Below are 57,671 nucleotides of genomic sequence, written 5' to 3' on the forward strand. Positions count from 1 at the left end.
GGGGCTGCATGTCGTCGATGGCGACGAGCTCATGAGCTTCGTCTCCTGAGGGTCGGAATCGGCACGATGTCTGTATCCATTCGCCATTCCGCCGCCACGACCGTCCGCTATCCGATCTGGGATCCGGAGGCCGAGACCCGACCGCGCCCCGAGTTGGAGGCGCTCCAGTTGGAGCGACTGCGTGAGCTGGTGAGCCGGCTCGCCACGGTCCCCTTCTACCGCGACCAGTTGACGCATCGCGACATCGGCCCGCATAGCCTTCGCTCGCCGGCGGACATCCGCAAGCTCCCCTTCACCACCAAGGACGACATGCGCCGCCAGCATCCGCTCGGCTTGCTGGCGGTCCCGCGCAAGGCGCTGGCGCGCATCCATGGCTCATCGGGGACCACCGGCAAGCCCACCTTCGTCGCCTACACGGCGCGGGATCTCGAAACCTGGTCCGATCTCTGCGCGCGCTTCCTGGTCTCGGGCGGGCTCGCGCCCGAGCACACGGCCCAGGTCGCCTTCGGTTATGGGCTCTTCACCGGCGGCTTCGGACTGCACTACGGGATCGAACGGGTCGGCGCGACCGTGATCCCGGCCGCCGCCGGCAACACCCGACGTCAGATCGAGATCATGCGCGACCTCGACCCCGAGGTACTCATCTGTACCCCGAGCTATGCCCTGACGATCGCCGACACCGCGCGCGAGTTGGGCATGGATCCGCGCGCCCTGCCGATCCGCATCGGGCACTTCGGCGGCGAGCCCTGGACCGAGGACATGCGACGCGAGATCGAGGAACAGCTCGATATCGACGCCTACAACAACTATGGGCTCTCGGAGGTGATCGGACCCGGCGTCAGCGGCGAGTGCCCGGCGCGCGCGGGGATGCACATCCAGGAGGATCATTTCCTGGTCGAGTGTCTGGATCCGGAGACGCTGGAGCCAGTCGCGGAAGGCGAGCCGGGCGAGTTGGTCATCACCAGCCTGACCCGCGAGGCGATGCCGATGCTCCGCTACCGAACGCGCGACATCGCGCGTCTCTATCGCGAACCCTGCGCCTGCGGGCGCACCACGACGCGCATGAGCCGGGTCGCCGGCCGAACCGACGACATGCTCATCATCCGCGGGGTCAACGTCTTCCCCTCGCAGATCGAGGAGGCCCTGCTGCGGGTCGAAGGCACGACGCCGCATTATCTGATCGAGGTGAGCCGGCCCTCGACGCTCGACGAGGTCCACGTCAAGGTCGAGATTCACCCCGAGATCTTCTCCGACCGCATGGACCGCATGCAGGCCCTGTGCGAGCGCATCAGCCGCGAGATCCATACGGTCGCGGGGATCCGCGCCCATGTCGATCTGGTCGAGCCGCGCAGCATCGAACGCTTCGTCGGAAAGGCCAAGCGGGTTCTCGACAAACGCGACCTGACCGATCAGGCGCTCTGATTCAACACCCTGACACCCATTCATCATCCGCCTGGATCTCGGGCTTTATCCACCACAACGGGAATCAACCATGACGTCTCCCTTCCAACTGTCCGGAAACGGCCTGCGTTTAGGCTTGGCGGTTCTTCTGACGACCACTTTGAGTCTTACAACCGCGCTTGCCAGCGATGAGGGCATCTACATCGAGACCGTCAATCGCAGCACGGGCCTGATGGGCGAGGCACCGCGCGAGGAGGTCAGCAAGACCTATGTGGCGCACGGCAAGATGAAGGTCGCCAGCTCCGATCCCCAAGGGGCCGACATGATCCTGGACCCCGCGAGCGGGGACATGGCCTTTTTGAATCACGCCGAGAAGGAGTATTACCAGATCAATGCCAAGAGCATGATGGCCGGCATGTCCCAGCCAGGGATCGAGCAGATGCGCGCCATGATGGAACAGAACAAGATCACGGTGGTGGCCACGGACGAGACCAGGAAGATCAATGAGTGGAACTGTCGCAAATATCAAGTCAAGAAGACCGGGATGATGGAGATCGACCAGGAGATCTGGGCCACCGAGGAGGTCGATCTCGATCTGGACAGCTACACCGATCTCATGAGCATGTCCGGCCCCGAGGCCCTACTGGGAGATTCGCCGGCGGCCCAGGCCCAGCGCGTCGAGATGGAGAAGGTCAAGGGCTACCCCATCCTGACCAAATCCAAGGTGCAAATGATGGGCTCGACCATGGAGACCGAGAGCGAGGTGAAGGTCATCCGCAAGGAACCCATGGAGGCCAAGTTCTTCGAGATACCCGCCGACTACCAGAAGAAAGAGATGGGCCAGCCAGCGGCGGCCAGCGGCGGACATCCCTAGGCGAGGGATAGCGAGGCCAAGCGACGGAAGGATCCGCGCCTGGCCGACCTGGTGCGGCGGTGCTCAAGAGTCGTTCTTGAGCCCCGCGCGCTCGACGGACGCCTCGGCCAGGGCCGCGATTCTGACCCGATCGTATTTTCCTGAATCGAGCACGGGCAGGCACTCCAGACGCCGGAAGGCGCGCGGACATTCCGCCCCCCGCAAATGCCCGCGACACCAGAGGGCGAGCTCCCCCTCGTCGCAATCGCCCGCGAAAACGGCCGTCAGGCGATGCCCCCAGACGGGATCGGCGAGGCCCACGAGCTGAATCTCCCGGACGCCCGGCGCCTCCTGCAGGGCGGCGTTGATCTGGCTCAAGGAGACATTCCGCCCACCGATCACCAGGACATCGTCCGCCCGTCCCAGGATTCGGAGTCCTCCGTCGGGCTCCTCGCAGCCGAGATCGGCCGAACGGAACCAACCCTGTTCCAGACCATCCCCGGGTCTCCGTCGAGGGTTGGCGTATCCCGCCATCAGGACTGGCCCCCGGATGCGCAGGGGCGCGGGCGACGCCTCGCAGCCACCCGCCGCGACCCGGATATCCGGCATCAAATCGCCGACTCGGGCCGGATCCAGGTCGCGACCTTGCAGACGCCCGGTCGTCGCGATCTGGGATCCGGTCTCCGTCATGCCATAGGTAACATGCAGCGGCCAGCCGGCCTCGACGGTCCGTTGCGCCAACGGGCGACTCAGGGCCTGTCCACCGACCAAGAGCACGCGCAGAGCTGGCGGCGGCCTCTGGTCCAGATCCAGGAGTCGAGCCAGCATCGGAGGGACGAGCGAGAGATGCGTCACCGACCCGTCATCAAGATCGCGACGCACGGCCCGCGCGTCAAACCCCTCGTGAAGCCACATTCGCGCGCCCGCCAGGGCACAGCGATAAGCGATCGTCACGCCACCCACATGGCTGAACCTGAGACAAGCCAGCCAGGTATCGTCGGCCGTCAGGCCCAGGCGCGTATTGACCCGACTGGCCGACGCCAGAAGGCTTTCGAAGGAGAGCATGACGACACGCGGCTTCCCGCCGCTGCCGCTCGTCTTGATCAGCAAACCGATCGGAGAGGCCGCCGAGGCGTCCCCCGGCGCGGCAAAGGGCGTCCGCCCGAGTTGTTCCGAGTCCGGATGCCAATACCATTCGGCCCCCACGAGGCTGGCCAGGGATCGCGTGCCGTCTCGGTCGAGTCCCGAGCGAAAGGGAAACAAGGCCGCGCCGATCCGCGCGAGCGCGAACATCAGTACGACCAGATCCATGACCGGAGCATCCGGTGCCATCACAACCTGGCCGCTCGCCAGTCCCTGTCCCATCAGGCAGTTAACACGATTCCCCACCCGACGTCCTAGCTCGGGGAAGGTCAGGCTCAGGTCGCCATGCCTGATGGTCGAACCTGGCTGAATCAGACAGGGAAAATCCCCTTTCCAGTTGGACGCGGTCATCCTGAATCGGAGTGGGAGTTGAAAAGGCGAAGAAGAGTCCGGTCCGAGGGCTGGCAACCGAACGTTGCGTTCAACCCCTGGCAGCGGAACGACGCCTTCCTACCAGCGCGCCTCGAAGACGCAGTTCGGAGCGCCATTGGCATGGCAGGCGACTTCGGTCACGACCGTCCCTGGATGGACCAAGCGCCGATAGAGTCGCTCGAAGGTTCCGGCGTAGAAATCGCAGAGCGGTTGGTCGGCCTGGGCACCACGACACAGAGGCGAATCGGTAATCTTGAGTCTGGGGGGGAAACTGGGATCGGCCTCGAAGACGCCGGTACCGACGAATGTCCAGGCATTGCCCTGGATCGCCTTGAGCAGGGTCCGACTCGCCAGTTTCGCAGGCAGAATCGAAAGGATCGCCTGGGCCGGTCGCGGTATGCGCCTAGCGAGCAGATAGTCCCCGGTACGCGAGCCGGCATCACGAGAGACGGCACGAGCCTCCTCGATTCCAAGTTTCTCCCTCAAGGCGCGTTGCAGATCGATGGCTTCCTGCTCATCCACCATGGCCTCGGGAAGCGCCCCAAGGTAACGACTCAACCCAGCGTACCGAAACAGGCTCTCGACCTCATCACGACCATGCCGCGTCTCCAGGGCCTCGAAGACACGGATGATGGCATTCGGACCGACACGTCCTTGATTGTTCTTTTGATTCACGCGGATATCCCAAAACGCCACTGATTGCTTCCACAGTCGACCAAAACATCCTGCTCCGCGCAGATACCGTGCAAGACATAGCGCCCCTGGGGCGTGACCCGGATACCGTCCTCCGAGACCTCGACCAAGCCGTGCTCGGCCTTCTTGCAGAGCTGCTCGTATTCCTGGTCCAGATCCGCGGCGGAACTGGCCGGAAGCCGAAGATTGCACATGAGATGCAGCATCGCCCGACGACGACGTCCGTCGCTCTCGCTCAAGCAACGCCCCCAGGCAATCGGAAACTGACCATTGTTAAGGCGTTTCTGCCAGAGCTTCAAATCAGACTCGTTCTGGACCAGCGCGTCGGCCATCTCACCGATTCCGCTGGGACCGAAGGCCAGCACCTGCTTCGCTGGCATGGGCGTGTAACCAATCGAGTTGCGGTAGAGTCGGCCCTCGACTTGGGCGTCATACAATTCATCGTCCTCGCGCACGAACACGTCCAGGCCGACCCAGCGATAGCCGGCTTCCGTGAAGGTGCGGACGGCGCGATGGAACAACGCGAGTTTTTCGGTCGCCGAGGGAAGATGGGCCGTGTTGATGGCATGTTGATGCGGGCGTTTCGCGGGATCATGCGCGTAGCTGAAGCAGGCGACGCGGTCGGGGCCGAGGTCGAGAATCTGCTCCAGCGTCGACTGGAAACCCTGCTCCGTCTGGAACGGCAGACCGTAGACCAGATCCAGATTGATGCTCTCGAAGCCCGTCTCGCGCGCGGTCAGAAAGACGTCACGCACCATGTTCAGGGATTGCACGCGACCAATGGCGCGCTGCACGTCGACGTTGAGATCCTGTACGCCGAAACTGATCCGCCGAAAACCGAGGCCATAGAGGAGTTCCAACTGGCCGACCGAGGAGCGCCGGGGATTGCACTCGATGGAGGTACAGGCATCGGGAGCGAGTTGGAAGTGACGTTCGACGATCTCCATCAAGCGAGCCAGTTGCGGCTCGTTGAGATGGTTTGGCGTACCGCCTCCGACATGAAGTTGCTCGACCCGGCGTCCCCGCCCGATCCTCTCGGTCACCATGTCCATCTCACGCTCAAGCGCATCGAGGTACTGATCGACCTTCTCGATGCTATGCGTCACGGTGGTGTCGCAGGCGCAGTAGAGACAGCGCACATGGCAGAAGGGAACATGGACGTAGATCGCCAATTCTTCGTCCGTTCGTTGCCGGAGGTTTTCCAGCACGCCCAGGTACTGAGCCTGGGTGAAATGATCCTCCTTCACGAGCCCCAGACTTGACATGGGGCAACCCTGGGCGGCCAGGCCGTGCGACTCGAGGAATTCTAGCGGAAGACTCGTCGGGAGAGGAGGCGCCATGTCTGTCACCCACCTGGTCAGGTTTAGCCGCTGTCGTTATATAGGTCTTGCCGCGGGATGCCTACACCGCGACCCTGTCTTGTGGCCTTGATCGCGAGCCGCCACGAAAGACTCGTTTGAATTCGTTCCCGTGCCCCGTGGATGCCATGCAATCCGCGCTCATCCAGGGCCACCATTGCTTCCTCATCCTAGAAACAGCAACCGCATTTACTGGGCCAGATAAGGCGCCAGCTTTCCAACCGTAGTCGTAGGATTATACGTTGAGTCGCCCCCAACCTCCAGCGTATCACCGAAGGGGTCGAAAGTTCCCCGATCCGCCAAAATAGGCGCCTGTTCGGCTCGCAGGATTAAGAACAAACACTACGAATCAATCCGAACCGGTCTTTTGACGGATGTAGGGTATGGATTTCTCAGGAAACAACCTAATGGCAGCCAGCTCTAACCTGTTCACCACGCTCCCTGGAAGCTGGCTCGAGCGAGCCCGAGCGCGCCGAAGGATAATGAACCAGCAGGCATCCCGAAGGCTTGTTACCCGAATCGGTCGACGGCGAGCCGCCGTGGTCGGTGTCCATGTGCTTCGGTGGCGGCAAGGCCCAGGCCCACAGCGCCTCGTCCGGCAGCGGGAGCACGAGAAACCAATGCTCCAGGATAGCGAGCGCGAGCAGGGTGGCCACCAAAATCAAGCCGATGGCCGGAGAGCCGGTGACCTCCGGCGTCATGGCCGCGAGCACGATCAGCACATCGATGATTGTAGCCAGGGTCACCGAGACGGGAAACAAGAGGTTCATCCCGCGCTTGGACATATAGGTTTTCAGATAACGCAGATGTTCGGGCAGCCATTCCTCATTGAGGTTGGGGGCTCCGAGGAAGAGATTCAGCTTCGCGCTCCAGCGCATCAGCCACAGCACGACGAAGGTCCATGTGCCAACCTGATTGGGTTCGTCCCAGGAGATCAGAACCAGGAAGAGCACCGTCGCGATGATCAGGAGTTCGTGATAAAGGCTCGTCAGAATCGCCAGCCCAAAGCGCTTCCAGCCGGAGCAGGATGGTGGGCAGGGCGTATTGCGTGGCCCAGTGACGAATCCGGTGAAGTAGCTCATCTCCAGCACACCCCAGACCACCACGCCGGCCGAGAAGGCGACGTAGATCGCAAGGACGCTAGTGGATGCGCTGCTCACCACCAGGGCGAAGACGGCGACGGCAAGCACGATGGCTCCGCCGAGCAGGGTCCAGCGAAAGGTTCGACCCGGCAGATTGTCGAGATAAAGCACGACCCCCGTACTGAACCACCAGAGCCCGAGCGCATACAGAATTGGGAAACCGAAATCAGACATGGACTAGATCCAACTCTCGGGCAGGTGCGGACCGGAAGATGAGCGGTCAGGCGCTGAACCAGCCGCGACCCTCAGTTCACACAACGTCTGATTTTGGTCGCGAACGACTGGATGACAGGCGCCTCCAGCCGCGGCCCGACAGGGGACATCATGGCCTGGGTGAAGGCATCAGATCGGCGAAAGCCGCCTGGTTCGTCTCGCCAAAGGCCCTGAGATCAAGGAGGATTCCGGTGGTCGGATCCTCCAGGGTGAGCATGCCGTTCTCCCGCCGTGCCAAGTGGAAGGGCTCGGAGATGGACGCCTGATATCCCTTTCGCTGTCTCTCCATGCTCCTCAACACGCCGCGGATAAAACCCTCCTCGCCAGGCGACAGGGTATGGATCAGTTCTCCCGTCGCCACATCGTATACGGCAAGCGAGCCATCATCCAAGTCGACGAAACGCAGATCCCGAGACTCGACCTCCGCCGTCACCGGCGCCTGAGGCATCATGAACCCTGTCAGGCGCGCGACGCCGATCATGATGATCGTGAAACTCAACAAGGCCGCCACGGCATACAAAACGCCCTTTGGAAAAGGGCGGTGCCCAAACGCATCACTCACTAGCGGACCTCATGAAGATAGGGATTCGCGCTGGGAAGCCAACGCCGTCTCGTGAACTCCCGCCGGCGCCTCATCGGTTGCGTTCGACTCATCGCCGAACTCCTCCGCGTAAGCCTTGAGCGCGCCAGCGAGTATCTCGGCAACCTTCCCCGCCTCGGGAATCGCTCGAAACATGGGCTGAGGGGGCGAAAAGTGCCAGGGACGAACATGCGGCCAGAAAATCATATAGGAAGGGCGTACCGCCTTGGCCAGCAGAAACGGGATATCGCCCGTACCGTCGTCGTAAACCTTTAGATCCGCCGAGCGTACCTGCTTGAAAGGCACGTTCATCATCATGGGAAGGGCCACGCCAATGCGCATGACCACGCGCCGGCTCGTGATGGTGTAAACGGTCGTTCGGGCCATGGCCCAACCAAGCAGGGCCAAGGCGCCGACAGCCACGACAGCCAGCACCAGGATCCACGAGACTCCCTGGAAAAGGCTGGCCATGGACGGTCCTTCGGACCAGTCCACGGCGATCCGCAAGACCACGAGCACAGCGAAATAAATCGCCACCTTTCGGACATGGAACGCGCGTCGGGCCAGGGCGGTCCAACGCGGCGCGCCCTGCCAGAGCAACTCCTCACCAGGAGGGAGCTGCTCGGGCAGACCCCGAACGGGCTCGAAGTCGTATTCCTTCACAGCAGAGGTCCGGCACGTTCCGCTGTGGCGTAGAGCTTACCGCCGCCGAAGTAGGCACAGACTTTGTCTTCCTCGTAGAGGGTGACCTGATCCGGCTTGGACAGCGCGGGGACGTTGGCGAAATGAGCCGCCTTGATCGCCAGCACCTTGATCTTGCGAGCCTTCTTATCGAAACGACAGAAGTTGATCGGCAACAGGGCTTGCTTGCCGCCCGCGGCGACCTTCATTTCGAGATAACGGATCTGCGGCTCGGAACGGTCGACCCAAACGTCCGTGACGGTGCCAGCGACGACGTCGTCAAGACCCATGACGGTCATGCCGCGCGGATCCGGCTCGCCTTCGGCGATCGAGAAATCGGTGGCCACGCGCAGGGGAACGATCTTCGCGACCCCTTCGTAGGTCAGATCGCAATGCTTGGCGCGATCCGGAGAGGCGCCTGGACCGACGCCAGCGAGCATGGGATCGCCGATCGGCTCGAAGGGAGCGCCCGGGAAGGGCGCGGACGGTGTCGCGTTCAGCTTGGCGAGCGGAGCCTCCTGACGCGGCGCCATCACGGTTCCGGCCTTGTGCGGAAGAATAAAGGTCTTGGGCGTGGCCAGATCCGGGAAACCAACCACCTTGACACGACCGCCGGAACGCTCGGTCCGATCGGAGTCAAGCGGATAGCCTTCCCGCTTGTCCTCGCGGCGGAGATAGATGACGAGTCCAGCAAAGAAGAACCAGAACGCCCAGATCGTGAGTTGGGCAACATCCATATATTCAGTGATGGCAGCAGACATAATGTAACCTCCGTAGGAGAAATAGCTAACCGGAACAACCGGCTAGACCGATGCGCGGTGACCGCCCCGAACCATCGAATCCTTTCGCCATGCGCGCGAACGGATCCTTGGCGACCAGCGTGGCGAGAAACAAAACGCTTTCAATACGATAGACGAACCCATGGTCCGTGGAGAAATCGATCGATGCCGAGCCGATGACACCCTCGCGAGACGTCGACGCTCGATCCGACCAATCATCGCCACGTACCCAGGACAACCTCCACAGCCGCGGCCGTGGCTCCAACGGCGCCGAAGCGCCCTGACCCAACCGTCTCGACAACCGCCGAGGACGCCTTACAGCAACGTCTCATCCTGGAATCAACTCCAAGGCTTGAGACATATAGAACCCGACGGCGATGCGCCGTGTCCGGTTGGGCTTCCACCCTCGCGGCCCGGACTCCTGACCCAGCAATTCACGAAGCGACCGCATGCTCACCGGCTCGATGGCCGGGGCCCGATCTCCCCGAGGGAAGAAACGCCCCACAGCGTGCATGATGGCCAGCGGGATCGTCTTGGGGGCGAAGGTGAAGATGATCGAACCGCTGGTGCGCTCCGAGAGCCCCGCCAGCACCTTCACCACATCACCCGGACAATAATGAATGACCGAATCCATCGCGACCACATGATCGAACCGGCCATGAGCCGGATCGAGCATGTCTCCGGCCTGGAAAGTCACGGATCCTTGACCCAGGTCAGTCGGCGCTCGCTCGCGAGCGATCTCGATCAGGGTCGGAGCCACGTCGATCGCGATCACCTCGGCGCCCCGACGAGCCGCCTCGACGGCCAAGGCTCCGGTGCCGCAGCCCGCGTCGAGCAGACGCTTGCCGGTAAGATCGGCGGGCAGCCAATCGAGCAGGGTCTGGCGCATTTCGTCCCGGCCCGCGCGCACCGTCTCGCGGATCCGGCTGACCTTGGCATCCGAGGTCAGCTTGGTCCAGGCATCGGCGGCGGTGCGATCGAAATAGGTCTCTATTTCGCCGCGACGTTCTTGATAGGAGGCATCTGACATCAATCGAACCCCAGAAAATCGAAGATCTCACGATCACGCATCGGCCTGGCGATCAGGGGCTCGACACCTTCCCAGAGTCTTTCGGCGAGTTGCAAATATTGCTGCTTGGCCTCTTCCAGACCTGGACCCGGCTCCATTTCGAAGAGGGTGGATTTCTTCAGGCGGCTGCGGCGGATGATATCCAGATCGGGCAGATGCGCGAGCCGCTTGAGACCGACCGCCTCGCTGAACCGGTCGATCTCGTCCGTATTGACGCTGCGGTTGGCGATGACGCCACCCAGGCGAACGGCATAATGCTTCGACTTGGCCAGGATGGCCGTGGCGATGCGATTCATGGCGAAGATCGAGTCGAAGTCGTTCGCGGTGACGATCAAGGCACGTTCGGCGTGCTGCAGGGGCGCCGCGAAACCGCCGCAGACCACGTCACCGAGCACATCGAAGATGACGACATCGGTGTCCTCAAGCAGATGATGCTGCTTGAGGAGCTTGACCGTCTGACCCACGACATAACCGCCACAGCCGGTGCCCGCCGGTGGCCCGCCGGCCTCCACGCACATGACGCCGTTGTAGCCTTCGTAGACATAATCGCTGGGGCGCAGCTCCTCGGCGTGGAAGTCCACGGATTCGAGGATGTCGATCACGGTCGGCACCAGGCACTTGGTCAGGGTGAAGGTCGAGTCGTGCTTGGGATCGCAACCGATCTGCAGCACGCGCTTGCCGAGCTTCGAGAAGGCGGCCGAGAGGTTCGAGGAGGTGGTGCTCTTGCCGATACCGCCCTTGCCATAGATGGCGAACACCTTGGCGGTGTCGATCCGGATATCCGGATCGAGCTGAACCTGAACGCTGCCCTCGCCGTCGGGGTGTCTGGGCATGCCGCTAAACATATCGGAGGGAAGCTGCTTGGTCGTCACGCGGCCGCCTCCTCGATGACACCTTCAAGCCGATCCTCCAACTCTTCTCCCGCCCGGCGCAGGGCCTCGAGCGTCGCCTCGTCCGGCGACCAGTAGTTACGTTCATGGGCCTCGATCAGACGGTTCGCGACCTTGGCCGAGGCGGTTGGGTTGAGCTGCGCCAGACGGTTGCGCATCTCCTCGTCCAGCACGAAGGTCTCGGTCAACTGCTGATAGACCCAGGGCGCGACCTGACCGGTCGTCGCCGACCAGCCCATGGTGTTGGTGACATGAACCTCGATCTGACGCACGCCCTCGTACCCATGCTTGAGCATGCCCTCGTACCACTTGGGATTGAGCATGCGGGTACGGGTCTCGAGCGCGACCTGCTCGGCCAGCGTCCGGACAACGCCGTCGCCTCGGGTCTGATCGCCGATATAGACCGGCACCTCGTCACCCTTGTACTGACCGACCGCCTTGGCGATGCCACCGAGGGTATCGAAGTAGTGGTCGACGGTAGTGACGCCCAGTTCGACCGAGTCCAGGTTCTGATAGGCAAGCTGGACGTGACCGAGCACGCTCTTGAGCAAATCGGCCTGCTGCACCGGCTTTCCCGAGCGACCGTAGGCGAAGCTCTTGCGACGGGTATAGGTCTCGGCCAGTTCCTCGCCCTCGTCCCAACTGCTGCTGTCGATCAGATGGTTGACGTTGGCCCCATAGGCACCGTCGGCATTGCTGAAGACGCGCAGCGAAGCGGTTTCCAGATCGCAACCATGCGACTCCTGGTAGGCCAGGGCATGCTTGCGGATAAAATTTTGTTCCAGCGGCTCTTCCGCCGACGCGGCCTGGAAGGACGCCTCGGCCAGCAGCTTGGTCTGGAGCGGCAGCAGGTCGCGGAAGATACCCGAGAGGGTCATGACCACGTCGATGCGCGGCCGACCCAGCTCTTCCAGCGGGATCAGGATCGCGCCCGCCAGTCGCCCGTAATTGTCGAAGCGCGGACGCGCGCCGATCAGCGACAGGGCCTGCCCGATCGGTCCGCCCTCGGTCTTGAGGTTGTCCGTGCCCCAGAGCACCAGCGCGATGGTCTCCGGAAATCCGTTACCTTCCGCGACATGCCGCTCGATCAGACGCGCGGCCTGTTGCGCCCCATCCTTGACCGCGAAGGCGCTCGGCAGCCGGAAGGGGTCGAAGCCATGCAGATTGCGTCCGGTCGGCAGGATCGCCGGGGTGCGCAGCAGATCGCCACCCGGCGCCGGCGGGATGAAACGCCCGTCGAGGGCACGCAGGATCGCCGGGATCTCGGTGTCCTGGGATAAGAGGCGGTCGATCTCGGCCAGTTCGCGGAAGAGCGTGACATGCTCCTCGCTGGTCTTCATCTTGCCCAGCTTGAGGGCCTTCTCGGGCGACTTGCCGTCGACCAGCGCCTCGAGCGCCGCGCGCTCGGGCCGAATCTCCTTGGTCGACTCGGCCACCGCCATCAGCATGTCGACGCGCTCTTCCTCCGTCGGGGCCTCGCCGACCACATGCAAACCATGCGGAATCAGGGTGTATTCCAGCTCCAGGACATCCTCGCCAAGCTTGGCCACCTGGGCATCGATATCCGCATCCCATCGCGGCTCGGCATTCACCAGTTCCAGCTCCGCCGCCTGCGCCTGGATCAACTCGGCCAGCGAACGGCGCTCCTCGACATCATCGGGCGGCAGCGAACGCCAGCGCTCCATGGAGCCCTTGAGATCGATCAGGCCCTTGTAGAGACCCGCGTGGGCGATCGGCGGGGTCATGTAGCTGACCAGTGTCGCGGCGGAGCGACGCTTGGCGATGGTGCCTTCCGAGGGGTTGTTCGAGGCATAGAGATAGATGTTCGGGAGATCGCCGATCAGGCGATCCGGCCAGCAGGCGCTGGAGAGACCCGCCTGCTTGCCCGGCATGAATTCCAGCGCGCCATGGGTACCGAAGTGCAGCACGGCATGGGCACCGAAGTCCTCGCGGATATAGCGATAGAAGGCCGAGAAGGCGTGGGTCGGGGCAAAGCCCTTCTCGAACAGCAGGCGCATCGGATCCCCTTCATAACCGAAGGACGGCTGAATGCCGACGAAGACGTTGCCGAACTGCGCGCCGAGCACGAAGATCGACCCGCCGTCGCTTTGCTGCTTGCCGGGCGCGGAGCCCCACTGCTTCTCGATCTCGGCCAGCCAGGGCTCGCGACGGACGTGATCGTCGGCCGGAATGCGGGTATGGACGTTGGCGTGAGCACCGAAACGCGCGGCATTGCCGTTGATGATCCGCTCGCGCAGATCATCCACGTCTTCCGGAAGATCGACCGTGTAACCCGCCGCATCCAGCGAAACCAGCGTACGATAGAGCGACGCGAACACCGAGAGATAGGCCGCCGTCCCGGTATTGCCCGCGTTGGGCGGGAAGTTGAAAAGCACGGCGGCGACCTTGCGCCGCGCGCGCTCGGTGCGGCGCATGCGCACGATCCGCTCCACGCGCGACGCGAGCATCTCGGCGCGCTCGGTATGCGAATGCATGTCGCGGGCGCCGTCCTCCTGACCGCCGCCATTGCGACCGCCGTAAACGATGGAGCCGGCGGCGCCATCCAGCTCGGGGATGGCCACCATCATGGTCGCCTCCACCGGGATCAGGCCTTGACTCGATTCCTCCCACTGATCCAGGGTCTGGAACTCGACCGCGAGGGTCGCGAGATAGGGCACGTCGAGACGGGTCAGAATCTCCTCGGCGGCGTGGGCATCGTTATAGGCCGGACCACCCACGAGCGAGAAGCCGGTCAGCGAGACCACGGCGTCGACGGTCGCCCGACCGTCCTGCATGAAGAATTTCTCGATCGCCGGGCGGGCATCGAGCCCGCTGGCGAAGGCGGGGACGACCTGCAGGCCACGCGCCTCCAGCGCGTTGAGCACGCCATCGTAATGACCCGAGTTGCCGGCCAGCACATAGGAGCGCATCAACAGCAGGCCGACGCGACCCTGGTTGCCCTGGTTGATTCCAGGCAATTGGGCCAGCTTCTCCGAGATCCGCCCCTTCATCCTGGGGTGATAGAGACCCACCTCCGGATACTCGACCGGCGGCTCGACCTTGAGTGTGCCGCGCAGATGGCGCCGCTCGCCGTCGGCGTAGCGATCCACCAGGAAACGCAGCATGTTGGCCAGGTTCTGGTCCGAACCGGCCAGCCAGTATTGCAGGGTCAGGAAGTAGGCGCGCACGTCCTGGGCGGTGCCGGGAATGAAGCGCAACAGCTTGGGGATCCGCCGCAGCATGGACATCTGCTGCGCGCCGGTGCTCTGCTTGCGCTCCTTGTTGCCGCGCAGCCGCTTGAGCAGGGCCATGGGGCCGCCCGGCGTGCCGTCCATCGCGAAGCCGCCCATGCGAGTCATCTTCATCATCTCGCTGGCGGACATGCAGACGATCATGGCGTCGCAGGCGTCGCGCCGGGCCGCGAGCGCGGCGACGATCGGCTTGAAGTGATCCTCCATGACCAGCATGGTGACCATGATGATGTGGCCCTCGGCGATGTCCTTGAGACAGCGTTCGAGCGAGGCCGGATCATCCGCCCATTCCGTGGCCGCGTGGAGGTTCAGCTCCAGACCGGGCAGGTCGCGACGAACCGCGGGCAGCGCACGCTGCGTCGTCCCCGCCAGATGTCCATCGAGATTGACGATAACGACGCGCACTGGAGTCGCGTCGGAGTTGGTGGCGCGCGTCTTAGCGGCCGAAATGCGCTTTGGCATCGTAGAGCGTCTCCACAGTAATGGTCTGGATCCCACGTTCCCCCGCGAACCGCTCGGTGTTACGCCGCGCCTTGCCGCGCACGAAGAAGGGGATCTTTTTCAGTTCCTGCTCGGCTTCCGGTGCCCAAGCCATGACAGTCTCGTCGGTCGCGACGGAACTCTCCGCCGGCCCCGACCGAGTCTCTTGCGGTTGATCGTTTCTCGCGCCGGGCCCCAGATGCGACGGCGTCGCCGCGTCATGGAACTCGAAGTCCTCCCGGAACATGGTGATGAGATGCTCCTCGAGCCCCATCATCAAGGGGTGGACCCAGGTATCGAAAATAACGTTGGCGCCCTCGAATCCCATCTGCGGCGCGTACCTGGACGGAAAGTCCTGAATATGCGCCGGCGCCGAGATCACCGCGCAGGGAATCCCCAGACGCTTGGCGATATGACGCTCCATCTGTGTCCCGAGCACCAACTCCGGGTGCAATTCGGCGACCCTGGCCTCCACCTCGAGATAATCATCCGTGATCAGGGGCTCCAGGCCATAGCCCTTGGCCGCCTCCCGGACCTCGCGGGCGAACTCGCGAGCATAGGTGCCAAGGCCCACGACAGTAAAGCCAAGTTCCTCGGTCGCGATGCGTGCCGCGGCGACCGCGTGCGTCGCGTCGGCGAAGATGAACACGCGCTTGCCCGTGAGATAGGTCGAATCCACGGACCTCGAGTACCAGGGCATCCTAGACCAAATCGGATCCTTCGTGGTGTCGACATCGAGCCCAGCGACCCGAACGACTTCCCGAAGAAACTCCCGGGTCGCGCCGATGCCGATCGGCACCGTCTTGACCGTCGGCTGACCGAACATCCGCTCCAGCCAGTGACAGGCCTGGTCGGCCAGCTCCGGGTACATGCGGATGTTGAAGTCGGCCTCCGGAATGCGCAGCAGATCCTCGGGGGAGGCGCCGAGCGGAGCGACCACATTGACATCGACACCGACGGAGTCCAGCAATCGCGTCACCTCGATGATGTCGTCGCGACAGCGGAACCCCAGCGCCGATGGACCCAGGAGATTGGCTTTGGGTCGCGCGCCCGACGCACGCAATTCGCGCTCGGAACCAGGGGCCGGCACCTTGCCCTTCAAGAGGCCACGAATCAACTGGTAGAAGGTCTCGTTCGCCCCCCAGTTCTCCTTCCTCGCATAGGCCGGCAATTCCAGGGACAGCACCGGCACGGGCAGTCCCATGCCCTGCGCGAGCGCGCCCGGCTGGTCCTGAATCAGTTCGGCCGTGCAGGATTCGCCGATCATGAGAACGCGCGGCTTGAACCGCTCATAGGTCGCCTGGATCGTGGCCTTGACCAGTTCGGCCGTGTCGCCGCCCAGTTCGCGCGCCTGGAAGCTGGTGTAGCTGACCGGCGGGCGCTGAGCGCGCCGCTCGATCATGGTAAAGAGCAGATCGGCGTAGGTATCCCCTTGCGGCGCGTGCAAGACCAGATGCACGCCATCCATCGAGGCGGCGATGCGCATGGCGCCGATATGCGGCGGACCTTCGTAGGACCAGAGAGTCAACTGCATGACATCAAACCTTCAGCAAGGCGCCGCGCGCTAGGGGTCGCGCGAAGAGCTCGGCCAGGTCGGCCGCTTGATCGAATCCGTGGACCGGCGTGAAGACCAGCTCGATCGACCATTTGGTTCTCAGCCCCTCGGCCTCCAGCGGATTGGCCAGGCCGAGACCGCAAACGGTGAGATCCGGACGCGCCTCGCGTATCCGGTCGAGCTGACGATCGACGTCCTGTCCCTCGGTCAGGCGCAGGTCCGATGGCAACAGCGCCAACTCCGCCTCCATGAGCTGACGGTCGAGGAATGGAGTCGCCACTTCCACCAGCTCCATTCCGCATTCGCGCCACAAAAAACGGGCGATGGGGATCTCGAGCTGCGAGTCAGGAAGGAAGCTAATGCGCTTCCCGGCCAACAGCTCCCGCTGACGGGCCAGACCCAAGCGAGCGCGCGCGACGGCTGGGGCAGTCACCGCCTCCAGGTGCTCGGGCGAAACACCCCAGGCTTCCGTCGCCGCGCGCAGCCAGGCGAGCGTCCCCTCGACTCCGAAGGGAAAAGGGGCGTCGAGCCGCGTCGCGCCGTGCGCCTGGAGCGCGCGCATCGTCTCGCCCAGAAAGGGCTGCGCCAGGAGCAGATGGGTTCCGCTCCCGACGGGAGGAAATTCGGTCGCATGACGGGGCGGCAGGAAGTGAACCGGCCCAATTCCGAGTTCGTCGAAGAGACGCTTGAACTGATCCTCGACCACATCGGGCAAGGTTCCGACCACCAGGAGCGAACGCTCGCCCGATGCCAGCGGCGGCATTTCGGCCACCAGCGACATGAGACAGGCATCCTCGCCCTGGGTGAAGGTCGTCTCCAGGCCGCTGGCCGAATAATCGAGCACCCGGACACGCCCCCGATAGACATCGGAAAGCCGCTCGGCGGCCTTGTCCAGATCCAGCTTGATCACCTCGGAAGGACAGGATCCGACCAGGAAGAGCGTCTTGATATCCGGTCGCCGCTCCAGAACCTCCGCGACGACCCGATCCAGTTCCAGGTTGCAATCCGCCAGGCCAGCCAGGTCGCGCTCCTGCAGGATGGCCGTCGCGAACCGGGGCTCGGCGAAGATCATGACGCCGGCGGCGGACTGAAGCAGGTGCGCGCAGGTACGCGACCCCACGACCAGAAAGAAGGCGTCCTGGATCTTGCGGTGCAGCCAGACGATCCCCGCCAGCCCGCAAAAGACCTGGCGCTGACCGCGCTCGCGGTTTACCTCGGGCATGGCGCAGCCGGTTGACGGAACGCGCTCTTGCGCGTCGAGGGCGGTCATTCCGCGGCCTCGGCGAGCGCGCCGGCGCCGACGGACTTCCGGTGGCCTTCCAGTCGAGCGGCGCGCAGCTTGATCAGGAACTGTCCCGCGTTGATCAGGTAGGTCGCGTAGGCCGCCAGGGCGATGATCATCTGGCCGCGGGTGTCGAGCACCCCGGCGAAGAGCACCACCAGATAGGCCGTGTGCAGCGCCAGTACCAGCATGCTGAAGACGTCTTCCCAAAAGAAGGATCTCGCGAAGAGGTACTTACCGAAGACGACCTTCTCCCAGATCGAACCCGTGATCATGATGGCATAGAGCACGAACGTCTTGACGACGACCGAGATCGTCGCGACGAGGTATCCCTCGCCGGTCGCCAGATAGCGCAGCACCAGATAGAGGCTGACGAGGAAAACCACGAACTGCACGGGCGCGAGAACCCCCTGGACCAGGGTCCACGGGGATTCGTCCCGACGCCGTCGCTCTTCTGGTGTGTAGAGGGGACGACGCGGGGTCTGCGAGGTTGGATGGTGGGTCATCTGCTAGGCCGAAATCCGCTTGAGATCCTTCAGATCTTCACCTAAATCGTACGCAGAAATCTAGTCCGCTTTCCAGCATGCGTCAACCAAACTTTACGTAAACCTGACTTGACAACCCCGTGCGAGGCACCACAATAGGGGGCATGCCCCTAATCGGGGATCGGCATGCAATTCCATCATTAAATGGGTGTTTTCCCTTAGGGAAATGACCTGACCAGGGTGCCGATACCCACGCCGGGGCGGAAGTGCCGGACGAGTTCGCGTTCGAGCCAGACAAGGCCAACGCCGGATTTTCGTCGCCCCCACCTAGAGGGCGCTGTCGGCCGCTTCTCGGTACTTGGGCATCAAGCGAGCAGGTTTGGGCGAGCATTGCGAACAATTCATTGTAACCAATCTCCAAGGTCGGAGACGCGCCCTGGTATCGAGCCAAGCCATGATGACGACGAAAACCGGAGGCGGACGCCCATCGCGGCAGGCGATGCGTCGATCAGCCGTGATGGGATCCAGCGAGCCAACCGGCCTGGATCTCCCGCGCGAGGGAAGATCCAAGGGTGCGCCCATGTGGCCGTGGAGGGTCTGGTGGCCGTGAGTCCTTTCAGAGCCCCGAGGGAAAGCCTCGGCGTCCTCGACGCCGAGACAGCCGCGGCCTTGGTCGAGGGTCTGGCCGATATCGCCCTGGTGATCGACGCCAAGGGCGTGATCAACGACGTCGCCTTCGGTAGCGGCGACCTGCTGGCGGATTTCGATTCCGACTGGATCGGTCAGCCCTGGCTCTCCACCGTCTCCCCCGACACCCGCGCCAATCTCGAGGCCCTGCTGGACGAGGCCCGCGAGCAGCCGATCACGCGCTGGCGCCAGGTCAGCCACCGCTCCGCGCGCGGCGCGGATATTCCCGTCCAGTACCGCGCGCTGCGACTCAAGAAAGGCGGCCCCATCGTCGCGGTCGGGCGCAACCTCCAGGGCATGGCCGCGCTCCAGCAGCAGCTCGTCGATGCCCAGCAGGCGCTGGAACGCGATTACTGGCGCTTTCGTCAGGTCGAAACCCGCTACCGGCTACTGTTCCGGATGGTCTCCGAGGCCATTCTCATCATCGACGCGCCCACGCAGCGCGTGGTCGAGGCGAATCCGGCGGCCGGCCAGCTCCTGGGCGAAACCCCTACCCGGGTGATAGGCCGCCCCTTCCCGGAGGGCTTCGACACCGAAAGCACCCAAGCCATCAACGGCTTGCTGGCGGGCGTTCGGGCCGCCGGACGCGCCGACGACGTGCGGGCGCGGCTGCTCGACGGCATGCAGGAATTCCTGGTATCGGCCTCACTGCTCCGGCAAGAGAATGCCGCCTTCCTGCTGGTACGCCTGTCGCCGGTGCTCGCGGAGTCCGCCGCCACCGCTCTTCCGGACGTCAAGGCCCGTTACCTGCGGGTACTCGAGGACGCGCCGGATTGCGTGGTGATCACCGATTCCGATGGCCGCATCCTGACCGCCAACAGCACCTTCCTGAGCCTGGCCGAGGTCGCCACGGAGCAGCAGGCGCGGGGCGAGTCGCTCGACCGCTGGCTGGGCCGACCGGGGGTCGATCTCAACGTACTCATGGCCAATCTGCGCCAGCACACCACCGTGCGTCTGTTCGCGACCACGCTACGCGGCGAATACGGATCCACCACCGAGGTCGAGATCTCGGCCGCCGCCGTCCGCAATGGCGAGCGTCCCTATTTCGGCTTCTTCATCCGCGATGTTGGCCGACGTCTCGGCGCCGAACAGCCCGCGAGCCCGGAGCAGACGCGCTGGCTCGATCAGCTGACGGATCGCGTGGGGCGCGTGCCGCTCAAGGAACTGGTACGCGAGTCCACCGATACCATCGAGCGGCTCTGCATCGAGGCGGCACTGCAATTGACCGGGGACAACCGCGCTTCGGCGGCGGAGCTTCTAGGCTTGAGTCGACAAAGCCTGTACGTCAAAATCGACCGTTACGGCATCGTGGCGGATCATGCCTCGGAGGCGCCGGGACAGGGCAGGAAGGATCGGTCTTAAAGCCTCCTCGGTCCGCCCCCTCGCCCGCTTCACAGCCGCCCCGCGCGAGGCGCGGTCGCCCCCAAATCTGAGTGAGCGCCTGGAGGCCGCGCTTCCAGGTGGACGGATTTGCCCGCGACTGGCTTGGCCGTCGAGGGCGGAGTCAGTCGCGGCCAGGTGGCCGGTGCAGTCAAGGTGACCCCCAAGGGTCACATAGGATTCAGTTACACGCAGGTTCCCGGCATGAATCAAACATCGCTCACGGCGTCCCTACCCGCGCCCTCGGCCATTCTTCAAGTCCTTCACCCCATCACCTGGTTTCCACCCATGTGGGCCTTCGGCTGCGGCGTGGTCTCGTCCGGGGCGCCCGTCCTTGAGCAGTGGTGGCTGGTCGTGGCCGGCATCATCCTCGCCGGCCCCCTCATGTGCGGCACCAGCCAGGTCGTCAATGACTGGTACGACCGTCATGTCGACGCCATCAACGAGCCGGACCGTCCCATTCCGTCCGGACGCATCCCAGGGCGCTGGGGCTTTTATCTGTCCCTGATCTGGACGACGGTCTCGCTGGCCCTGGCCTACGCGCTCGGCCCCTGGGTCTTCGGCATAGCCCTGATCGGCATGGCGATCGCCTGGGGTTACAGCGCCCCGCCCTTCCGCTTCAAGGGCAACGGCTGGTGGGGCAACCTGGCCGCCGGCATTTCCTACGAGGGTCTGGCCTGGATCACCGGCGCGGCGGTCATGATCGGCGGCGCCCTGCCAGGCTGGGAGATCCTCACGCTCGCCCTGCTCTACAGCCTCGGTGCCCACGGCATCATGACGCTCAACGACTTCAAGGCGATCGAGGGCGACACCCAGATGAACGTGCGCTCCCTGCCGGTCCAGCTTGGTGTGGACCGCGCCGCCCGCCTCGCCTGCCTGGTGATGGGGCTGCCGCAGGCGATCGTCATCGCGCTGCTGTTCGCCTGGGACAAACCGGCTCACGCCATCGCCGTCGGCGTCGTGCTGCTGATCCAGATCGGGCTCATGATCCGTTTCCTCGGCAACCCTATCGAGCGGGCGACCTGGTTCAGCGGACTGGGCGTCAGCGTCTACGTCACCGGCATGATGATCAGCGCCTTCGCCGTGCGCGCGCTGGTTTAGCACAGCATTTCGCGTTGATTCGCGGACATTCTCAACCTCGACGAGATCTCTCATGGCTAACCTCGAAACCTTCGACGTCGTCGTCATCGGCGGCGGACCGGCCGGCGCGACCGCCGCGAACGACCTGGCGAAAGCGGGCCGCTCCGTCCTCCTGCTCGACCGCGCCGGCCGCATCAAGCCCTGTGGCGGCGCCATTCCGCCTCAGGCGATGCGGGATTTCGACATCCCCGAATCCATGCTGGCCAATCAGGTCAACTCGGCGCGCATGATTTCACCGACCGATCGCAAGGTCGACATGCCGATCAGCGGTGGCTATGTCGGCATGGTGGATCGGGAGCATTTCGACGAATGGCTGCGCCAGCGCGCGGCCGAGTCCGGCGCCATCCGCCGCACCGGCACCTTCGAGACGATCGAGCGCGATAGCGATGGCACCGCCATCGTCGGCTATCGGCCCGGCCAGGGTCGCGGCGAACCCGGCGCCGAGTCGGAGCGCGTGCGCGCCCGGGCCATCATCGGCGCCGACGGCGCCAACTCCTTCGTCGCCAAGAACTATATTCCCGGGTCCGAGAGCGTGAAGTACGTCTCCGCCTACCACGAGATCGTCCGCACGCCGCCGAATGGCGGTCCAGCCGATTTCGACGGCTCCCGCTGCGACGTCTACTATCAGGGCGATATCTCGCCCGACTTCTACGGCTGGGTCTTCCCCCATGGCGAGACCACCAGCGTCGGCGTCGGAACCGCCGTGCCGGGCTTCTCACTGCGCTCCGCCTGTACCGAGCTGCGCCGCCGGGCCGGACTGGACGAGGCCGAGACGCTGCGCCGCGAAGGCGCGCCCATCCCGCTCGAACCCCTCAAATGCTGGGACAACGGCCGCGACATCCTCCTGGCCGGCGACGCCGCCGGCGTGGTGGCCCCGGCCTCCGGCGAGGGCATCTACTACGCCATGGCCGGCGGTCGGCTCGCGGGCGAGGCGGTCCATGAGTTCCTCGCCAGCGGGAATCCCAAGGCGCTCAAGCAGGCCCGCCAACGTTTCATGAAGGCCCACGGCAAGGTCTTCTGGGTTCTGGGCATGATGCAGCGCTTCTGGTACGCCAGCGACAAGCGGCGCGAACGCTTCGTCAGCCTCTGCGACGACCCGGACATCCAATACCTGACCTGGGAAGCCTATATGAACAAACGCCTGGTCAAGGCCCGGCCGGGCGCGCATATCCGCATCTTCTTCAAGGACATGGCCCATTTGCTCGGCATGGTCTCGGCACGTTGAGCCCAGGCCGGGGGATGAGCGAGGTCGATCGGGATGGGTGAATTCCTCGCGAGCGGCCGGGTGGTCGATCCGATCCCGATCAAGGGCGCGCCGGAGCACTCTTCGGTGCCCCTGCTTCGGGACGCTTACCTCAGAGCCTGCGAAAAAACCTCTCAGTGTCTGGAGTCCGGATTTCGTCCCGACGCCTGGCCGGAATAGCGCATCAGCCGCTCCAGCAGATCCATCGACCGCGCGACGGAGGCCTCGACGCCATCGGCGCCCCCTGGGGCCAGGGATGAAGTCAGCGATGGCTCGGCTCCCGCCGCCAGCTCGACTCGAATCCGGCCGCAGGCGTTGCTCCGTCATAGAGGCATCTCGCTTGAAGCACTGGCTGTCGTTTTGGCATTTGGCGGATCGGCGCGCATAAGTTACACCGAGGCAACCATGGCCCCCAAGTCCAGCCTGCGCTAGAATCCGCGCAACGTTCCCAAGGCGCCGACCAGGGACGCCATCACTCCTCGCCCTCGTAGCTCAGTTGGATAGAGCGATCGCCTCCTAAGCGGTAGGTCACAGGTTCAAATCCTGTCGAGGGCGCCAAATAGCTGTCCAACGCCGTCCCGCGAAGCCACTGAACCCGCCTGAGCGCGGGTTTTTAGTGCGTCCTCGTCTAGGCAAATCCCCTATAAGCCGTGCAATTCAAGCGCTAGACCGCCGGAATGCACGGACCTATCCACGATCCTGAAAGGAAGAGGGTCGCCCGATCACACCGGCCCCTCAAGTCTCATCCGCACGGCAACCTATCGCCGGCGGCTCCTGGCTTAGGTTCCGGACTCCTCCCCGACGAGCGCCAGGCCGCGCAGGACCAGATCCGGGATTTCGTCGAAGGGTCGATCCAGATGGGCGCGCAGTCTTTGCGCGTCGCCGCCCGTCAAAATGAGTCTGGGCGCGCCGCCGCTCTCCTCGGCCAGCCGATCGTAAAGCCGCGCGGCGAGGGCGACCAGCGCCTGCACGCTGCCGGCGGCCACGGCGGCGGCCGTGTCGGTGGCCCAGGGGGCGCCGACCGGCTCGCTCTCGATCCTTGGGATGTGGGTTCCCATCAGCAGACTGGCCCGCATCATCTCGATTCCGGGCAGGATCAGGCCACCGAGATGCCGGCCGTCGGCGAGCAGCAGGTCGAAGGTGGCCGCGCTGCCGGCATCGAGAATGAGACTGGCCTCGCGACGCTCGGCGTGGGCCGCGATCAGGGCCAGCCAGCGATCGACGCCGAAGCGCGCGGGGTCTTCATAGGCGATGCGAACGCCCGCAGCCAGCGGACGGGTCGCCACGAATTCGGGTTCCAGCCCCCAGAAGGCGCGGCTGACCCGCGCGAGCGATTCCGCGACCGCCGCGCCGCCGACATTGCTGACCAGCAGGCGCGCGGGCGGCTGGAGCCCTTCCCAAGCGGCCAGCAGGTCGAGCGGCACGCCGCCGGAATGCCGCGCGATCTGGATCTCCCAGTCACGACCGACCTCGTGCCGGGTCCAGCGCAGATTGGTGTTTCCGATATCGATCAGTAGGTTCATGCCTGGGTCGACTCCAAGGGGCGCAAACTGACCTCGCCGGCCTGAAAGGCGCGACGGCCGGTCGGCGTGTCCAGTTGCAAGGATCCATCGGCCGCGATTCCGGCGTGACGGCCTGCGATGACTTGATCCCCGATCGCCAGGCCGACCGGCTCGCCCAGATAGGCGTCGTAGGCGCGCCAGCGTTCGAGAAAGGGCTCCAGCCCCTCGCGGCCATAGCGTTCGAGGGCTTGCGACAGGGCCTCCAGGAGATGCCCCGCCAGTTGATTGCGGCCGACCGCGCGCTCGCCCAGAACCTCCGTGAGCGTGGTCCAGGGCTGATCGATCTCGCGGCCCTGACCCGCTCCCATGCGCAGGTTGAGGCCGACCCCGACCACCAGATGACAGGGGCCTTGGGATTCGCCCGCCACCTCAAGCAGCAGTCCGGCCAGCTTGCGGCGACGCCAGAGGAGATCGTTCGGCCATTTGAGCGCCAGACCCTCGGCGCCGAGCCCATGCAGCATATCGGCCAGGACCGCCCCGACCGCGAGACTGGCGCCGCCCAGGGCCGCCGGGGCCAGCGGATAGCGCCAGAGCAGCGAGAGATAGAGATTGACGCCGAAGGGCGAGACCCAGGTTCGGCCGCGCCGACCACGCCCGGCGGTTTGCTGCTCGGCCAGGCAGGCGGTTCCGGAAGGGATCCCGGCCGAGGCCAGGCGCATCAGCTCGGCATTGGTGGAGTCGATCCGCCGATGGATGTTCAGAGCGGCCAGGCGCTCGCGGCCCGCGTCCGAGAGCGCGGAGCGGATGCGTTCGCCATTGAGCAGTTCCAAGGGGATCCGCAGCCGATAACCGCGCCCGCGTTCGGATTCCAGCTCCAGCCCGAACTCCTCGACCAGCTTCTTGAGGGCCTTCCAGACCGCCGCGCGGGTCACGCCGAGATGACGGGCGATGACCTCGCCCGAGTGCAGACGACCGTCGGCGAGAAGTTCGATCAGGGCGAACTGGCGCTCCATCGCGAACTCAGCCGAGGCTCGCCAGCCAGGCATCCCTGGCCTGGAGCACCTCATCGGCGACCGGATCGAGGAACATCAGCTCGCAGGTGTCGTCCGGCGCCGGCAAGGGGTGGGCGATGAGGGTCAGCAATTCGTCGCGCCGGAAGAGATGAATCGGAATGGCGTCCGCGCGCCGGGCGGCCCGCGCGACCAGGCGATCCAGCGTATCCGCCGTGGCGCGCAGACCGTCGACCGCGACGATGAGATCGCCGGGGGCGATGCCGGCGTTCTCGCCGGCACCACCGGAAATGACGTTCTGGACCAGGGCCTCGCCGGTCCCTGACCGCAAGCGAACCGCCAGGGTAGGTCTGGGCGAGACCGGCTCGAAGCGCTCGACCTGACCCCCGAGATCCTTACCGCCAAGATTCGGGCGCGGGCGCATCCCGACCCCAACGGTCGCGAGCAGGCTCGCCAGATCCAGATCCGCGGTCGAATCCAGCACCTGGGTAAAAAAATCGTCGAGATCCAGCCCGGTGACGGCCTTGGCGATCGTCTCCACGCCGTCCTCCGCCACGCCGAGGCCCGTGCGTCCATGGCGCCGCCACAGCTCGCGCATCACGTCATCGAGCGAGCGGCTTCCGCCGCTGTCGCGACGAATGGTCAGGTCGAGCGCCAGGGCCACCAGGGCGCCCTTGGCGTAGTAGCTGATCAGGGAATTGGGGGCGTTCTCGTCCTGTTTGTAGAACCGGGTCCAGGCATCGAAGCTGGACTCCGCCAGGGTCTGCTCGGCGCGTCCCGGAGTGCGCATCACACGCGTCAGGGTTTCCGCGAGCATCCCAAGATAGGTCTTGGCGTCGATACAGCCGGAACGAACCAGGGCCAGTTCGTCATAGTAGGAGGTGAGGCCCTCGAAGGCCCACAGCAGGCGGGTATGGACCTCTCGATCCAGCCCCCCCTCGACGAAGGCCAGCGGGCGAATCCGTTTGACGTGCCAGAGATGGAAATACTCGTGACTGCACAGACCCAGAAACCGCCGGTAGCCATCGGACGGCCGGTCGTCTCCCGGCAGGGGCAGGTCGTCGCGGGAGCAGATCAGGCTGGTCGAATAGCCATGTTCCAGGCCGCCGTAGCCCTCTCCAAGCACGGTGACCAGAAAGAGATAGCGATCGATCGGGAGTTCGCCGAACAGGGCCGCCTGTTGCGCGCAAATGCGCGGCAGATCCTCCAGCAGGCGTCCCTCGTCAAGCTGGTGTCGGCCGGTGATCGCGATCCGGTGCGGAATGCCTTCGACCTCGAAGGCGATGTCCCTGAAGGTTCCCATTTCGACCGGGTGATCGATCAGATCCTCGTAGCTCTCGGCCCAATAGCGCCCGAAGCCCTGGGGTTCGATCGCGAGGGGCCGCAGGCTGGTGGCCAGCCGCCAATCCCGACAAGCCTCGTCCTCGGGCGGCGACAACTCGACGAGACAGGGGCCAGCATCCAGCCCATGCACCCGAAGCAGAAGGCTGGGTCCGTTGAAGTAGGCATGACTCACGTCGAGATGGGCGGCACGGACGGAGAGATCCCAGGCGAACACCTGATAGAAGAGACTGAACGGACCCTCGGCGCCGTGACAGACCCAGGTCTGCTTATCGAGCTTTTCCAGCCTCAGCGACTGGCCCTGGGCATCAACGGCCGACAGACCCTGGAGGTTGCGCGCGAAGTCCCGAATCATGTAGCTGCCCGGAATCCAGGCTGGCATCGAAAAGGTGACGCGGGACGCTGGCGGGCGGGGGATGCGGATCTCGATCGCGAATCGATGCGCCTTGGGAAAGGCCGGGCGGACGTGGTAGGCGAGGTCGAGAGAATCAGCGCTGGGATCAGGCATGCAACGACATCCAACGTGGAACCGATGGCGTTACGGTAGCAGATGCGATTTAGGGGCGCAGCCTTTGTTCCGGTGCCAAACCGAAGCGGCCGACGATGACCGGGATAGCGAGATTCTGATCTTGCAAGCAGGAGATCCCGGGGATCTCCCCCGGGATCGGGATTGGCTACCAGCGCGGTCCTCTGGACGGACGCTCCTCACGCGGCTTCGCCTGATTGACCTTCAGGTTACGACCCTTCAGGGGCGTCTCGTTCAAACCCTTGATCGCGGCGTCCGCCTCGGAGTTGTTCGGCATCTCGACAAAACCGAACCCCTTGGAACTCCCTGTGAATTTATCCGTGATCAGATTCACGCTCGAGATTTCGCCGTAGGCTCCGAACGCATCACGCAGCTCTTCTTGGGTAACGTTGTAGGCCAGGTTGCCAACATAGATATTCATCAGCTCAAATTCCGTGGAGGGCATTGAAGAGAAGGAGAGAACGGTCGAAAAATCAATGCGCAACTAATTCGACGGTCTTTGTCCCCTACCGCAGGGGACGAAGCTAGGATGATATTTACAATCCAGTGCGTGGAACCGAACGATAAATCAAGGAAGGCGCTCGCGATATCCGTAATTCTACGGCCAAGCGGCCAGCTTCCGGGTCGAGCCCTCGCGGTCCGGCTCGCGGCGGACACCGCCAGGTCGCGCGGATCCGGACGCGCGCGTTCGAATGGGGCGAAACAGGCTCCGAGGAGCCTCCCAAGCATGACGGAGCATCACCGCGAACGAAGAAGACCAGGAAAACGAGGAATGGGCACGAGAAGCGCGAGAAATAAGCGCCGCGAGCCGAGTCGAGCCGAACCATCGGGATGGTCGGTCGCTCATGGCCCGATCGACCAACCGCGAACGACTGAACGAATGCCATTGGGCAATGGACCGAATGAAACGATTAGGGATCCTGGAATTGGATCGCGGGGCCAGCGACCACGAAAGGAACGAGGCCAAGTCACGCGCGACCGACGGAATCGCGAGTATTGGTGGCAGGAAACCTGGGGCGAATTCGAGTAAACGCAGCCGACTCCGATCCGATTTACCCAACCCATCCCCCTCGCGGGGGAGTATCGGGTGGGAAAGAGCGACCTCCGCTCGATCGGGAACTCAATGTCTTGAGTTCGCGGCAAGCGAAGGTTCGCCAATAGTCGGCCTCAAGCTTCCAAGGCGGTCAGCGAGTTGGCCTTGAACGCCTCGCGGTCATCCTTGGACGCCGGGTCATAACCCTGAGTCTTCATCTTATCCTTCATCCAGCCTGGAAGGACGCCACGAACATAGACGTTATCGGCATTATCCGGATCGACATAACGCCTGTACTGGCGGTTGCTCGCGGGCTTACGCGGGGCCGGCCCGGAACCGCGCCGACGCCGTGGAGAGATCAAACCGAGGATCTCGCTCAACTCATAGCCATTGCTTGTGATGATGTCCTTGACTTGCTGAACGACTTCATCCTTGCCTTCCTGGCGACGAACCTCGAGCAATCGCTTCAGCTGGGCCTTCTTACTCTCGGCCTCGTCAAGCTGACGCTGAATCTCCTCGACGCTAAGGTTAGCGTACTCCACGTGGTATACCTCACTCGTGTGTGTGATTGAATCGAATTGACCGGCCATCACGCCATGGCCTTGATGAATAATGTATGCGAGCCGCTCCTATTGTCAAGGAGCCTATCATTTTATTTCACGATACCAGCAAACCTTGCATTCCTCGCGTCGCTGTGTCATCCGGCGCGGCCATGTCACTCGGCATCATTGTCTCACTCGGCCAGCCGAGAGCGCGCATGACCCGGCGACACGGCGCGATGAAAACGCGCCGAACACGACAGTCGAACAGACCGGAAGGTTCCGCGCGCCGTGAAGCCATGACCGTGGAGGAGTGATGGGGCGCGGATGGGGTTAGGTATTCGGGGCCGACCAGGAACCAGGCATCCGAGTAGGATTAGCCACGGCAATCAATGGACGCCTCCAAGTCGACAAGGCGTGATGGATCGGCCCAGGGCCAGGTCTCGCGCGGACCGCTGGGCCAGCGATGAGCGAGGAGACTATCGGTGAATGCGATGGCGAGAGCAAAAGGTCAACTCAACATGACCTCCCAGCCCTTACCCGCCGAGTGAGCGGCAATCCATGAGAGCGCTCCTAAACCGCCAATTTAAGGTGATTCGCGGGAAACCCCGTGCCCGTGATCCGCCCGGTCATAGACAGGACCGGCGGAATTGACAGGGTTTACAAGGCTCTGTTTTTAATCCTGTAAACCTTGAAGAATCCGGTTAATCCTGTCCAGTTTCCGTACTTTCGATCGAGCATGGGCTTTCCTGGAAATCGCCTAAAACGACAACCGGGGCGGAAGATTGGAAGATGGGCACGCCCGACCAACATTGGCGCCAGTACAGACCTTGGAGCGCGGGCTTTGCCCATCCTGCGGATGCAGCACTAGCCGGAGCCGCGTCACCCTAAACGCCGTCGCGACGGGTCAGGAACATCGCGTCCCCATAGCTGAAGAAGCGATAACGCTGGGCGATGGCATGACGATAGGCATTCATGATCGGCTGATAACCGGCGAAAGCGGACACGAGCATCAGCAATGTCGATTCCGGCAAATGGAAGTTCGTAATCATTGCGTCGACGACCTTGAAAGGGTATCCAGGGCGAATGAACAGCCGGCTCTCCCCGCGAAATGGCGCGAGATCGCCCTTGGCTGCGGCCGTTTCAAGACTCCTGACGCTCGTGGTACCGACCGCGATGACACGCCCGCCGGCTTGACGTGTCCTGGCGATCCGCTCGCAGACCGCCTCGTCCACTTCCAGCCATTCCGAGTGCATGCGATGCCGATCGAGATCGTCCTCCCGTACCGGTTGAAAGGTTCCCGCGCCCACATGCAGGGTAATTTCAGCCCGGCCGATGCCAAGCACCTCCAGCCGATCGAGCATCGCCGCATCGAAATGAAGTCCCGCCGTCGGCGCCGCGACCGCCCCGAAGCAACGGGCGAACAGGGTCTGATAGCGGCCCTCGTCGATGGCCTCGTCCGGTCGCTGAATGTAGGGAGGCAGAGGTATATGACCATGCTCCGCCATTTGCCCAGCGAAGGTGGTTTCCCGCGCGCGCAGTCGAAATAGATCCCCCTCGCGTAACACAACCGAAAGCCGCGCGCCACCCGTTAATTGAATGGTGGAACCGGGCTTGGGTGATTTACTGGCGCGCACATGGGCCAGGGCCTCGTCAGGTTCGAGCAAACGCTCGATCAGTATCTCGACCCGACCACCCGTATCCTTGCGACCAAAGAGTCTGGCGCGCATGACCTGGGTATTGTTGAAGACCAGGAGATCATTCGGCCTCAGCAGGCGGGTGAGATCGCTGAACATCAGGTCGCGAGGAATGGCGTCGGAGTCATCCAGGACCAGCATCCGCGACCCGGCGCGATCCGCCAGCGGGCGCTGGGCAATCAGTTCGGTCGGGAGCACGTAATGAAAATCGGATCGACGCATCGGCGTCATCTTATCATTTCATCCGACCCGTCCGGAAAATTCGCGTCCGCATTGAGCTTGGGTCCGTTTCAAGTGGACAATCCCGATCCGCGCCCGCTGACCGATAGCCAGCGCGCCATCCAGCCAAGCCCACCAGGGGTAGCCGCGCCAATCGCTCCAGCGCGCGACCCCGATCGCCATAGGATCCCGAAAGATGATGAAACCCGGCCTGGATCGCCTGCTCGAGAATCCCGAACTGCGCAAACCGCTATGGGGTCGACGTGTCGCCCTGCTCGGCCATCCCGCCTCCATGACAACGGACGGACGCCATGGCCTGGACGCGCTCATGGCCTTGAATGAACTGAATATCGTCGCCGCCTTTGGACCTCAGCATGGGATGCGCGGGGACAAGCAGGACAACATGGTCGAGACGCCCGACGAGATCGACCCGAGACACGGCATCCCGGTCCACAGCCTCTATGGCGAGGTACGCGAACCGACGCCCGCGATGCTCGACGGCTTCGACGTATTGCTGGTGGATCTTCAGGATATCGGCACGCGAATCTATACCTATGTGACCACCCTGGCCTATCTCATCCGTGCCTGCGCCGCGGCGGGCAAGTCGCTGTGGGTGCTGGATCGGCCGAACCCCGCCGGGCGCCCGATCGAGGGCAGCCTGCTGGAACCCGGCTGGGAGAGCTTCGTCGGGGCTGGACCGATCCTGATGCGTCATGGCCTGACCCTGGGCGAACTGGCCAAGTGGTTCGTCGACCATCTGAATCTCGATCTGGATCTGCATGTGGTGGCGATGGAAGGCTATGCGCCGAGCGAAGGCCCAGGCTACGGCTGGCCGATCATGGAACTGTCCTGGGTCAATCCCAGCCCCAATGCCTCCAGCCTCAACATGGCGCGCTGCTTTCCCGGCACCGTGCTACTCGAAGGCACGACCCTCTCGGAAGGACGCGGCACCACCACCGCCCTGGAACTGGTCGGCGCCCCCGACCTGGACTTCGCGCGGATCCTCGAACGGATGCGCCAGACGAGGCCCGAGTGGATGCAAGGCGCCTTGATCCGCCCCTGCTGGTTCGAGCCGACCTTCCACAAGCACGCGGGCCAACTCTGCGCGGGATTCCAGATCCATACCGATAACGCGGCCTATCGGCACGACGCCTTCAAGCCCTATCGGTTGATGGCGCTCCTGTTCAAGTGCCTCCGCCGGGAATATCCGGAGTACCCACTCTGGCGCCAATTCCACTACGAATACGAAACCGAGCGCCTGGCCATCGACCTGCTCGCCGGCGGTCCCTTTCTGCGCGACTGGGTGGACGACCCGCAAGGCCAGCCCGAGGATCTGGAGCGACGGCTCGCTCGCGATGAAACCCAATGGGCGGAAGCGGTGGCCCCGCTTCGCCTCTATCCCTAGGAATCCCGGTCGATCATCATCCGCTGCTCGACCTGCCCGCCCCATCAGGAGAATCGCCGCCGTGTCCTTCCCTTCCACAACGCTGGTCCGTTCGCTCGCCTGCCTGCTATTGCCCATCCTCATCCTCGCCGGTCCCTTCCAGACCGCCGAGGCGGCCGAACGACCCAAGATCGGCCTGGCGCTCTCCGGGGGTGGCGCGCGCGGCGCCGCGCATGTGGGTGTGCTCAAGCTGATCGAGGAATTGGGCATCCCGATCGACTATGTCGCCGGCACCTCCATGGGCTCGATCGTCGGCGGTCTCTACGCCATGGGCCTTTCGCCCGAGGAGATCCAGACGACCATCGAGGAGATCGACTGGGACGGCATCTTCAAGGATGAATCCGAGCGCCAGGACCGGCGCATGCGGCGCAAGCTGGAAGACCGGAACTATCTCGTCAAGAGCCGGCCCGGCGTGAACGAACGCAAGCGCGAGGTCAATCTGGTTCCGGCGCTGATCCAGGGTCAGAAGCTGGAACTGGCCCTGCGCAAATACAGCCTGCCCGCGAGCCGGATCGAGGATTTCGATGATCTGCGCATCCCCTTCCGCGCGGTCGCCACCGACGTCGTGACCGGCGAGGCGGTCATCCTGGGTCGCGGCGACCTGGCCGCCTCGATGCGCGCCAGCATGGCGGTGCCGGCGGTATTCGCCCCCGTGGAGATCGACGACAAGCTTCTGGTCGACGGCGGACTGGCGATGAACCTGCCCGTGAGCGTGGTGCGGAACATGGGCGCGGACATCGTCATCGCGGTCGACGTGGGCGGCCCGCGCCGCGACCGCGAGGAGATCTCCAACGTGTTGACCATGCTCGATCAGATCGCCAGTCTGGTCACCTGGCGCAACACCCAGGAGGAGATCGCCAAGCTGAAAGGCCGGGATCTGCTCATTACGCCGCCACTCGGACATGATGTCCTGGCCAGCGATTTCGGCAAGATGGTGGAAGCCATCGCCATTGGCGCGCGCGGCGCCGAGGGGAAACGCGCCGAGTTGAGCGCGCTCGCCCTGCCGCCCGCGCGCTACGCGGCCTATCGCGAAAGCCACCGTCCAGCGGATTATCGCGTGCCGAACGTTCGCGAGGTACGCATCAACAACGACTCGCGTCTGTCCGATCGCATCCTCTCGGAGCGTCTCGACGTCACGCCCGGTCAGCCGCTGGATCCGGCGGGCCTGGAACGGCAACTGGCCTCCATCTATGACCAGGACAACTTCGAGTCGGTCCGCTACCACCTGGAAGACCAGACCGATGACGAGGCCACGCTGGTCGTCAGCGCCAAGGAGAAATCCTGGGGCACCAGTTCGCTCCAGGGCGGCATGGAGTTCTCCTCCACCACCGGCGGCGACTCCCGCTTCAATATCGGCCTGGCCTACACCATGGCGCCACTCAACGCCTATAACGGCGAGTGGCGGACCCAACTCCAGGTGGGCGAGGAGCCGGGCTTCTTTACCGCCCTCTATCAGCCCATCGATCCACTGGAACAATGGTATGTCGGGGCGGGCGCCGGCCACATGAACGAAAATCTGGTGGTGTTCAATGCCAACACGCAGGACAAGCCGATCGCGGAGTATCAACTCTCGCGCACCGGAGGGCTGCTGGAATTCGGCCACAATTTCGACAACTGGGGGCGCCTGGGGCTGAGATACTCCCGTTTCAGCGGCAGCGCCGAGCAGCGGATTGGCGACACCCCCTTCTCGAACTATGACTTCGAGTCCGCCGAGATGACCCTGGGGTTCCAACTGGACACGCTGGACAGTCTGACCTTCCCGCGCGACGGCTGGTACGCGGATATCAACGCCCTGACCTCGCGTGGCGCGCTGGGAGCCTCGCATGACTATGATCAAGCCGGCTTCAGCCTGATACGCGCCCGGAGCTGGGGCCGGGACAGCCTCTTGACCGGCCTGACCCTGGCCGGCAGCTTCGGCGGCGACGCCCCGCCGCAATCCTATTATCAGTTGGGTGGATTCCTGAACCTGTCCGGGTTCAACCAACGCGAGCTGTCCGGCGCCAATCTGGGGATCGCGCGCGCCATCTATCTCCGCGATCTGGGCACGGGTCTCGTCAAGACCTACGCAGGCGGATCGCTCGAGGTCGGCAACGTCTGGGACCGGCGCGGCGACATCGGCTGGGACAGCCTGCGGGTCGGCGGCAGTCTCTTCGTCGGCGCCGACACCTTCATCGGCCCGCTCTATCTGGGCTATGGCCAGGCCGACGGCGGCCATGGCGCCTTCTATCTCTTCCTGGGCCGGCCCTGGAACAGCCAGCGCGACGGCATGGGCGGAATCAACTGACCGGGCCGCGCCGGAGTCCGCGCGGACTCGCGCGATGCCCGCCGGAGCCGCTCATCCCGAAGGCTCCGGCGGGCACGCCAGGGCGAAAGTCAAGGTCGCCCGCAGACCAGGGTGATTGTCCTCCAGCTCGATGCTCGCGCGATGGAGCTGGACGACCGCCTGGACCAGACTCAACCCCAAACCGCTGCCGGGCGTCGCCCGACTGTCGTCGACACGAAAGAAGCGCCGGAACACCTGCCCGCGCGACTCGTCGGGGATTCCAGGCCCATTGTCGGCGACCACCACCCGTGCCAGCGCGCCCTCGGCGCCGACCGAGAGGCGGATCCGGCCTCCCGGCTGGGTGTATTTGATGGCGTTGTCGACCAGATTGGTCATGGCCTGGAACAACAGATCCCGATCCCCGTCGATCCGGACCGACGAACCCTCGCTGGTCCAGTCGAGCCACTGATCGCGCTCGGCGGCGACCGGCTCGTAGAGTTCCACCAGATCCTCGATCAAAGGCACCAGATTCACGCACGCGAAGGCGGCCCGGCGACTGCCGGACTCGATGCGCGCGATACGCAGCAGGGCGTTGAAGGTCGCAAGCATCTCCTCGGCGTCGGCGATGGTCTCCTCGGCTAGGGTGCGTGCCTCTCCAGACTCGGGAAGCTCGGCCCCCAGCAGTTCCAGTTTGTTGCGCAATCGGGTCAGGGGCGTGCGCAGATCGTGGGCGATGTTGTCCGAGACCTGACGCACGCTCGCCATCAGCGCCTCGATGCGCTCCAGCATCCGATTCAGACTGGCGGCGAGCCGATCGAAATCGTCGCCGCTGCCGCTCAAGGCGATCCGCCGGGAGAGATCGCCCTCCATGATGTCGCGACTGGTCTGCGTGATGGCTTCCAAACGGCGGACCAGGCTGGCGCTCATCAGCCAGCTTCCCAGCAGGGCCAGTGCGGCGGTGATCGCCAGCCCCCAGGCCAGGGCCTCCAGGATCAGACTTCGAGTGGCCTCGAGATCGCGCACGTCGCGCCCCACCAGCAGTTGCAACCCCCCGCGCAGCCGGAACACCTGGGCGCGCGCCTCGTGCTCCTCGGCATGATCCGGCCCCCATTCGCGCAGCCGGAAGCGGATCCAGCCATCGGCGTCCGGGGCCTCCGGCGGCCAGCGATCCAGGTTGCCGACGACGCGCTCCAGCCGCTCGTCGACCAGCAGATAGACGCTCGAACCCACGGGATCGCGCGCGACCCGCTCGCTGATCACCGAGGTCAGCCCGGTCAGTCCGCGGCGGCGGTATTGCTCGGCCAGACCACGGATTTCCGCCTCGATGGTCGCGGCGGTCTGGCGATCCATGTAGCCGGCCGTGGACCAATAGATGAACCCGAGCAGGATCGCGACCGACACCCCCAGCAGCAGGACATAGAGCAGGGCGAGCCGAAAGATGGAACTGCGCGGGATCCCGAGCGCGCGGATCCGCACCCGCGACCAGGTCTCGGCGGCCGATGTGGCGGCGGTCATCCGGGACGCAGCATGTAACCGGCGCCGCGCACCGTGTGCAGCAGTGGCGGATCGAAGTCCTTGTCGATCTTGCCGCGCAGCCGACTGATATGCACGTCGATGACGTTGGTCTGGGGATCGAAGTGATAGTCCCAGACCTGCTCCAGCAGCATGGTCCGGGTGACGACCTGACCGGCGGAGCGCATCAGACACTCCAGCAGCCGGAACTCGCGCGGCTGGAGCAGGATCGGCGACCCGGCGCGACTGACCTCGCGCTTGAGCAGGTCCATCTCCAGATCGGCGACCCGCAGACGGGTCTCCGGGGCCTCGGCCACGCCGCGCCGCAACAGGGCCTCGACCCGCGCCTGGAGTTCGGAGAAGGCGAACGGCTTGATGAGATAGTCGTCACCTCCGGCGCGCAGTCCCTCGACGCGATCATCGACCTCCCCGAGCGCGCTCAGGAACAGAACCGGGGTCCGATTGCCCGAGGCGCGCAGGGTGCGGACGATGCCGAGCCCGTCGAGCCCCGGCAGCATCCGGTCCAGGATGAGGACGTCATAGTCGCCGCTCGCGGCCATCAAGAGGCCCGCGCGCCCCTCCGCCGCCCGGTCGACCACCGCGCCGGCCTCGGCGAGGGCCTTACGCAGATACTCGGCCATCTGGTGATCGTCCTCGACCAGCAGGATACGCATGGACCCTCGTCCTCCAGTCAATGGGTCAGGCCGTCAATGGCACCGCCACGAAGAGCGCGCGTCCATCGCGCTCGACCCTCAGGATCAGGGCCTTGCGTTGTTCCTCGGCGGCCTTGCGGACCGCCTCCACCAGTTGGTCGGGCGAGGCGATGGGCTCCGCGCCCACCATGGAGATCAGGCTGCCCGGCTCGATTCCGGCCTTGGCCGCCGGGCTGTTGGGCTCGACCCGCGCGACGAGGACACCCGTTTGATCGGCGTTCAATCCGCGCTGAAGCCGCAACTCCGGGGTCAGGGGCGCCAGATGGAGTCCCAACCGAGGCGGCTCGGCGCTCTGGCCGCCATCATTCCCTAACGACGCCTGGCTATCCTCGCTCGGCATCGACCCCACGGTCACCGTCACCCGGTGGGGCTGGCCGTCGCGTCGCAGTTCCAGCTTCATGGGTGCCCCGGCCCTGGTCGCCGCCACCAGTCTCGGCAGATCCTTGTAACTCGCGAGTCGTGTGCCGTTGGCGCTCAAAATGACGTCACCGACCCGCAGATCGGTCTGGCTGGCGGGTCCATCGGGCACCACGTCCGCCACCACGACACCCTCCGCCTCCTCAAGACCCAAGCCAGCCGCCAACTCGGGCGTGACCTCCTGGATATTCACGCCCAGCCAGCCACGCGCGACCCGCCCATTCTCGCGCAGATCGGTCACCACCTGCCGCACCGTCTCGACCGGAATGGCGAAGCCGATCCCGACGTTGCCGCCGGTGGGCGAGTAGATGGCCGTGTTCACGCCGATCACGCGCCCGGCGGTGTCGAAGAGCGGACCGCCCGAATTACCGCGATTGATCGCCGCGTCGATCTGGAGATAGTCGTCATAGGGTCCGGAATGAATATCGCGCCCGCGCGCCGAGATGATACCCGCGTTCACCGATCCGCCCAGGCCGAACGGATTGCCGACCGCCAACACCCAGTCGCCGACCCGCGCCTTGGAGGAATCGCCCAACTCCACGTAGGCGAGCGGCCGATCGACCTCGATCTTCAATAGAGCCAGGTCGGTCTTGGCATCCCGCCCGACGACTCGGGCCTGATGGCTGGATCCATCGTTGAGCACGACCGTCACCTGGGTCGCGCCATCGATGACATGGTTGTTGGTGACGATATGACCCGCCGCATCGACCAGGAAGCCCGATCCCTGGCCCTGGACCCGATGCGGCCGCGCCTGACCCCGTTCGTCGAAAAAGCGCTGGAAATACTCGGGGACCGGCATGTTCTCGGGCATACCCGGATGACCCTGGAAAGCCATCGACCGCCCCGACTCGCTCGTGACCTGGACATTCACCACCGCAGGCGTGACCCGCTCGGCGACCTCGGAGAAACCCGGCAGGCCGGCCAACGGACCGACTGGCGCGGGATTGGTCTGGGCCGCGATGGCGCCGCCCGCCAGCGCCACGGCGAGCGCGGCCGCGAGGGATCGCTTGACCAGGGGCGCTCGGGGGTTGGTGTTCTGGCTCGCGGCTGGGTTCGACCGGATTGGCTGTTGGCGCATGGCGTGAAATCTCCCGACTGGATTCGGTGGCAAGGGGCGCGTCTTCTCAAGAAACGATCAAGGACGCGCCATGACGGATACCAGTATCGGAGACGCCGCCTTGCGGCAGGCTTAACGGAAGCTTAATTTTCCGACAGGTAGACGTGGGTTGCGCCCCTCGGGATGCCGGAGTACCGTCGAACGGACCGATCTCCACCAAACCGGGGGGAATCACATCCGGCGGTCCGCCAAGCCATCGATCGATGCTCCGTCACGAAACCCCGAATGAACCCCGGCCACAGGAGAAGCAGCCGATGGCACGAAGATCCCCCCGATGGACCCAGACGCCCGCCGCGGTCCCAAGCCTGATCCTCTTGCTGCTGGCCTTCGGCGGCTCCGGCTGCCAATCCACCGCGAACGATCGGGACGAGTCCAAATGTAAGCCGACCCCCGGCATGACAACCGCGGAGTTGACCGATTGCGGCTGTTTTTCCGCCAACCACCAAACCCGTTATACGAGCGGCTTGACAGTGGAAGACGACGACCGAGAGGTGCAAAGCGTCACGATCCTGAGCTACCTCTGCCCGACCGCATCCGCTGGGCTCACCCAAGTGGTGGTGATCAACGGCATCGCCAAGAACGTTCATCAATAGCATGAAGGCCCTGGACAGACTCCTCAGGCGCTGGCAACTGCTGGCCCTCGCGCGTGTCGCGCCGAAAACCCTGGCGGACACCGGGGCCAAACGTCTGCTAAGGCAGGTCAGGCGGGTCGCGCGGCGGGTTCCGGCCTATGGCGCCATTCTCCGCGAGCGCCAGATCGCGATCGAGCGGATTCGGACCCCGGCCGATGTCATCCGGCATTGTCCCATCCTCGGCAAGGAGGATCTCTTCGGCCGCTTTCCGCTGACGGAACTCTGCGTCGACGGAAACCTGGGGCCACTGGCCAGCGTCCTGACCAGCTCCGGCCACGGCAACCGCTTCGCCTTCGGGCTCTCCACCGCCAGACAGGCGCGCGCGGCGACACGGGCGATCGACCTGGGGTTGGAGCACGCCTTCCAGACCGATTCGAACCCAACCCTTTTGATCAACGCCCTGCCCATGGGCGTGCGCTTCGCCAGCTCCAGCGTCACCATCGCCGAGACCAGCGTGCGCGAGGACATGGCGGTGGCCCTGCTGCGGGAGATCGCGCCCCACTATGCTCAAAGCCTCCTGGTGACGGATCCGCTCTTCTGCAAGCGCCTGCTGGAGCACGCCGCCGATGTTGGGCTGGACTGGTCGAACCTGAAGGTCAACCTGATCCTGGGCGAGGAGACCTTCGGCGAGCACTTTCGGAGCTATGTAGCCCGGGGTTTCGGGCAGGATCCGCAAGGCTGGACGCGCGGTTTCGTCGGATCCTCGATGGGTATCGGCGAGATCGGTCTGAACCTCTTCTTCGAGACGCGCGAGACCGTCCGGCTGCGTCAGTTGGCCCAGGCGCGTCCCGAGGCCATGGCCGAGGTGATCGGCCGATGGCCTGGGCGAACGCCGCCGCTGCTGTTCGTCCACGATCCCAGGCGCGTCTTCGTCGAGGTCCAGACCCCGGACCCGGACGGCTATGGCGGACTGGTGCTCTCGACCCTGGACCCATCCCTGATGCTGCCGCTGTTGCGCTACGCGAGCGGCGACCGTGCCCGGCTCCTCGACACCCAGGCGATGCGCCGGGCGCTGTACTCGGGCGGATTCGCCGACCTCGCGCTTCCAACCCTGCCCATGATCGCCCTCGCCGGTCGGGAAACGGACGTGCTGCCGGACGGACGCACACTCCTGGACTTCAAGGACGCGCTCTATGCGCGGCCCCAGGTCGCCGATCAGCTCAGCGGCGCCTTTCGGATCGAGGACGAGGCGCTCGGACATCGCATCCATTTGCAGACACGGCCGGGATGGCGCGGCGTCGAGCAAGACCTCGTCGATCAGGTCGCGCCCGCCTTCCCCCCGCCGAGAGCCGGCGCTTCGGACCAGGTTCAGATCTGGGACCATGACCGCTTCCCCTACGGCCGGGGCCTGGATTACGAGCGGAAATTCACCTATTACGCCCCTCGGGAAACATCGCCGCCGCGCCGGCCCGCCTGAGCCGTCCGAGCGACGGGCCAGGATCAGCCGATCGAGGCCAGATCGCCCCAGGAGTCGCCCCGATCCCTCGCGAACGCCGGCCAAAGCTCGGGCTCAAGCCCGGTGAGCATGAAGCGCAGCACCTCCGGCGCGGTGCGGTACAGATGGCGCTCGAGCGTCTCGATACTCGCCAGATAGGGACGGACCGGGCCGAAGTAGTCGATCCTCGGGCCGATCGGAGTGAAGTCCAAGCCCATGCGGCGGAGGATGATGTCCAGGCCACGCTCCATGGCCACCACCCAATGTTCGACACCCCGACGCCGGCTCTCCTGGTAGAGCAGGCGGTAGATTCCGGAAACGATCTCGGGGGTCTGCTGCGACGTCGGAAAGGCCAGAATCTCGGCTCCGCCGGCCTGGGGCGAACCGGGACGCGGCGGCCCGCCATAAAGACCATCGCCCTTGCGTCGCCGAAAGGCCCTGGAAACGGCCAGGCGCGAGATCTCGACATAGCGCGCCGGGAACGGACCGGTGGTGTCGCTCGGCACCTCCCGACCAGGCGAGAACCGGCAATGCCCCTCCAGCGGAAACCCCAGCGCCGAGGGCATGACCAGACGCGCCGTCCCGGCCGGTTCGCCCTGTTCGTGCCTAGCGAGGATCGGCACGGCATGGGCGTCGAACGCATCGCGCTCCAATCCCTCGGGATAATGGCTGGCGTCCAGGAACCCCCGCTCCAGACAGTACACCTGATAACGAATCCGATAGGTCGAGGCGATGTCTTCCTCGCGATCGGCGCGCGAGAACGAAAAATGGCGTCCGGGCACCGACTTCGCGTGTTCCAGGCCGGGCGTCACTGTGGTTGCGACCATATCTGAGTCCCCCATTGTGCCGAGCGGCGAGAGGCGTCGCCTCGGGGTGTTCGCGATGAGTATCCGAGCCGGCATGCTCCATGCGCGAGGACGGTGCCGGGGCTTGATCCCGGTCGCGCTCCATGCGTCCGACACTGGTCTTTTTGGGGCCAGGGATTAGACTTCAAGAACCCCGCGTCACAAGGTTTCGCGCCCAACACGCCCGGCCAAGCGAGCCACTTGACCCTTATTCAACGCAGGATGCCATTCACATGAAGGGATTGGCTTGCTTCGTGTTTCTGCTGGGCCTCGCCTCCGCCGGCGCTCAAGAGTTGATCGTGAACAGGAGTGCGGGCGTCGAATCCCTGACCCGCAATGAGGCCAGACTCTATCTGACCATGCGCCTGAAGCACTGGCCGGATGGAACAGAGGTCAGGCTCTTCGTGCTGCCCGACAATGACGCGCTCCATCAGCATTTCGTCAACGCCATCCTCGGGCTCTATCCCTATCAGCTGCGGCGCGTCTGGGACCGTCAGATCTTCACCGGAACCGGACAGGCTCCGATCCTCGTCAACTCGCGCGAGGAGATGCTGCGGCGCGTGGCCTCGACTCCGGGAGGTCTCGGCTACACCGACGGACTGGTCTCCAACCCGGCCGTCCACACCATCGAGGTCCAGTAGATGAGGCGATACCTAAGGCTCGCCATCGTCCTCCCACTGGCCATGGGATCCCTGTCGGCGAGCGCGCTGGATCTGTTCGAGGAACGCCTGCGGATCCATGGGTTCGCCAGCCAGGCTGTCGTCGACACCAGCGACAATCAGTATTTCGGCGACAGCACCGGAACCTCGTTCGACTTCACCGAGCTGGGTCTCAATGCCTCCTACCGCTTCACGCCCCGGATCCTGCTGTCGAGCCAGGTGCTGGTCCGTCGCGCCGGCGACATGTATGACGGAACCCCCTCCATTGATTACGCCCTGGCGGACATCACGGCCTCATCAACGTCGGAGGCCCGCTTCGGCGCTCGACTCGGACGGATCAAGAACCCTTTGGGACTCTATAACGAAACGCGGGACGTCCCCTTCACCCGTCCGGGGATCTTTCTGCCGCAAGTCATCTACTACGACAAGGTCCGCAATCTGGTTCTCTCATCCGACGGCGTCATGTTCTTCGGCGAGACCTATGGCGAGGCCGGAACGCTCTCCCTGAACCTTGGCGTCGGACAACCCATCATTGATGACAATGCCGAATGGACCTATCTAGGGGATGACTTCGAGGGTCGACTGGAGCCGCGCGATCCAACCTGGATCGCCAATCTCTGGATCGCGAGCCCGACCGAACGACTCAGGGCCGGACTCGGCGTGGTCGCCTCCAGCCTGTCCTACGACGCCTTCGAGTCGTCGTTCCTTGAATCCGGCTCGATCGGGTTCATCAATACCATCCTGTCATTGCAGTACAACGATGAGCAATGGACGCTCTCGGCCGAATACTCGCGCATGCCGCTCGAATGGAAGGAATTCGGCCCCGTCTTCCCGTTCAGCAAGCAGACGACGGAGGGCTACTATCTTCAGGGCGCCTATCGACCGCGCCCGAATCTTGAACTCTCGCTGCGTTACGAAGAGGGGTTCGCGGACCGTAACGACCGTGATGGGAGCCGATCATCGGCGCTGACCGGTGGACTCACGCCCCCCTTCGACTTCTATTCCAAGATATGGACGGCCGGTCTACGCTGGGATGTGAAGCCTAATCTGATGCTCCGATTCGAGTACCAACGTCATGCCGGAACCTTCGCGCTTTCGATCCGTGAAAATCCCGATCCATCGGATCTCGTCAAGCATTGGGACGCCTTCGCCGCCTCGATCTCGGTACGTTTCTGAGGCGCTCGGGTGAGCCCCGAGGTCGCCGCCACCCGACCCAGACCCTACCTCAGCCTGCGCTGGAAGGCCCTGATCGCCCTCAGCCTGCTACTCCTCGCCGTCAACGCCAGCCTCGCCTTCATCGCCAACCATCAATCCGTGCGGCAATTCGAGTCGCGGCAGTCCCATGTGCGCGACCAGCAAGCCCGCCAGTTACGCGCCATGCTCAGTGAGCGCGGCCAGGAAATGTCCAAGCTGGCCAGTCTGGTGCCCCTGCTCGGCCCGCGCGAGGCGGACAGCCTGAGCGAGCGACTGCGCCTGGCCCTGGACACCAATGGCGCGGTCCTGGATCTGGAGTGGGATATCCGGAGCGTGCACTGGCTCGGCACCGCGGGCGAGACCCTCATCGCCTGGCCAGACGGCGTCCCGAGGATCCCGGCGGAACTGCGCGCGACCATCGAGCAGGCGCCCGAGAGCGTGGCGTCGGTGCTGGCCTGCCGTCCCGCCTGCGGACAATTCCAGGCCATCCCACTGCTTTGGCGTGGCGTCTTCGCCGGCAGCCTGGTGCTCGAACGCTCGCTGGCCGATGCCCTGCTGACCTTCAACGCCCTGACCGGGGCCGAGATCGCCATCGACGTCGTGGATCCAGCCAGGGGTCACGACCGGCTCGATCCGGAGGCCGCCGGCTATCTGGACTTCCCCGTGATCACCTTCCCGGAGCAATCACGGCCGGTGCTGCGCGCGGCCGGGCGCGCGCTCCTGGAATCCTCCCGCTCGGGCGATCCCATCCTGACGCGCCACGCGGGCGGTTGGTTCGAGATCTTTCGGATCCCTGGGCTCGCCGAGGGGGTGGACGCCTATGTGATCAACGACGTCACCGAGCAACGACTCGGCATCCAGGCCACCACGCGCAAGAGCCTGCTGATCGGCGCGCTCGGGCTGCTGCTGTCCGAGCTGCTCCTGCTGATGATCATGCAGGCGCCCTTGCGTCGACTGAAGCACCTGGCGACCGCGCTGCCCCTGCTGGCCGAGCGACGCTATCTCGATCTGCGGGACCGACTGGCGCGGTTCGGCGGAACCCGGATCGCGGATGACGAGATCGATCTGATGGTCGCCACGGTCGGCCGCCTGACCGAACGGATGGAAACATTGCAACAGGATCGCGAGCAGGCCGAGGCCCGGCTGCTTTGGCTATCCGACCATGACCCACTGACGCGGCTCATGAATCGCCGCCGGTTCAAGGAGGATTTCACCCGCATCGTTGATCAGGCGACGCGCTATGGCCACCAGGGCGCGCTCCTGTTCCTCGACCTGGATGAGTTCAAGGACGTGAACGATCTCAATGGACATCAGGTGGGCGACAGCCTGCTCCAGCGTGTCGCCGAGGAACTGCGTGGCATCACCCAACCCAGCGACCTGCTGGCCCGGCTCGGTGGTGACGAATTCGCCCTGGTCCTGCCCGAGGCCAGCCTGGAGGAGGCAACGGCGCATGCCGACGCGGCCCAGCGGGCGATCCGCTCCATCACCCTGAGCGAGCAGGGTCGCCAGCACCGCATCTCCGCCAGCATCGGCATCGCACGCTTCCCTGCGCATGGGAGCGAGATCCCGGAGTTGATGGCGAACGCCGACCTGGCCATGTATCAGGCCAAGGAGCACGGACGGGGACGCTGGCATCTGTTCTCGGCCCAGGAGCCGGTACGCGAGCAACTCGACGCCCGCATCCTCTGGAAGGAGCAGATCGCCGAGGCCCTGCGCGACGAGCGTTTCGCCCTCTACTTCCAGCCGATCATCGACATCCGCACGGGCGTCCCCTGTCACATGGAAGCGCTCCTGCGCATGATCGATTATCGGGGCGCCGTCATCGGTCCGGATCGATTCATCCCGATCGCGGAAAAGACCGGGCAGATCCAGGCCATCGATCAATGGATCCTGACCAAGGCGCTGGGAGTCCTGGCCAGGCACGGCGAGATCCGGCTCGCGATTAATCTCTCGGCCAGCGCCATGGACGATCCGACCATCCTGACCACGCTCCAACGGCTCCTGAGCGAGTACCGCATCACTCCGTCGAGGCTCTCGTTCGAGGTCACCGAAACGGTCGCGATCGGCAGCCTGAGCCGCGCGGCGCGTCTCATGCGGAGCATTCAGGAGTTGGGGTGCCGTTTCGCGCTGGACGATTTCGGCAGTGGTTATGCCTCTTACGCCTATCTGCGCCAACTGCCGGTGGATGACATCAAGATCGACGGCGCCTTCATCCGCGACCTTCCAAGCAACCGGGAGGACCGGATCTTCGTCAAGGCCGTCACCGACATGGCCCACGGCATGGATCGACGGGTCATCGCGGAATTCGTCGAGACCGAGGAAGTGCTCGAGATCCTCAGGGAACTCGGGGTCGACTGCGCCCAGGGTTATCTGTTCGGAAAACCAGCGCCGCTGGCCGAGCCATGAGGCTGGAAAGGGTGGAATCCGGGAGGGAAGCTGGAAATGTGGGTCGCCGGGCTGTTCGCCCGGCGATCCTTGCGACGCTAGAACACCGGATCAGCGGCCGGGGGCGACCGGGGTCAGTCGCCAGATATCCCGGTTGTATTCGCCGATGGTGCGGTCGGATGAGAAATGACCGCTGCGCGCGGCATTGAGGATACTCATCCGGACCCAGCGCTCGCGATCCCGATAGGCCGCGGCGGCCTGCTCCTGGGCCTCGATATAGCCGCGGAAGTCAGCGGCGGTCATCCAGGGGTCGTGCGGATTGCGGACCGAAAGGATGACCTGATCGAAGACGCCGCCCTCGAACTGGTTGAAATGACCCGATTCGAGCAGATTCATCACATCCATCAGGGCCGGATCGCCCGCGATGATCCCGTTGGGATCATAGTGATGACGGCGTGACTCGACACCCGCCGCCGTCAGGCCGAAGAGGAAGAAGTTCTCCTCGCCCACCTGGTCGCGGATCTCGATGTTGGCACCGTCCAGCGTGCCGATGGTGATGGCGCCGTTCATCATGAACTTCATGTTGCCGGTGCCCGAGGCCTCCTTGCCGGCGGTCGAGATCTGCTCCGACAGATCGGTGCCGGGGGCGATCACCTCCATCAGCGAAACGCGGTAGTCCGGAACGAAGGCGACCCGCAGCAGGCCCTCGGTCGATGGGTCCATGTTGACGACCCGCGCCACGTTGTTGACCAGCCGGATGATCTGCTTGGCCATCACATAGCCGGGCGCCGCCTTACCGCCGATCAGGACGCAACGCGGGGCCCAGTTGGCGGTATCGCCGCGCTTGATGCGGTTGTAGAGATGGATGACGTGCAGGACGTTGAGCAGTTGGCGCTTGTACTCGTGGATGCGCTTGACCTGTACGTCGAAGATGGCGTCCAGCGGAAAATTCACCCCGCAGATCTCGGCGACGTGCTCGGCGAGCTGGGCCTTGTTGTCCTGCTTGATCTGGTGCCAGCGCTCGCGGAAGGCGGCGTCCTCGGCGTGGGGAACCAGGCGCGCGAGCTGATCGAGATCGCGGACCCAATCGGTACCGATGGTCTCGTCGAGCAGGGTACGCAGCCCCGGATTGCATTGGGCGAGCCAGCGGCGCGGGGTCACGCCGTTGGTCTTGTTGTTGAATTTCGCCGGCCAGAGGTCATGGAAGTCGCGGAACAGTCCCTCGATCAGCAGCTCGGAATGCAGCGCCGCGACCCCGTTGACCGAATAGCTTCCGACGATCGCCAGATAGGCCATCCGCACCTGGGGATCGTAGCCTTCCTCGATCAATGACATGCGCCGCTGGCGGTCGATGTCGCCGGGCCAGCGCAGGGCGACCTCGGCCAGGAAGCGGGCATTGATCTCGAAGATGATCTCCAGGACACGCGGCAGAAGCTGGCGGAACAGGCGTACCGGCCAGCGCTCCAGCGCCTCGGGCAGGAGCGTGTGATTGGTGTAGGCCATGGTGTGACGGGTGATGTTCCAGGCCTCGCCCCACTCCAGACCGTGCTCGTCCATGAGTTGGCGCATCAGCTCCGCGACCGATACGGCCGGATGGGTGTCGTTGAGCTGGAAGCAGTTCAGCTCGGCGAAGCGGCTGAAATCCGCGCCATGCAGACGGATCCAGTCGCGCAGCACGTCCTTGATGCTGGCGCTCGCCAGGAAGAACTGCTGACGCAGCCGCAGCTCCTTGCCGTTCTCGCTCGCGTCGTTGGGATAGAGCACCATGGTGATGTGCTCGGCAGCGTTCTTCTGGGCAACCGATTCGGGGTAGCTGCCAGCGTTGAACTCGTCGAGATCGAAGTCGTCGGTCGCGGCGGCCTTCCAGAGACGCAGGGTATTGACGGTATTGTTGCGGTAGCCGGGCACCGGGATATCGTAGGGCACCGCCAGCACGTCGTGACTATCCACCCACTGGACAATCGTCCGACCCTTTTGATCCGTATAGCTCTCGGTCCGTCCGCCGAACTGGATGCGCTGGGTGAACTCGGGTCGTTCCAGTTCCCAGGGGTTGCCGTCGCGCAGCCAGTGATCCGGCTCCTCGACCTGTTCGCCATTCTCGACCAATTGACGGAACATGCCGTACTCGTAGCGCAGGCCATAGCCCCTGACGGGGAGCTGCAAACTGGCGCAGGAGTCCAGAAAACAGGCGGCGAGCCGACCCAGGCCACCATTGCCGAGTCCTGGATCCGGCTCGTTGGAGGCGATCTCCTCGAGCTCCAGCCCCAGGTTGTAAAGACCCTTCTCGACCGCGCCGTCGACCTCGAGATTGAGCATGGCGTTCGACAGCGCCCGCCCCATCAGGAACTCCAGCGAGAGGTAGTAGGCGCGTTTGCTGCCCGCCTCGTCATAGGATTGACGGGTGACTTTCCAGCGCTCCATCAGGCGGTCACGCAGGGTGATCGCCAGGGCCTTGTAGGGGTAGTAGGCGGAATGGCAGTCCCGATCGCGTCCGAAGGTGTGCGCGTAGTAGCGCTTGAAGTCGTTCGCGAGACCCTCGGGTTCCATGGACAGGGGTGGAAGATCGAAAACCGAATCGTTGGGTTGATTCTTGATGGGGTTGGTCAGGGAGGACATACGACAGGGATCCTTCTGGATGCGTGTTGAACATTAAAGATGTTAATAGCTTCGGGCTTCGGGGCCTATGAATGCAACCCGCAATCACTCCGGCCCTATGATTATCGACGACTCGGCATGAGGCTCGGCAGGGGCGAGCGGCCCTGTTTGAAGTCGTTTCGCAGCCGGGTCAAGAGTTGGGCGCGCTCCGCGTCGCCGGCCACCATCAGGGCCGTGAAGGCGGCACGCCACTGCGCCATGAACTCCCGATCCTCCGCCCGATCGGTGTAAAGCATGACTGCGGTGCAATAGTCGGTGGCCTTGAGATAATCCTTGAAGGGCGTCTCGGTGGGCGCGAGCAGTGATCCGACGAGCTGACGCGCCCGGCTGGAAGGCTTGGGCGTGGCGTCCATCATCTCAGTAGGAAACCATGGTCAGGCGCCAGCCGAGCCGACGGAACTGGAGCCGCAGATTGAGCGGATCGGCCGAGGGTCGGTCGACACGGACCCGAACGTCGCCGAAGCCTTCGAAGAAGACCTCCGAGATGGACGCGAGCAGCCCCAGCCTGGAAGGCGCGACCGCGCCGAACTGATCACCGACCCATTCCAGGGTGACCAGTGACTGGAGCGCCTCGTCCCCATGTTGACGGATACCGGTCTCCAGCCAGGCGATGAAGGGATCGGAGACCCCTTCGATGACGCTGACACGATCCTTGTTGAGTCGGCGCGCGATCTCATCGCGCACCGCCTCCAGATCCACCAGAGCGGCGAGCGTGGCCTGATCACGCCGCGCCAGCGCTCGATCGAGACTCCAGAGCGCGGCGTAGGGCCAGATCCCATGGAGCAGCAGAACCAGGCCCAGGATCGGCAAGGCGCGTGCCGCCGGGCGCCCCAGGAATCGCCTGGATCGACGCGCCAGCTCCCAGCCGGGGCGGGACCATCGCGGCAGGAACGACCTCATGCCCCGAACACCCTCAAGACGTTTCCCCCTGGAATTGCTCGATCGCCTCGCTCACCTCCAGCCAGGCGGTCTCGGTTTCCTCCAGTTCGGCGGCGACCCGACGCTGATCCGCGAGCAGGGCGAGCAGGCGTTCCTTGCCCTCGGGCGCGTAGAGTTCGGGGGCGGCCAGGGCCTGCTCCAGGGTCGCCCGCCGGACGCCCAGCTCGGCCAGCCGTTTTTCCAGCGCCTTTTCGCGCGATTTGAGCGGTTGCAGGGCCTTGCGCGCCTCGGCGGCCTGACGCCGTTGCTGCTTGCGCTCGCCACCCTCGCGCCCGCCCGTGTCCTCGCCGCCGGCGCGCGCGGCCTCGCGTCCGGCGAGCCAGGCCGGATAGTCGTCCAGATCCCCATCGAAGGGACAGACAGCGCCGCCGTCCACCAGCAGCAGGGTATCGCTGGTCACCCGCAGCAGGTGACGGTCGTGCGAGACCAGCACCAGCGCCCCATCGAATTCCTGCAAGGCTTCACTGAGCGCCTGGCGCATCTCCAGGTCCAGATGATTGGTGGGCTCGTCGAGCAGCAGCAGATTGGGCCGCTGACGGATGATCATGGCCAGCACCAGCCGCGCCTTCTCGCCGCCGGACAGGGGCGCGACCGGATCCAGGGCGCGATCGCCCGCGAAGCCGAAGCCACCCAGATAGTTGCGCAGCACCTGCTCGCTCGCCCCCGGATCCAGGCGGCGCAGATGTCCCAGCGGGGTGTCGTCGGCATGCAGTTGATCGAGTTGATGCTGGGCGAAATAGCCTACCCGCAGATCCTGGGCGCGTTCGCACCGTCCCGACTGGAGCACCAGTGTGCCCGACAGCACCTTGATGAAGGTCGACTTGCCGGCGCCGTTGCGACCGAGGAGGCCGATGCGGTCGCCCGGATTCAGGCTCAGTCCGACCCCGCTGATGATGGACCGCTCGCCATAACCGGCCGCTGCCTCGTCCAGGCGCAGCAAGGGTCGCGGCAGTTGTTCGGCGGGCTCGAAGCCAAAGCGAAAGGGCGAGTCGATATGCGCCGGGGCGATCAGTTCCATGCGCTCCAGCGCCTTGAGCCGGCTCTGCGCCTGACGGGCCTTGGTGGCCTTGGCGCGAAAGCGCTCCACGAAACTGTGCATGTGGGCGATCTCGCGCTGCTGGCGGACGAAAGCCGACTGCTGTTGGGCGAGACGTTCGGCGCGCTGACGCTCGAAACCCGAATAATTGCCCGTGTAGAGGGTGAGACGCTGGTGCTCCAGACTCAGGATATGCGTGGCCACCGCGTCCAGGAAATCCCGGTCGTGCGAGATCAGCACCAGGGTTCCCGGATAGGACTTGAGCCAGCCCTCGAGCCAGATGACGGCGTCCAGGTCCAGATGATTGGTCGGCTCGTCGAGCAGCAGCAGATCGGAGCGACACATGAGGGTGCGCGCTAGGGCGAGACGCATGCGCCAGCCGCCCGAATAGCTGTTGACCGCGCGCCGCTCGTCGCCGGGCGCGAATCCCAGACCATGCAGCAGACGCGCGGCGCGGCTCTCGGCGTCATAGCCGCCGATGGATTCCAGACGGCCGAGCCATTCGCCATGCCGCAACCCATCGCCCGCCGCATCGGCCTCGGCTAGTTCGGCCTGGATACGGCGCAGCTCGCGGTCGCCATCGAGCACGAACTCAATGGCCTGGCGATCGGTGTCCGGGGTGTGCTGGGCGACATGGGCGATCTCCCAGCCGAGCGGGATGGAAAACTCGCCGCCGTCCGCGTGCAGTTCGTCGAGCAGCAGGGCGAAGAGGCTCGACTTCCCACAGCCATTGGCCCCGACCAGACCCGCCCTCTGGCCCGGATAGATGGTGAGCGTGGCCCCCTCCAGCAGGAGATTGGGGCCACGACGGAAACTCAGGTCTTTCAGTTGCAGCATTGGAGATCCGTGGCGAGGTGAAGGAAGGCCGGGACATCCAGCGTCAGGCGCGGATCGGGATTCCCTGGGGTCGAGGAGGCGTCCATCACCCAGACCCCGGCGTCACCCGATCCAGCCGACGATAGCCGATCGCCTCGCTCAGATGGGTGGAGTCGATGGCCCCGGCGCCCTGGAGATCGGCGATGGTACGGGCCACCTTGAGGATGCGGTGATAGGCCCGCGCGGACAGACCGAGCCGGGTCAGCGCCTGCTCCATCAGCCGCCGGCCCGTGGCGTCGAGCGCGCAGTCGCGATCGATCTCGCCCGGACTCAGCTCGCTGTTCGGCTTGCCGGCGCGCGCCTCCTGACGCTCGCGCGCGACGGCCACGCGGGCGCGCGCCGTGGCCGTGGTCTCGGCGCCGGCGGGCGGCGGCCCGCCGAGCCGGGAGACATCCAGCCGAGGCACCTCGACATGCATGTCGATGCGATCGAGCAAGGGGCCGGAGATCCGTCCGCGATACCGGGCGACCTGCTCCAGCGTGCAGCGACAGCGCCCGCTGCTGTCGCCCAGATAGCCGCAGGGACAGGGATTCATGGCCGCCACCAACTGGAATCGGGCCGGAAAACGCGCCTGTCGCGCGGCCCTGGAGATATCGATGTGACCGGACTCCAGGGGTTCGCGCAGCACCTCCAGCACCCGGCGATCGAATTCGGGCAGTTCGTCCAGGAAAAGCACGCCCCGGTGGGCCAGGGAGATCTCGCCCGGCTTGGGGTTGCTGCCCCCGCCCACCAGGGCCACGCCGGAGGCGGTATGGTGCGGCGAGCGGAAGGGGCGTTCGAGCCAGCGGACGGGATCGAAGGGGTCGCGACCACTGACGGAGCGGATCGCCGCCGTCTCCATCGCCTCGGCCTCGCCAAGCGGCGGCAGCAGGCCCGGCAACCGATTGGCCAGCATGGACTTACCCGTGCCCGGCGGGCCGATCATCAGCAGGCTGTGGGCGCCGGCGGCGGCGACCTCCAGGGCGCGCTTCGCCTGCTCCTGACCGCGCACCTCGGCCAGATCCGGATACTCGGGCGCGCGCTGGAGCGGACCATCCGACACCTGCGTCGACAGCAGAGCCGTCCCGTTCAGATGCTCGCAGACCTCAAGCAGATGGGACGCGGGCCGCACCAGCAGGCCGGTGACCAGGGCCGCCTCGGCGGCATTCTCCCTGGGCAGCACGAGCGAGCGTCCCGCGTCGCGCGCCGCCACGGCGATCGGCAGCACGCCATGTACCGCGCGCAACTGTCCGGACAGGGCCAGTTCGCCGACGAACTCGTATTCACCCAGCGCGGAGGCCGCCACCTGCCCGGAGGCACCGAGAATTCCGAGCGCGATGGGAAGATCGAAGCGACCGCCCTCCTTGGGCAGATCGGCGGGAGCCAGATTGATGGTGACGCGACCATCCGGAAAGCGGAAGCGGCCGTTGAGCAGGGCTCCCCGCACCCGGTCACGGCTTTCCTTCACCGCCATCTCGGGCAGGCCGACGATGGACATCACGGGCAGCCCACCGGACAGATGCACCTCGACCGTCACCGATGGGGCATGAATCCCGACACGCGCACGACTATGAAGGATACAGAGCGCCAATTCCCGGCCGAACGCTCAGTCCGATGGGGCGCGCGTCGCCGCGAGCGCCCGTTCCAACGCGGCGACCTGGGTCTCCAGCACGGCCAGCTTCTCGCGCGTGCGCGCCAGCACGGCCGACTGAACGTCGAATTCCTCGCGGGTCACCAGATCGAGCCGCGACAGGCCGGCCTCCAGCGAGGCGCGGACATTGCGGTTGATATCCTCCTGCAACACCTGGAGCCCCTTCGGCATGGCCGAGGACAGACGTTGCACCAGGTCATCGAATTGTTTTGGGTCCAGCATCGGGAAACCTCTGCGATAGGGTCATTAGAGACTCCAGGCGGCGCGGATCTCGGTTTCACCCAGCGCCTCGCCGCTAAGGCGAGGGGCGAGTCGGAGCCTGGACCGGCCGGGAATATTGAACCCGCATTATAGGCGCGGGGCTTCGAGGCGTCTTCGACATCGAGCGCACCATAAAAGTGCGGACGACTCGGAGGACCTTTTTCGATGCCTTATTTTGGCGCAAGCGACTGTTGCGAGTTTCACACATGAGGCCGAAAAGCCTCTGTTTTTGCGTGATCCATCCCCTCTGGCATGTTACGTGCTGATGTCGGCAGTACGACAATCATGGCCTGCCGGTCTGTTCCGGGCTCTGGTCTGGCCTCCCAAACCTCCCTCGCGGATACCCGTACCAAACAGAGGAACCCATCATGAAGTCACAACGTATCAGCGCCCTAGCCGCGGTCGGCGCCATGGCCATTGGGCTGGGCGTCCAGCAGAACGCCGCGGCCGAGGATCCGAATTCCGTCAGCGCCAATATCGGCGCCGTCAGTAACTACATGTGGCGCGGCCAGACCCAGACCGACAATGGGCCGGCGATCCAGGGTGGCGTCGATTATGCTCACGCGAGCGGTTTCTCCGCCGGTACCTGGGTTTCGAACGTCGACTTCGGCGCGGGCGACGAGACCAACTACGAGCTCGACCTCTACGCCGGCTTCGGCGGCGCCATCAACGACGACCTGAGCTACGCGCTCAAGCTCATCTACTACGCCTATCCGGACGGGCGCGATCTTGATTTCTCCGAGCTCGGCGCGAGCGCGACCTACAAATGGGTCACCGCCGGCATCGACTACACCTTCTACGGCCAGGCGGACGACGCTCGGGGCGTTCTCGATGACGAGGCGAATTACATCGAGGGCGACCTCTATTACCACGCCAGCGTCGACCTGGATCTGCCCTACGAGCTGGGCCTGAGCATCCGCGGCGGTTACTACGATTTCCGCTACAACGACGGAGGCAACGACTACGCCCACTGGGGTCTGTCGCTCAGCCGCGAGGCCGGCGATTTCGGCACCTTCAGCCTGAACTACGATCAGGTCGGCCGCGATACCTACGACGAGGATCCGAAGATCTGGGTCGGCTGGCTGAAGTCGTTCTGAGCCCCGCGCCCCTCGCGACTTGAACCCAACCAGACCAAGGCGTCTCGCCCTGGTCTCAATCGGAGTGAATCAGCAATGAAATTGGTCGCAGCCGTCATCAAACCCTTCAAGCTCGACGACGTGCGCGAAGCCCTCGGGGATATCGGCGTCTCCGGTATCACCGTCATCGAGGTCAAGGGCTTCGGTCGCCAGAAAGGCCACACCGAGCTGTATCGCGGCGCCGAGTACGTCGTGGACTTCCTGCCGAAGATCAAGGTCGAGATCGCGGTCGACGACGACATGGTCGACAAGGTGATCGAGGCCATCAGCGCCGCCGCCCGCACCGGCAAGATCGGCGACGGCAAGATCTTCGTGTTCGACCTCAAACAGGTCATCCGCATCCGCACCGGCGAGACCGGTTCGGATGCGCTCTGATTCAGGACCGGGAGACCTAATGGTGAAATCGCTTCGCACACAACCCCTGATACGACCGCTGCTCGCGGCCCTGCTGACCTTCGCGCCCCTGCTGGCCTTCGGCCAGGAAGAAGCCGTGATCGACTCGGGCGACACAGCCTGGATGCTGACCGCGACCGCGCTGGTCCTCTTCATGACCATCCCGGGCCTGTCGCTCTTCTACGCCGGCCTGGTGCGCGCCAAGAACGTGCTGTCGGTGCTGATGCAGTGCTTCGCCATCACCGCCGCCATGAGCCTGCTCTGGGCCATCTATGGTTACAGCCTGGCCTTCACCGACGGCGGCTCGACGCAGAGCTTCATCGGCGGTCTGGACAAGCTCTTCCTGGCCGGCATGACGGTCGACTCGATCCAGGGAACCATCCCCGAGTCGGTCTACATGACCTTCCAGATGACCTTCGCGATCATCACCCCGGCCCTGATCGTCGGCGCCTTCGCCGAGCGGATGAAATTCTCGGCCATGCTGATCTTCATGGCCCTCTGGTTCACCCTGGTTTACGTGCCGATCTGGCACTGGGTCTGGGGCGGCGGCTGGATCGCCGAGATGGGCGCCCTGGACTTCGCGGGCGGCACCGTGGTGCACATCAACGCCGGCATCGCGGCCCTGATGGCGGCCCTCGTCCTGGGCAAGCGCAAGGGCTATCCGGGCACCGCCATGCCTCCGCATAACCTGGGCCTGACGGTCATCGGCGCCTCCATGCTGTGGGTCGGCTGGTTCGGCTTCAACGCCGGATCGGAACTCGCCGCCGACGGCACCGCCGGCATGGCCATGACGGTCACCCAGCTCGCGACCGCGACCGCGGCTCTGACCTGGATGTTCGCGGAGTGGATCAACCACGGCAAACCCTCGGTCCTGGGCATCGCCACCGGCGCGGTCGCCGGTCTGGTAGCCATCACCCCGGCCTCCGGCACCGCCGGCCCCATGGGCGCCATCATGATCGGCTTCGCCGGCGCGCTCTTCGCCTTCATCGCCTCGACCAAGGTCAAGCGCTGGCTCGGCTATGACGATTCGCTCGACGTCTGGGGCGTGCATGGCGTGGCGGGCATCGTCGGCGCCATCCTCACCGGTGTCTTCGCGGACGTCAGCCTCGGCGGCTCCGGCCTGGCGGAGGGCGTGACCATGGGCGGACAGGTCTGGGTCCAGTTCCTGTCCGTGATGGCCACCCTGGTCTATGGTGGCCTGGTGAGTCTGATCATTCTCCTCATCATCAAGGCGACGATCGGTCTGCGCGTCACCGAGGAACAGGAAACCGAGGGTCTCGACCTCTCGCAACACGACGAACGCGGTTACATTCTCTAACGACCACCCAAGCGGCCGGGCTCTCGCCCGGCCGCCCTTCTCGCCCACCCAATCCTCGCACGATCCTCGCAACCAACAGGGAGGCGGCATCCCAGTGGACGCCACCACGCAACTCGGCTACGCGCTTGATACCTTCTATCTCCTGGTGACCGGGGCGCTGGCCATGTGGATGGCGGCCGGATTCGCCATGCTCGAGGCCGGTTTGGTCCGGGCCAAGAACACCGCCGAGATCCTGACCAAGAATCTCGCCCTCTTCGCCGTGTCCGGTCTCATGTACATGCTCGTGGGTTACGGGATCATGTACCCGGCGGGCGGCAACGGCCTGATCCCCGACATCGCCTGGGGCTTCATGCTCGGCGGCGAGCAGGCGCTGGCCAAGGTGGCGGCCGAGGCGATCACGCATGCCCGCAGGGCCGACTTCTTCTTCCAGATGGTCTTCATCGCGACCGCCATGTCCATCGTCTCCGGGGCCGTGGCCGAGCGGATGAAGCTCTGGTCCTTCCTGATCTTCGCGGTGGTCCTGACCGGCTTCATCTACCCGGTTCAAGGGTACTGGAAATGGGGCGGCGGCTGGTTGCAGGCGCTGGGTTTCAGCGACTTCGCCGGCTCCGGCCTGGTCCATCTGTGCGGCGCCTCGGCGGCGCTCGCCGGCGTCCTGCTGCTCGGTCCGCGCCAGGGGAAGTACGGCAAGGACGGCTCCATCCACGCCTTCCCAGGGGCCAATCTGCCCTTGGCGACGCTCGGAACCTTCATTCTCTGGTTCGGCTGGTTCGGCTTCAATGGCGGATCCCAGTTGGCGCTGAACGGCCTGGAGAACACCAACGCCGTCGCCGCGATCTTCGTCAACACCAACCTGGCCGCCGCCGGAGGAACCCTGCTCGGGCTGATCACGGCGCGTCTGCTGTTCGGCAAGGCCGACCTCACCATGGCGCTCAACGGCGCGCTCGCCGGCCTGGTGGCCATCACCGCCGAACCGCTCACCCCATCCCCGCTGATGGCCGCGCTGATCGGCGGCATCGGCGGGGTTCTCGTGGTGTTCGCCATCGTCGCGCTCGACAAACTGCGGCTCGACGACCCGGTCGGGGCCATCTCGGTACATGGCGTGGTCGGCATCTGGGGACTCCTGGCAGTGCCCATCACCAACGACAACGCCGGATTCGCCGCTCAGTTGATCGGACTGAGCGCCATCCTCGGCTGGGTCTTCACGACCTCGCTCGTCTTCTGGTGGCTAATCAAGCGCACGCTGGGCATCCGGGTCAGCGAGGAAGAGGAGTACCTGGGCATCGACATCGGCGAATGCGGACTCGAAGCCTATCCCGAATTCGTCCGCTCGCGCGGGGCCCAATAAACGGCCGACCCGCCATTCCGTGAGCGACGCCAGGGACAGAACCTCCGGATCGGTCTTTGATTTCTTCCTGTTGTGATTTCATTGGGGCCGCATGGCCCCATTTTTTTGCTGGAGCGCGGGTTCCGGCCCCTCGATCAGGGTTTCGATCGGGGCCGGACGGCGCGATCGCTCCTCGCCAGGCCGTCCCATCGGTCGGGCGGGTCAGTCCCGTGACGCCCCTCTCAGATCGGATCGACGGAACTTCCCTATCATTCCTGGCCGAATCATTACTTGGACCCCAATAGCCGCCAGCGGCTCGCGGGGCGGAAGGGTCGGGAGACGAACAGGGCCGCGCGACCGTTCCAAGGCCGGGGTCGCGGCCCGCCTCCAAGTCCCGCGGATTCACGTTCACCGGATGGATCATCATGACATTTTCGACCGAACTGGCGGCCCTCAAGGGTCCGGCTCTCTGGCAACATTTCGCTGGTCTGTGCGAGCGCGCCTCCTCGGTTCAGGAAAGGCTGCTGCTTGACCTGACGCGGCGAAACGCGAACAGCCGCTTCGGTCGCGAGCACGGATTCGACGCGATCACCTCGATCGAGGACTTCCGCCGCCAGGTTCCATTGCGCGACTGGAATGAAATCGAGCCCTACGTGACCGCCCTGGTCGAGGGCGAAACGGACGCCCTGACCAGCGGGCAGCCGGTTTCGCGCTTCGTCATGACGAGCGGAACCACCGGAACCCCGAAGCTCATCCCGGCCAATGAAGCGACGCAGCAGGCCAATGGCGTCAGCATGGCGCTGCGCCTGCTCGGCGTCCTGCGCGACCATCCGGAGGTGATGCGCGGAGACATCCTCGCGCTGGCCAACACGGCGGTCGCCGGCCAGACCGCGAGCGGCATTCCCTATGGATCCGCCTCGGGCATGTCCATGAACCGCGC

General features: G+C 64.7%; 47 protein-coding genes and 1 tRNA gene (2 of these 48 cut by a window edge). 19 read left to right on the top strand and 29 right to left on the bottom strand.

The window, feature by feature from the left end:
- The 3 genes from CKO27_RS02570 to CKO27_RS02580 form a co-directional block, all read left to right on the top strand.
- Nucleotides 1–49, top strand: partial view of an amino acid-binding protein gene (locus tag CKO27_RS02570; protein ID WP_200373312.1) — the final stretch only. Its footprint begins 389 nt before the window's first position; only the last 49 of its 438 coding nucleotides appear in the window; the start codon falls outside the window, past its left edge; it ends in the stop codon at nt 47–49.
- A gap of 17 nt (nt 50–66) precedes the next feature.
- Entirely contained in the window at nt 67–1,422 is a 1,356-nt protein-coding gene (locus tag CKO27_RS02575) for a phenylacetate--CoA ligase family protein (RefSeq protein WP_200373313.1), read from the top strand.
- 139 nt (nt 1,423–1,561) lie between these two features.
- Complete coding sequence (locus CKO27_RS02580) at nt 1,562–2,275, top strand: DUF4412 domain-containing protein (protein ID WP_242470687.1); 714 nt, start codon at nt 1,562–1,564, stop codon at nt 2,273–2,275.
- Nucleotides 2,276–2,338: 63 nt separating this feature from the next.
- Here the strand turns inward: CKO27_RS02580 and CKO27_RS02585 are convergent, their stop codons facing one another.
- The 13 genes from CKO27_RS02585 to bchF form a co-directional block, all read right to left on the bottom strand.
- Nucleotides 2,339–3,748: a class I adenylate-forming enzyme family protein gene (locus CKO27_RS02585; protein WP_242470688.1), complete on the bottom strand. Its 1,410-nt coding sequence runs from the start codon at nt 3,746–3,748 to the stop codon at nt 2,339–2,341.
- Nucleotides 3,749–3,847: 99 nt separating this feature from the next.
- A complete protein-coding gene (bchJ, locus tag CKO27_RS02590; RefSeq protein ID WP_200373315.1) occupies nt 3,848–4,444 on the bottom strand; it encodes a bacteriochlorophyll 4-vinyl reductase in 597 nt (198 codons plus the stop codon).
- On the bottom strand, nt 4,441–5,802 hold the full coding sequence (hemN, locus tag CKO27_RS02595) for an oxygen-independent coproporphyrinogen III oxidase (RefSeq protein ID WP_200373316.1): 1,362 nt from the start codon (nt 5,800–5,802) through the stop codon (nt 4,441–4,443). Before hemN ends, bchJ begins: the two co-directional genes overlap by 4 nt.
- 422 nt (nt 5,803–6,224) lie before the next feature.
- On the bottom strand, nt 6,225–7,136 hold the full coding sequence (gene puhE / locus CKO27_RS02600; protein ID WP_200373317.1) for a putative photosynthetic complex assembly protein PuhE: 912 nt from the start codon (nt 7,134–7,136) through the stop codon (nt 6,225–6,227).
- Nucleotides 7,137–7,284: 148 nt separating this feature from the next.
- Nucleotides 7,285–7,737, bottom strand: a complete 453-nt coding sequence (gene puhC, locus CKO27_RS02605) for a photosynthetic complex assembly protein PuhC (RefSeq protein WP_200373318.1) — start codon at nt 7,735–7,737, stop codon at nt 7,285–7,287.
- A gap of 9 nt (nt 7,738–7,746) precedes the next feature.
- Nucleotides 7,747–8,418, bottom strand: coding sequence for a photosynthetic complex putative assembly protein PuhB (gene puhB, locus CKO27_RS02610; protein WP_200373319.1), 672 nt, complete (start codon nt 8,416–8,418; stop codon nt 7,747–7,749).
- The gene (gene puhA, locus CKO27_RS02615; RefSeq protein ID WP_200373320.1) at nt 8,415–9,197 is read right to left on the bottom strand and encodes a photosynthetic reaction center subunit H; all 783 of its coding nucleotides are present in this window, start codon (nt 9,195–9,197) and stop codon (nt 8,415–8,417) included. The genes puhB and puhA overlap by 4 nt, the downstream gene beginning before the upstream one ends.
- Before the next feature lie 346 nt (nt 9,198–9,543).
- Nucleotides 9,544–10,245: a magnesium protoporphyrin IX methyltransferase gene (gene bchM / locus CKO27_RS02620; RefSeq protein ID WP_200373321.1), complete on the bottom strand. Its 702-nt coding sequence runs from the start codon at nt 10,243–10,245 to the stop codon at nt 9,544–9,546.
- Nucleotides 10,245–11,117, bottom strand: coding sequence for a ferredoxin:protochlorophyllide reductase (ATP-dependent) iron-sulfur ATP-binding protein (bchL, locus tag CKO27_RS02625; RefSeq protein WP_200373425.1), 873 nt, complete (start codon nt 11,115–11,117; stop codon nt 10,245–10,247). The genes bchM and bchL overlap by 1 nt, the downstream gene beginning before the upstream one ends.
- A gap of 35 nt (nt 11,118–11,152) precedes the next feature.
- On the bottom strand, nt 11,153–14,887 hold the full coding sequence (locus tag CKO27_RS02630; RefSeq protein ID WP_200373322.1) for a magnesium chelatase subunit H: 3,735 nt from the start codon (nt 14,885–14,887) through the stop codon (nt 11,153–11,155).
- Nucleotides 14,862–16,439 (bottom strand): ferredoxin:protochlorophyllide reductase (ATP-dependent) subunit B, encoded by a 1,578-nt coding sequence (bchB, locus tag CKO27_RS02635; protein WP_200373323.1) that lies wholly within the window; start codon nt 16,437–16,439, stop codon nt 14,862–14,864. Before bchB ends, CKO27_RS02630 begins: the two co-directional genes overlap by 26 nt.
- A gap of 4 nt (nt 16,440–16,443) precedes the next feature.
- A complete protein-coding gene (locus tag CKO27_RS02640; RefSeq protein ID WP_200373324.1) occupies nt 16,444–17,730 on the bottom strand; it encodes a ferredoxin:protochlorophyllide reductase (ATP-dependent) subunit N in 1,287 nt (428 codons plus the stop codon).
- The gene (gene bchF, locus CKO27_RS02645; RefSeq protein ID WP_200373325.1) at nt 17,727–18,248 is read right to left on the bottom strand and encodes a 2-vinyl bacteriochlorophyllide hydratase; all 522 of its coding nucleotides are present in this window, start codon (nt 18,246–18,248) and stop codon (nt 17,727–17,729) included. The genes CKO27_RS02640 and bchF overlap by 4 nt, the downstream gene beginning before the upstream one ends.
- Nucleotides 18,249–18,833: 585 nt before the next feature.
- Between bchF and ppsR the strand changes: the two genes are divergently transcribed.
- The 4 genes from ppsR to CKO27_RS02665 all read left to right on the top strand — a co-directional run bounded on the left by ppsR (nt 18,834) and on the right by CKO27_RS02665 (nt 23,235).
- Nucleotides 18,834–20,276: a transcriptional regulator PpsR gene (gene ppsR, locus CKO27_RS02650; RefSeq protein WP_200373326.1), complete on the top strand. Its 1,443-nt coding sequence runs from the start codon at nt 18,834–18,836 to the stop codon at nt 20,274–20,276.
- Between the two features lie 222 nt (nt 20,277–20,498).
- Complete coding sequence (gene chlG, locus CKO27_RS02655; protein ID WP_200373327.1) at nt 20,499–21,395, top strand: chlorophyll synthase ChlG; 897 nt, start codon at nt 20,499–20,501, stop codon at nt 21,393–21,395.
- 52 nt (nt 21,396–21,447) lie between these two features.
- Nucleotides 21,448–22,659, top strand: a complete 1,212-nt coding sequence (locus tag CKO27_RS02660) for a geranylgeranyl diphosphate reductase (protein ID WP_200373328.1) — start codon at nt 21,448–21,450, stop codon at nt 22,657–22,659.
- A 499-nt stretch (nt 22,660–23,158) separates the two neighbouring features.
- Nucleotides 23,159–23,235, top strand: a tRNA-Arg gene (locus tag CKO27_RS02665).
- A 221-nt stretch (nt 23,236–23,456) separates the two neighbouring features.
- Here the strand turns inward: CKO27_RS02665 and CKO27_RS02670 are convergent.
- The 6 genes from CKO27_RS02670 to queA form a co-directional block, all read right to left on the bottom strand.
- Nucleotides 23,457–24,200 (bottom strand): type III pantothenate kinase, encoded by a 744-nt coding sequence (locus CKO27_RS02670; protein WP_200373329.1) that lies wholly within the window; start codon nt 24,198–24,200, stop codon nt 23,457–23,459.
- Nucleotides 24,197–25,225 carry a bifunctional biotin--[acetyl-CoA-carboxylase] ligase/biotin operon repressor BirA gene (birA, locus tag CKO27_RS02675; RefSeq protein WP_242470691.1) on the bottom strand — a complete coding sequence of 343 codons (1,029 nt, stop codon included), beginning with the start codon at nt 25,223–25,225 and terminating at the stop codon, nt 24,197–24,199. The genes CKO27_RS02670 and birA overlap by 4 nt, the downstream gene beginning before the upstream one ends.
- Entirely contained in the window at nt 25,200–27,038 is a 1,839-nt protein-coding gene (locus CKO27_RS02680) for a M61 family metallopeptidase (protein WP_200373330.1), read from the bottom strand. Before CKO27_RS02680 ends, birA begins: the two co-directional genes overlap by 26 nt.
- 166 nt (nt 27,039–27,204) lie before the next feature.
- Nucleotides 27,205–27,477, bottom strand: coding sequence for an RNA recognition motif domain-containing protein (locus tag CKO27_RS02685; RefSeq protein WP_200373427.1), 273 nt, complete (start codon nt 27,475–27,477; stop codon nt 27,205–27,207).
- A 746-nt stretch (nt 27,478–28,223) separates the two neighbouring features.
- The gene (locus CKO27_RS02690) at nt 28,224–28,679 is read right to left on the bottom strand and encodes an H-NS histone family protein (RefSeq protein ID WP_207280564.1); all 456 of its coding nucleotides are present in this window, start codon (nt 28,677–28,679) and stop codon (nt 28,224–28,226) included.
- Nucleotides 28,680–29,515: 836 nt separating this feature from the next.
- Nucleotides 29,516–30,547, bottom strand: coding sequence for a tRNA preQ1(34) S-adenosylmethionine ribosyltransferase-isomerase QueA (gene queA / locus CKO27_RS02695; RefSeq protein WP_200373331.1), 1,032 nt, complete (start codon nt 30,545–30,547; stop codon nt 29,516–29,518).
- A gap of 193 nt (nt 30,548–30,740) precedes the next feature.
- On the opposite strand from queA, the gene CKO27_RS02700 reads away from it, so the two are divergent.
- Together CKO27_RS02700 and CKO27_RS02705 are read left to right on the top strand one after the other, a co-directional pair.
- Nucleotides 30,741–31,949 carry an exo-beta-N-acetylmuramidase NamZ family protein gene (locus CKO27_RS02700; protein ID WP_200373332.1) on the top strand — a complete coding sequence of 403 codons (1,209 nt, stop codon included), beginning with the start codon at nt 30,741–30,743 and terminating at the stop codon, nt 31,947–31,949.
- Between the two features lie 61 nt (nt 31,950–32,010).
- The gene (locus CKO27_RS02705; protein WP_200373333.1) at nt 32,011–34,272 is read left to right on the top strand and encodes a patatin-like phospholipase family protein; all 2,262 of its coding nucleotides are present in this window, start codon (nt 32,011–32,013) and stop codon (nt 34,270–34,272) included.
- A 51-nt stretch (nt 34,273–34,323) separates the two neighbouring features.
- On the opposite strand, the gene CKO27_RS02710 is transcribed toward CKO27_RS02705, so the two are convergent.
- From CKO27_RS02710 to CKO27_RS02720, 3 genes are read right to left on the bottom strand one after another with little or no spacing between them, the layout of a single operon-like run.
- Nucleotides 34,324–35,766, bottom strand: a complete 1,443-nt coding sequence (locus CKO27_RS02710; protein WP_200373334.1) for a sensor histidine kinase — start codon at nt 35,764–35,766, stop codon at nt 34,324–34,326.
- Nucleotides 35,763–36,437, bottom strand: coding sequence for a winged helix-turn-helix domain-containing protein (locus CKO27_RS02715; RefSeq protein WP_200373335.1), 675 nt, complete (start codon nt 36,435–36,437; stop codon nt 35,763–35,765). The genes CKO27_RS02710 and CKO27_RS02715 overlap by 4 nt, the downstream gene beginning before the upstream one ends.
- 25 nt (nt 36,438–36,462) lie before the next feature.
- Nucleotides 36,463–37,971 (bottom strand): Do family serine endopeptidase, encoded by a 1,509-nt coding sequence (locus CKO27_RS02720; RefSeq protein ID WP_200373336.1) that lies wholly within the window; start codon nt 37,969–37,971, stop codon nt 36,463–36,465.
- A 293-nt stretch (nt 37,972–38,264) separates the two neighbouring features.
- On the opposite strand from CKO27_RS02720, the gene CKO27_RS02725 reads away from it, so the two are divergent.
- The gene (locus tag CKO27_RS02725; protein WP_200373337.1) at nt 38,265–38,603 is read left to right on the top strand and encodes a hypothetical protein; all 339 of its coding nucleotides are present in this window, start codon (nt 38,265–38,267) and stop codon (nt 38,601–38,603) included.
- A gap of 1 nt (nt 38,604) precedes the next feature.
- Complete coding sequence (locus CKO27_RS02730; RefSeq protein WP_200373338.1) at nt 38,605–40,059, top strand: phenylacetate--CoA ligase family protein; 1,455 nt, start codon at nt 38,605–38,607, stop codon at nt 40,057–40,059.
- Between the two features lie 23 nt (nt 40,060–40,082).
- Here CKO27_RS02730 and CKO27_RS02735 read toward each other — a convergent pair whose 3' ends face one another.
- A complete protein-coding gene (locus CKO27_RS02735) occupies nt 40,083–40,904 on the bottom strand; it encodes a PEP-CTERM/exosortase system-associated acyltransferase (protein WP_200373339.1) in 822 nt (273 codons plus the stop codon).
- Nucleotides 40,905–41,155: 251 nt separating this feature from the next.
- Here CKO27_RS02735 and CKO27_RS02740 point away from each other — a divergent pair, with 251 nt between their 5' ends.
- The 3 genes from CKO27_RS02740 to CKO27_RS02750 are packed head-to-tail and all read left to right on the top strand — an operon-like array spanning nt 41,156 to nt 45,181.
- Entirely contained in the window at nt 41,156–41,563 is a 408-nt protein-coding gene (locus CKO27_RS02740; RefSeq protein WP_200373340.1) for a type 2 periplasmic-binding domain-containing protein, read from the top strand.
- A complete protein-coding gene (locus tag CKO27_RS02745; RefSeq protein WP_200373341.1) occupies nt 41,564–42,757 on the top strand; it encodes a hypothetical protein in 1,194 nt (397 codons plus the stop codon).
- A gap of 9 nt (nt 42,758–42,766) precedes the next feature.
- Complete coding sequence (locus CKO27_RS02750; protein ID WP_200373342.1) at nt 42,767–45,181, top strand: EAL domain-containing protein; 2,415 nt, start codon at nt 42,767–42,769, stop codon at nt 45,179–45,181.
- A gap of 90 nt (nt 45,182–45,271) precedes the next feature.
- On the opposite strand, the gene CKO27_RS02755 is transcribed toward CKO27_RS02750, so the two are convergent.
- The 6 genes from CKO27_RS02755 to ubiK all read right to left on the bottom strand — a co-directional run bounded on the left by CKO27_RS02755 (nt 45,272) and on the right by ubiK (nt 52,518).
- The gene (locus tag CKO27_RS02755) at nt 45,272–47,776 is read right to left on the bottom strand and encodes a glycogen/starch/alpha-glucan phosphorylase (protein ID WP_200373343.1); all 2,505 of its coding nucleotides are present in this window, start codon (nt 47,774–47,776) and stop codon (nt 45,272–45,274) included.
- Nucleotides 47,777–47,877: 101 nt separating this feature from the next.
- Nucleotides 47,878–48,171 carry a hypothetical protein gene (locus tag CKO27_RS02760; RefSeq protein WP_242470692.1) on the bottom strand — a complete coding sequence of 98 codons (294 nt, stop codon included), beginning with the start codon at nt 48,169–48,171 and terminating at the stop codon, nt 47,878–47,880.
- Between the two features lies 1 nt (nt 48,172).
- The gene (locus CKO27_RS02765) at nt 48,173–48,715 is read right to left on the bottom strand and encodes a DUF2939 domain-containing protein (RefSeq protein ID WP_200373344.1); all 543 of its coding nucleotides are present in this window, start codon (nt 48,713–48,715) and stop codon (nt 48,173–48,175) included.
- A 13-nt stretch (nt 48,716–48,728) separates the two neighbouring features.
- Complete coding sequence (locus CKO27_RS02770; protein WP_200373345.1) at nt 48,729–50,627, bottom strand: ATP-binding cassette domain-containing protein; 1,899 nt, start codon at nt 50,625–50,627, stop codon at nt 48,729–48,731.
- An 85-nt stretch (nt 50,628–50,712) separates the two neighbouring features.
- Entirely contained in the window at nt 50,713–52,236 is a 1,524-nt protein-coding gene (locus CKO27_RS02775) for a YifB family Mg chelatase-like AAA ATPase (RefSeq protein ID WP_200373346.1), read from the bottom strand.
- A 15-nt stretch (nt 52,237–52,251) separates the two neighbouring features.
- The gene (gene ubiK, locus CKO27_RS02780) at nt 52,252–52,518 is read right to left on the bottom strand and encodes a ubiquinone biosynthesis accessory factor UbiK (RefSeq protein WP_200373347.1); all 267 of its coding nucleotides are present in this window, start codon (nt 52,516–52,518) and stop codon (nt 52,252–52,254) included.
- Nucleotides 52,519–52,925: 407 nt separating this feature from the next.
- Between ubiK and CKO27_RS02785 the strand changes: the two genes are divergently transcribed.
- The 5 genes from CKO27_RS02785 to CKO27_RS02805 form a co-directional block, all read left to right on the top strand.
- A complete protein-coding gene (locus tag CKO27_RS02785; RefSeq protein WP_200373348.1) occupies nt 52,926–53,654 on the top strand; it encodes a TorF family putative porin in 729 nt (242 codons plus the stop codon).
- 75 nt (nt 53,655–53,729) lie between these two features.
- Nucleotides 53,730–54,068: a P-II family nitrogen regulator gene (glnK, locus tag CKO27_RS02790; RefSeq protein ID WP_200373349.1), complete on the top strand. Its 339-nt coding sequence runs from the start codon at nt 53,730–53,732 to the stop codon at nt 54,066–54,068.
- Nucleotides 54,069–54,087: 19 nt separating this feature from the next.
- Nucleotides 54,088–55,404 (top strand): ammonium transporter, encoded by a 1,317-nt coding sequence (locus CKO27_RS02795; protein WP_200373350.1) that lies wholly within the window; start codon nt 54,088–54,090, stop codon nt 55,402–55,404.
- Nucleotides 55,405–55,498: 94 nt separating this feature from the next.
- Entirely contained in the window at nt 55,499–56,752 is a 1,254-nt protein-coding gene (locus CKO27_RS02800) for an ammonium transporter (protein WP_200373351.1), read from the top strand.
- Nucleotides 56,753–57,156: 404 nt separating this feature from the next.
- Nucleotides 57,157–57,671 carry the start of a GH3 auxin-responsive promoter family protein gene (locus CKO27_RS02805; RefSeq protein ID WP_200373352.1) on the top strand. It continues 1,132 nt past the right edge of the window, so only the first 515 of its 1,647 coding nucleotides appear in the window; it begins with the start codon at nt 57,157–57,159; the stop codon falls past the right edge of the window.

Source organism: Thiocystis violacea, from assembly GCF_016583575.1.
Classification (GTDB): Bacteria; Pseudomonadota; Gammaproteobacteria; order Chromatiales; family Chromatiaceae; genus Thiocystis; species Thiocystis violacea.

Bases quoted from the DNA above. Each gene is read 5' to 3' on its own strand.
- CKO27_RS02765 (WP_200373344.1), bottom strand. From the start codon at position 48,715: ATGAGGTCGTTCCTGCCGCGATGGTCCCGCCCCGGCTGGGAGCTGGCG.
- CKO27_RS02630 (WP_200373322.1), bottom strand. From the start codon at position 14,887: ATGCCAAAGCGCATTTCGGCCGCTAAGACGCGCGCCACCAACTCCGAC.
- CKO27_RS02720 (WP_200373336.1), bottom strand. From the start codon at position 37,971: ATGCGCCAACAGCCAATCCGGTCGAACCCAGCCGCGAGCCAGAACACC.
- ubiK (WP_200373347.1), bottom strand. From the start codon at position 52,518: ATGCTGGACCCAAAACAATTCGATGACCTGGTGCAACGTCTGTCCTCG.
- CKO27_RS02730 (WP_200373338.1), top strand. From the start codon at position 38,605: ATGAAGGCCCTGGACAGACTCCTCAGGCGCTGGCAACTGCTGGCCCTC.
- CKO27_RS02745 (WP_200373341.1), top strand. From the start codon at position 41,564: ATGAGGCGATACCTAAGGCTCGCCATCGTCCTCCCACTGGCCATGGGA.
- birA (WP_242470691.1), bottom strand. From the start codon at position 25,225: ATGCCTGGCTGGCGAGCCTCGGCTGAGTTCGCGATGGAGCGCCAGTTC.
- CKO27_RS02795 (WP_200373350.1), top strand. From the start codon at position 54,088: ATGGTGAAATCGCTTCGCACACAACCCCTGATACGACCGCTGCTCGCG.
- chlG (WP_200373327.1), top strand. From the start codon at position 20,499: ATGAATCAAACATCGCTCACGGCGTCCCTACCCGCGCCCTCGGCCATT.
- CKO27_RS02785 (WP_200373348.1), top strand. From the start codon at position 52,926: ATGAAGTCACAACGTATCAGCGCCCTAGCCGCGGTCGGCGCCATGGCC.
- CKO27_RS02585 (WP_242470688.1), bottom strand. From the start codon at position 3,748: ATGACCGCGTCCAACTGGAAAGGGGATTTTCCCTGTCTGATTCAGCCA.
- CKO27_RS02680 (WP_200373330.1), bottom strand. From the start codon at position 27,038: ATGCCTGATCCCAGCGCTGATTCTCTCGACCTCGCCTACCACGTCCGC.
- CKO27_RS02725 (WP_200373337.1), top strand. From the start codon at position 38,265: ATGGCACGAAGATCCCCCCGATGGACCCAGACGCCCGCCGCGGTCCCA.
- puhA (WP_200373320.1), bottom strand. From the start codon at position 9,197: ATGTCTGCTGCCATCACTGAATATATGGATGTTGCCCAACTCACGATC.
- CKO27_RS02735 (WP_200373339.1), bottom strand. From the start codon at position 40,904: ATGGTCGCAACCACAGTGACGCCCGGCCTGGAACACGCGAAGTCGGTG.
- CKO27_RS02575 (WP_200373313.1), top strand. From the start codon at position 67: ATGTCTGTATCCATTCGCCATTCCGCCGCCACGACCGTCCGCTATCCG.
- CKO27_RS02760 (WP_242470692.1), bottom strand. From the start codon at position 48,171: ATGATGGACGCCACGCCCAAGCCTTCCAGCCGGGCGCGTCAGCTCGTC.
- CKO27_RS02660 (WP_200373328.1), top strand. From the start codon at position 21,448: ATGGCTAACCTCGAAACCTTCGACGTCGTCGTCATCGGCGGCGGACCG.
- bchL (WP_200373425.1), bottom strand. From the start codon at position 11,117: ATGCCCAGACACCCCGACGGCGAGGGCAGCGTTCAGGTTCAGCTCGAT.
- CKO27_RS02640 (WP_200373324.1), bottom strand. From the start codon at position 17,730: ATGACCGCCCTCGACGCGCAAGAGCGCGTTCCGTCAACCGGCTGCGCC.
- puhE (WP_200373317.1), bottom strand. From the start codon at position 7,136: ATGTCTGATTTCGGTTTCCCAATTCTGTATGCGCTCGGGCTCTGGTGG.
- CKO27_RS02755 (WP_200373343.1), bottom strand. From the start codon at position 47,776: ATGTCCTCCCTGACCAACCCCATCAAGAATCAACCCAACGATTCGGTT.
- glnK (WP_200373349.1), top strand. From the start codon at position 53,730: ATGAAATTGGTCGCAGCCGTCATCAAACCCTTCAAGCTCGACGACGTG.
- bchF (WP_200373325.1), bottom strand. From the start codon at position 18,248: ATGACCCACCATCCAACCTCGCAGACCCCGCGTCGTCCCCTCTACACA.
- hemN (WP_200373316.1), bottom strand. From the start codon at position 5,802: ATGGCGCCTCCTCTCCCGACGAGTCTTCCGCTAGAATTCCTCGAGTCG.
- bchB (WP_200373323.1), bottom strand. From the start codon at position 16,439: ATGCAGTTGACTCTCTGGTCCTACGAAGGTCCGCCGCATATCGGCGCC.
- CKO27_RS02740 (WP_200373340.1), top strand. From the start codon at position 41,156: ATGAAGGGATTGGCTTGCTTCGTGTTTCTGCTGGGCCTCGCCTCCGCC.
- CKO27_RS02670 (WP_200373329.1), bottom strand. From the start codon at position 24,200: ATGAACCTACTGATCGATATCGGAAACACCAATCTGCGCTGGACCCGG.
- CKO27_RS02715 (WP_200373335.1), bottom strand. From the start codon at position 36,437: ATGCGTATCCTGCTGGTCGAGGACGATCACCAGATGGCCGAGTATCTG.
- bchM (WP_200373321.1), bottom strand. From the start codon at position 10,245: ATGTCAGATGCCTCCTATCAAGAACGTCGCGGCGAAATAGAGACCTAT.
- queA (WP_200373331.1), bottom strand. From the start codon at position 30,547: ATGCGTCGATCCGATTTTCATTACGTGCTCCCGACCGAACTGATTGCC.
- CKO27_RS02690 (WP_207280564.1), bottom strand. From the start codon at position 28,679: ATGGCCGGTCAATTCGATTCAATCACACACACGAGTGAGGTATACCAC.
- CKO27_RS02685 (WP_200373427.1), bottom strand. From the start codon at position 27,477: ATGAATATCTATGTTGGCAACCTGGCCTACAACGTTACCCAAGAAGAG.
- CKO27_RS02770 (WP_200373345.1), bottom strand. From the start codon at position 50,627: ATGCTGCAACTGAAAGACCTGAGTTTCCGTCGTGGCCCCAATCTCCTG.
- CKO27_RS02710 (WP_200373334.1), bottom strand. From the start codon at position 35,766: ATGACCGCCGCCACATCGGCCGCCGAGACCTGGTCGCGGGTGCGGATC.
- CKO27_RS02700 (WP_200373332.1), top strand. From the start codon at position 30,741: ATGATGAAACCCGGCCTGGATCGCCTGCTCGAGAATCCCGAACTGCGC.